A 57,671-nucleotide genomic window follows, 5' to 3' on the forward strand; every position below is an offset into this window, starting at 1 on the left:
CAGTTGTAGGAGGCGCCGGTGGGGGCGTGGAAGCTGTTGGGGTTGATGCTGTAGACGATCGGACGCCCGGTGGCGCGCAGGGCGTCGCGCATGAGCGTGAACCGTGCGACTTGCTCGTCACGTGTGCCGCTGGAGGAACACCAGTCGTACTTGAGGTAGTCGACGCCCCACGCGGCGAACGTGGCGGCGTCCTGGGCCTCGTGGCCTCTGCTGCCCGTCGACCCGGGATAGGCGCCGCTGGTCTGCGCGCAGGTGCGTTCGCCGGGTACCTGGTAGATGCCGAACTTCAGGCCCTTGCCGTGGATGTAGTCCCCGAGTGCCTTCATGCCGCTGGGGAACTTGGTCGGGTTGGCGCGCAGGTTGCCTGCCGCGTCGCGCTGCGGGTCGAACCAGCAGTCGTCGACGACGACGTACTGGTAGCCGGCGTCCTTCATGCCGGAGGACACCATCGCGTCGGCGGCCTGGCGTACCTGGGTCTCGGTGATGCCGCAGCCGAAGCTGTTCCAGCTGTTCCATCCCAGGGGCGGGGTGAGGGCCGGGCTGCCCGGCGCGGCCGAGGCGGCGGGGGAGTGGGCGGAGGCCGTCAGGGACGCGGTGAGGGTCAGGGCGGCGGCTGCCAGGAGGCGGAGCAGTCGTCCGTGTGAACGTCTGGGCACCAGGGGCTCCTTCGGAAGAGGTTCGAAATTTCGAGCCTCGTTCGGAAACGCGCGGTGCCAGGGATGTTAGAGAGGTGCGCGGACATGTCAACACTCCTGGCGTGCCTGGGCTGTTGACCTGCGAGGAGGGGTACTTCAATCGGCCCGAATGTTTCGATGTGTCTTACGATCGTGCGAGAAGGGTTGACGTCCATTGCCGGCCTTCTATCATCCAGGGTGCTCGACTCGCCGATCTGTGTTCGAGATGGCGAACGGCGTGAGCCGCCCCTTCGGACGAAGCATGAGGAGGACACCCCCTACATGGAGATGTCATGGACGCATCAGGAACTGTCCCGTCGTCGTGCGCTGGCAGCCGCCACCGGCCTCGCCGCGGGCGCTCTCCTCCCCACGGCCCAGGCCTCCGCCCAGGCGGCGGCGACCTTCACCAACCCGGTGATCTGGCAGGACTTCGCCGACATCGACGTCATCCGCGTCGGCGACACCTACTACGCCTCCGCCTCGACGATGCACTACTCCCCGGGCGCGCCCGTCCTGCGCTCCTACGACCTCGTGAACTGGGAGATCGCCGGACACTCGGTACCCACGCTCGACTTCGGCGCCAAGTACGACCTGAATGGCGCGCGCGGCTACGTCCGCGGCATCTGGGCGTCGTCACTGGCCTACCGGCCGAGCAACAGGACCTTCTACTGGCTGGGCCAGATCGACTTCGCCCGGACCTACGTCTACACCGCCACCGCCGCCGAAGGGCCGTGGAACAGGCTGACGACGATCAGCACGCCCTACTACGACGCGGGGCTGCTCGTCGACAGCGACGACACCCTCTACGTGGCCTACGGAAACACGACCATCAGCGTGGCCCAACTCTCGCCCGACGGCCGCACCCAGGTCCGCACCCAGCAGGTCTTCACGACACCCGCGAGCGTCGGCACCCTCGAAGGCTCCCGCTTCTACAAGATCAACGGGCAGTACTACATCTTCCTGACCCGCCCCGCCAACGGCCAGTACATCCTCAAGTCCTCGGCCGGTCCCTTCGGCCCGTACACGATGCGGCAGGTCCTCCTCGACCTGCCCGGGCCGATCCCCGGCGGCGGCGTCCCGCATCAGGGCGGACTGGTGCAGACCCAGAGCGGTGCCTGGTACTACCTGGCCTTCGTCGACGCCTACCCCGGCGGACGGGTGCCCGCCCTGGCACCCGTCACCTGGACCTCGGACGGCTGGCCCGTCGTGCAACTCGTAGGCGGTGCCTGGGGCACCTCGTATCCGAGCCCGGCCGTACCCACGCCACCCCGCCAGGTCACCCCCATGACCGGAGTGGACACCTTCGACGGCACGACGCTCAAACCCAGATGGGAGTGGAACCACAACCCGGACAACACCAAGTGGGCAGTCGGCAACGGCCTGACCCTGCGCACCGCGACCGTCACCAACGACCTCTACTGGGCACGCAACACCCTCACCCACCGCATCCAGGGCCCCACCTCCACCGCCACGGTCCTCCTCGACCACTCCGCGATGCGGGACGGCGACCGGGCCGGACTCGCGCTGCTGCGTGACTCCTCCGCCTGGATCGGCCTCAAGCGCAACGGCGGCACCACACGTCTGGTGATGGTCAACGGGCTGACCATGGACGGCAACTGGAACACCACCGGCACCGGAACCGAGGCCGCGAGCGCGCCCGCCCCCGGCAACCGCGTCTGGCTGCGCGCGAGCGCGGACATCCGCCCCGGCTCGGCGCGCCCCGGCACCTTCTCCTACAGCACCGACGGCACCACCTTCACCCGCCTCGGACCCGCCTTCTCGATGGGCAACGACTGGCGGTTCTTCATGGGCTACCGATTCGCCCTCTTCAACCACGCCACGCAGGCACTCGGCGGCGCCGTCCGCGTCACACGGTTCGACCTGTCCACGCCCTGACCGACCGGAAGATCGCAGACCCACCCGCTCCCCCTCCGTAAGAGGAGATGCGGAACCCGCTCGAACCGCTTCAAATGGGAGCGCTCCCAATCCCCGAAACCCCCTGCCAGGAAACCGAGGTCCTGTGATGAGCCGCAGACTCCGCACCCTGGCGGCAGCGCTCTGTGCCCTGCCGCTGGCGCTCGCCGCCGCACCGTCCGCACACGCGGCCGACCCCACCACCATGACGAGCGGGTTCTACGTCGACCCCAATTCCTCGGCGAAGCGGTGGGTGGCCGCCAACCCCGGCGACGGCCGGGCCCCCGCGATCAACTCCGCCATCGCCAACACCCCGATGGCCCGCTGGTTCGGCTCCTGGAGCGGCACCATCGGAACCGCCACCGGCGCTTACGCCGGGGCGGCCGACCAGGCCGACAAGCTGCCCATCCTGGTCGCCTACAACGTCTACAACCGCGACTACTGCGGCGGCCACTCCGCCGGCGGAGCCGCCTCACCGTCCGCCTACGCGAGCTGGATCGCCCAGTTCGCCGGCGGGATCGCGAACCGCCCGGCCCTCGTCATCCTGGAACCGGACTCCCTCGGTGACTACGGCTGCATGACCCAGGCCCAGATCGACGAACGCGAGGCCATGCTCACCGGCGCCCTCGGCGAGTTCAGCCGCCAGGCCCCCAACACCTGGGTCTACATGGACGCCGGCAACCCCGCCTGGACGAACGCGGCGACCATGGCCCGGCGCCTCCACGAAGCCGGCGTCCGCCAGGCCCACGGCTTCTCGCTCAACGTCTCCAACTACCTCACGACTGCCGAGAACACCGCCTACGGCGACGCCGTCAACCGTGAACTCAGCGCCCGCTACGGCTACACCAAGCCCTTCGTCGTGGACACCAGCCGCAACGGCAACGGCTCCAACGGCCAGTGGTGCAACCCCTCCGGCCGCCGCATCGGCACGCCCACCCGGATGGGCGGCGGCGCCGAGATGCTCCTGTGGATCAAGACCCCGGGGGAGTCGGACGGCAACTGCGGCATCGGAGCCGGCTCCAGGGCCGGAGATTTCCTCCCCGAGGCGGCCTACAAGATGATCTACGGCTACTGATCCGGTCGGAGCGACGTCAGCGCGCGCTGCCGGCATCGAACCGCCGAAACTCGCCCGGCTGCACAGCTCTGTCGACTCGCCACTGCTCACCGCGCCGCGCGACCCCGGCCCCTTCCTTCACCAGGGGGGAGCCGGGCGCGCGCGACTGGGCGCCGCTCACCGCCGGACAACGCGGCGGGTGCAGCCGCGCTTGCGGTGCCCGCCCCTGTGGGTGGCCGGGCTCAGCGTGGCTGTATCAGTCCGAGGTCCGGCCGTGGCGGTGCCCGTCGAACGGCGATTTCCGCTACGGCGAACGGCTGCGCTCCGCGTACACGGCCGGGGATGTGCCCTGGCCCGAGCCGATGAATGATCCGGCCCTGCTGATCCCCCTGGCACCGGCCGGCGGCCATCCCCTCACCAGCCCGCTCCGGCGCAGGTCCTCGGCCCGGTTCTGCCGGCCGACCTGGTGCGGGCGAGCGTGGGGATGTCCCCGGCCTGCTCCGACAGCCGTGACGTCCTGTTGACCTGCGCCCGCATCCGCACCGTGCGCGCCACCGGCCGGATCAGGTCGAAGGGCACCGCCGCCGATTCAGCCCTCGGCCGGCTCCGGCCGAACGACGTGCCGTCCTCGCCCAGGCGGCCGAGCGTGCCGAGCGGTTCAGGACCGGGGAGGATCTCGTCGGAACTTGCGTGGCGAAGCCGATGACGAACCCGGCCATGGGCTGGGGCAAGCGGGCCGTTCGGCTCTACCGGCCGCCGACGGCTGTGGCTAGCGTCTTGTTCGTGAACCGCAGCCAACTGGGCGTGGGGGAGGCCGTCATGTCGGTCGAGGACCGGACGAAAACGCCGTGGCTCCCGCCGCGCTGGTTCATCCGTCTGGCCTGGAGGGTGCACCGGGGCGTGTACCGGGGATTCGGCGGCCGGATCGGGTTGTGGCGACCTCGCGGCAACAAGTGGGGTGCGTTGCGGCTGACCACCACGGGGCGCCGTACCGGCCGACAGCGCGGGGTCATCGTCGGATATTTCGAGGACGGTCCGAATCTGGTCACGTTGGCGATGAACGGGTGGGGCGAGGGTGAGCCCGCCTGGTGGCTCAATCTGCAGGCGCGACCGGAGGCGACAGTCGATCTGGGCAACGGACGACGACTGGTACGAGGACGCGCTGCGACAGGCGACGAGCGGTCGCGGCTGTGGGCTCGCTGGCGGGAGATCGACACGAACCTGGACGCCTATGCGGCCTTGAGGCCGTCCGAGACCGCGGTGGTGGTCCTGGAGCCCCGGCCGGGCGGGCCGGACATGACGCCGGACAGCTGATCGACCGCACACCCCACCGCAGGGCTGTTGTCGGCGGTCCCCCGGGCGGAAGCTGACGGACGCACCGATCCGGGTCCCCGGTGCCGGGCCCAGGCCGGCCTGTAGTGCGTGGGCACCAGGACGCGTGACTCGCTGGTCCGGGTGCACCAGGGAAAGACGGCGACGCAGGACGATGCCCGGCGGGACACCGGAGGGAAGTGTGGGAGGCGCGCGGATCTCGCGCATTCCCCTTGCCTAGCGGTGTCTGGAGTGATCAAACGTGGCCACGTTTCTTTACCGGTTGGGTCGGTGGGCCTTCCGGCGGCGCCGGCTCGTGGGCGGTCTGTGGCTGGGTGCCCTGGTGCTGGCCGTCGCTGCCGCCGCTATGGCTCCCGCCGGGGAGGAAGAGGACCTCTCCATGCCCGGCACCGAGTCGCAGCGGGCGTTCGACCTGCTGGACGAGCGCTTCCCCGAGAGCAACTCCCAGGGTGCCGAGGCCCGCTTGGTGTTCCAGGCCCCGGACGGGCAGCGGGTCACAGCCAGGGAGAACAAGGCGGCCGTCGAGCACACGCTCGGCTCGCTGGACGGCGGTGATCAGGTCGCGTCGGTCACCGACCCCTATGAGACCGGTGCCGTCAGCGAGGACGGCACCATCGCCTACTCCACGATCACCTACACCGCGGACGCCGTCGACCTGACCGAGCCGACGAAGAGCGCCCTGGAGGCCGCCGCTAGCCAGGCCCGGGGCGCGGGGCTGACCGTGGAGATCGGCGGCTCGGTCCTGGATGCGGAGGAGTCACTGGGCGGTACGACGGAGATCATCGGCGTGGCGGTGGCGGCGGTGGTGCTGGTGCTCGCCCTCGGGTCGCTGGTCGCGGCCGGACTGTCGCTGCTGACCGCCTTCGTGGGCGTGGCCATCGCCTTCGGCCTGGTCTCCGCGCTGGCCGTCCCGCTGGGCCTGACGTCCACCGTCGCCATCCTGGCGCTGATGCTGGGGCTGGCGGTCGGCATCGACTACGCACTGTTCATCACCTCCCGCTTCCGCGACGAGCGCGCCCAGGGCAGCGACCCGGAGGAGGCCGCCGGCCGGGCCGTGGGCACAGCCGGATCGGCCGTCGTCTTCGCCGGTGCGACCGTCTTCATCGCCCTGGTCGGGCTGGGAGTCGTCGGAATCCCCGAACTCACCAAGATGGGCATGGGCGGCGCGGGCGCCGTGGCCCTGGCCGTGCTCGTCGCACTGACCCTGGTCCCCGCGCTGTTCGGCTTCTTCGGCGAGCGGATCCTGTCCCGCGCCGTCCGCAAGGCCACCCGGCCGGGAAGCGGGCGTCCGCGCCCCGTGCCCACCGCGGGTCGGCCCGGGCTCGGCACCCGCTGGGCGCGGTTCGTACTGCGCCGTCCGGTGCCCGTGCTGATGATCGCCGGACTCGGTCTCGGGGCCGTCGCCCTGCCTGCGCTGAGCCTCGAACTCGGGCTGCCCGGAGATGAGTCCAAGTCGGTGGAGACCACCCAGCGCCGTGCCTACGACCTGCTGTCAGAAGGCTTCGGCCCCGGCTTCAACGGCCCGCTGACCGTGGTCGTGGACACGTCCCGGTCCGGGGACACCCGGGCCACCGCAGACCTGGTCGTCAAGACCGTACGGGGAGTGGACGGGGTCGCGTCGGTCGGTGATCCGGTGCTCAGCCGGACCAAGGACGCGGCCGTCTTCACCGCCGTCCCGCAGTCCGCGCCGAACAGCGGCGAGACCAAGGACCTGGTGCAGGAGATCCGGGGTGCGGTCCTCGGCGTCGAGGCGGACACGGGCGCCGGCATCCTGGTGACCGGCACCACCGCGATGAACATCGACATCTCCGAAGCCATGTCCGACGCCCTCATCCCCTATCTGACCGTGGTCATCGGCCTGGCGGTACTCCTGCTGACGGTGGTCTTCCGCTCGCTCCTGGTCCCGGTCAAGGCCGCGCTCGGCTTCCTGCTGTCGGTGGGTGCCGCCTTCGGTGTCCTCGTCGCCGTCTTCCAGTGGGGCTGGGCGGCAGACCTGATCGGCATCGAGCAGACCGGGCCGGTCATGTCGCTGATGCCGATCCTCATCATCGGCATCGTGTTCGGCCTCGCCATGGATTACGAGGTCTTCCTCCTCACCCGGATGCGGGAGGCCTACGCCCATGGCGCCCAGCCCGGCGAGGCGATCGTGAGCGGGTTCCGGCACAGCGGACGTGTGGTGGCCGCGGCGGCGATCATCATGATCAGCGTGTTCGCCGGATTCATCGGGATGAGCAGCCCGACCATCCAGACGATGGGCGTCGGTCTGGCCGCCGCCGTCGCCTTCGACGCCTTCGTGGTCCGGATGGCGATCGCACCCGCGGTCCTGGCCCTGCTCGGCCACCGGGCCTGGTGGCTGCCCCGTATCCTCAACCGTGTGCTGCCGAACGTGGATATCGAGGGTGAGGCACTGAGCAGGCCCGTGCGGGGCTCCGCGACGACTGCGGACGCGGGAGTGCCGCGGCTTCCAGTCGGCCGGGACTGAGCTGGTCATGGCGGACACAGGTGGCGATGGTCTGAGACAACGCGGCAGGTGCCGGCGGGAGACAGCGATCACGGCGACCGCGCTCGTGCTCTGTCTGTTCGGTGGCGTGGTGCAGGTCGACGACACGCTGGGAGCACCGTCTGCCGCTGCCTACTTCATCGCCGTGGTGTCCTGTGCCGTGCTGCCGCTGCGGCACCGGGCGCCCCTGACCGCCCTGGCGGCCACGACCGCGGCCGGCATGCTGGTGCCGCTCCTGGACCTCATGCTGACCCCGCTCATCGTGGCTCCCGCCGTGATCACCGCCTACTCGCTCGCCGTACGCACCGAACGGCGCGCGGCGAGCGCGGCGGTGCTCACCTCCGCAGTGCTGCTGGTCGCCTCCGTCCCCTTTTTCGGGGATTTCTCGTGGAAGGACGCGAGCAGGATGGCAGCGGTGGCGGCGTTCCCGCTGGTGGCCGGCGTACTCGGCAACTCGGCGCAGAACCGACGGGCCTACCTGGCGGCCGTGGAGGAGCGGGCCCGGCGGGCCGAGGAGGGCCGGGAGAGCGAAGCGCGCCGCAGAGTGGCCGAGGAACGGGTGCGCATCGCGCGGGAACTGCACGACCTCGTGGCCCATCAGATCACCCTGGCCAACGCGCAGGCCACGGTCGCCGCCCACCTCTTCGACACCCGCCCGGAGCAGACCCGCAAGAGCCTGAACGAGCTCGTCGAGACCACCGGCGACGCACTCGACGACCTGCGGGCCACGGTCGGTCTGCTGCGGCAGTCCGGGGACGCGCCCGCGCCCGCCGAACCGGCGCCCGGGCTGTCCCGGCTTCCCACGCTCCTCGAGTCCTTCCGCCGCGCGGGGCTGGAGGTGTCGGTGCACCAGGAGGGCACGGCCAGGCCGCTGCCGCCGGGGGTGGACCTCACCGCCTACCGCATCGTCCAGGAGGCCCTGACCAACGTGACCAAGCACGCCGGTACCGGCAGCGCCCGGGTGCATCTCGCCTGGAACCGCGATCGTGTGACCATCACCGTCGCCGACGACGGACGGGACGCCCGTACGCAGCCCACCACTTCGACGAAACCGAGTGCGTCCACGGCGCCGGACCGTCCGCCCGGTTACGGTCTGATCGGGATGCGTGAACGTGCCGCCGCCGTCGGGGGACACCTCTCCGCGGGCAGGCGCCCGGAGGGCGGTTTTCTCGTCTCCACCCAGCTGCCCCTGCCACCCGCCAAGGACACGACACGGAGGACCGACGCAGTGACAACCATCGAAGGGCGGACGCCCGACGGAGCGACACACGACGCACCGACAGGTGACGGAGAGGCCGGGGACACGCCGTGACGCTCCGGGTCCTGCTCGCCGACGATCAGGCCCTGCTGCGCGGTGCCTTCCGGATGCTTCTCGACAGCGCCGACGACATCACCGTGGTCGGCGAGGCCGCCGACGGCAGGGAGGCGGTGCGGCTGACCCGGGAGCTGCGCCCGGACGTGGTGGTCATGGACATCCGCATGCCCGAGGTGGACGGTCTGACCGCGACGTCGCAGATCTGCGCGGACCCGGAACTGCGTGCCAGCCGCATCCTGATCCTCACCACGTACGAGACCGACGAGTACGTCGCGCAGGCGCTGCGCGCGGGGGCCGGCGGCTTCATCGGCAAGGGCATCGGGGCCGAGGACCTGCTGGCCGCCGTGCGTACGATCGCCGAGGGCGACACGCTTCTGTCGCCCGCGGCGACCCGCTCCTTGGTCACCCGTTTCCTGGCGACACCGGACGACGTGCCACCGCACCTCCCCGAACAGCTCGCCGTGCTCACCCCGCGTGAACGCGAGATGGTGGCTCTGGTGGCGACCGGTCTGTCCAACCAGGAGATCGCCGAGCGGATGTTCCTCAGCCCTTTCACCGTCCGCGCCCACGTGCAGCGCGCGATGACGAAGCTGGAGGCCCGCGACCGGGCGCAACTCGTCGTCATCGCCTACCGGACGGGCCTGGCCCACGCCGCCCCCGACGGCGGATCCACGACCTGAACACCCTGGCCGTGGCGCGGCATGGCTCAACCCGAGTGGGGAATCAAGTCATGGCATCGGGGCGAAGTCGGGCAGGGCAAGGGCCGAGTGGGCCGGTCGTGCGGTCGCGGAGGGCATGGTGACCAAATCACGCAGCATGGTGTTGCGTTGCTCCAGGGACTGCGCGGTTGTGGGGAAGAGCGTGGCCGCACCGTTGTCGACCAGTGCCTGATTCATGGCCACGAACTCGCGAAGGTCACGTTCGTAGGCGGCGAAGGCCGCGGTGTGATGCCGGTGCGTGACCAGGGCGTTGGCGAGCACGTAGACACCGACCAGCGCAAGACTTGATCCTTGCCCGGTGAGGAACGAGGGTGCGTACGCGGCGTCGCCGACGAGTGCGACGCGGCCGCTGGACCAGTGGGGCATGCGGATCTGACCGGCCGTGTCGAAGAACAGGTCGTCCGCGCCGCGCATGGCGTCGACGATGCCAGGGACTTCCCAGCCCGCGCCTGCGAAGACCGCGGCGACGAGGTCCCGCTGGGCGTCGGGGTTGTGGAGGGCGTCCAACGGCGGTTGTGGTCGGTGGAAGTTCAGGAAGGCGTGCAGTTCGTCGTTGTCTCCGACGGCGTAGAGGGCCGCGGCTTTTCCCGGGGTGTTCCACATCATGAGCTCGTGGGACAGCCCGAAGGTGTTCGGCATGGTGAATATGGCGAAGCAGTAGCCGAGGTAGCGGTGGAACTGTTCTTCGGGGCCGAACAGGGACTTCCGGGTGGGTGAGTGCATGCCGTCGGCGCCGACCACCAGGTCGAAGGTGCGCTGTCGCCCACTGTGGAACGTGACGTCGACCCCTTGTTCGGACTGGTCGAGGGTCTCGATGGAGTCGTCGAAGAGGAATTCCACGTCGTCGCGGACTATCGCGTAGAGGGCCGCGGCCAGATCCCCACGACGCACCTCGAGGTCTTGTCCCTCGACACTGCCGGCGACGGCGCCCGGGGTGAGCGAGGCCACTTCACTGCCATCGGCGTCGAGGAAAGTGCAGCGCCGCGAGTCGATGTGTGCGTCCCGCAGTCGTGGCAGTATCCCCATCCGCCGGACCACCTCGGTGGCGGTTCCGCGGACGTCGATCGGGTAACCACCGTCGCGCAGCGCGCCTGCCTTCTCCACCACGGTGACCGCGAATCCGGACCGGTGCAGCCAGTACGCCAGTGCGGGTCCGGCGATACTGGCCCCGGAGATCAGAATTGTGCGCTTCGCGGTGGAACTCACGTCCATCGACAGGCCGGTGGATGTCATGCCTGGGTTCCCTTCTTCGTCATTCGGACAACGAGCAGTGACAGGGCGGCGACGAGGCCGGCGACGGCGAAGCCTGTGGCAAAGGCCGATTCGGCCGGACGGTCCGTCATCGGCTCGGCCCCGGCGGCGAGGATCGCGCCGCCGATCTGGACTCCCACGGCGACGCCGATCACGCGGGTCACCACGAGCAGGCTGGTGGCGATGCCGGTGTCCTTGGTCTCGACGGCGGTGGCAATACCGGCGAGCAGCGCTGTGCTGCCGACGCCCGCGGCGAACGCGGTCAACACCTTCGCGAGGACGAGCTGCCATGCGGCGCCGTGCAGCGACGCCAGCGCTGTCAGCGTGGCCACCGTGACCACGGTGCTCACGACGACGACGGCACGCGGGCCGAAACGCCGCGCCGCGATCCCGCCGACCGAATCGCTCACCGCCCCGGCGATGGCGCCGGGAAGCAGAAACAGTCCGATGTCGGTGGTGTCGGCTCCGAAGCCGTACCCGTCGGCCGATACGGCGAACAGCTGCGGGAGCAGAAAGATCACCATGCCGGAGCTGGCGGTGATGAAGAAGGTGAGCACGCACGAACGCCACATGGCGGACCTTGTCAGCATGCGCAGATCGACCATCGGTGAGGTCGCCCGGCGTTCGACGACGACCCATCCGGTCGCGAGGACGGCCACGACCACCGCGATGGCGCTGATCCCGAGGGGTGGCAGGCCGCCGTCCCTCGTCACCGTCACCAGCCCGAGCATGAACGCGAGCAACGTGCCGCTCAGCAGAAGCACGCCTGGCCAGTCGATCCGGTGGTCCGAGTGACTTGGTGGATCAGGCGGCATCACTCGAGCGACGACCGACGTCGTCGCGATGATCGCGATCGTCGGCAGCGCGAACATCCAATGCCAGGACAGTCCTTCTGCGATCGGCCCGGCAAACAGCATTCCCACCATGCTGCCGCCCGTGAACAGCGCGACGACCAGTCCGATCGCCGCCTGTGAGGCTCCTGCCGGGAGGTGTTTGCGCACCAGGATGAACGAGAGGGGCAGCGCACCGACCATGACGCCCTGCAGCACCTGGCCGAGCAACAACACCGGCAGGTTCGGCGCCAGGCCGGCCAGCAGGCCACCGGCCGAGACCACGGCCATCAGCCGGACCAGCACCCGCTTTCCGCCGTAGCGGTCGCCGAGTTTGCCTGCGACGGGTGTGACGACCGCACCGGTGATGAGCAATGTGTTGCCGATCAGCGCGCCTTCGGCAGGGCTGACCCCCAACTCACGTTGCAGCAGCGGCAGGGCAGGCTCCACCACGGACTGCAGGGCACCGAGGGAGAGTGCCAGGATGCCGAGAGCACCGATCGACAGCCTCCCGATGCGGACAGGGGACACCACGACTTCGGACGCAGACGTCCGTTGCACCATCTGTTGATCACTCCAGACACCGCTGGGCCAGGGGAATGCGCGAGATCCGCGCGCCTCCCACACTTCCCTCCGGTGTCCCGCCGGGCATCGTCCTGCGTCGCCGTCTTCCCCTGGTGTGCCCGGACCAGCCACGCCCCCGTCCTGGTGCCTGCGCACTACGGAGGGCCTGGAGGCAGGAAGTCCCGAGCCGTCCGCGAGCGGTGATGCTGGGCAGGGAGAAGGGGTGATCCGGGGTCGCGTGTGACGCCCGCGGTTCGTCTCGACGTCGATGCGGCCTCGGCGCGCAGTCGTCAAAGGGCCCGTCAGCGCCATGTGCTGACGGGCCCTCAGGAACGACTGTCAGGGCCTCGTGTAATTCATGGGGGTGGAGCAGTACTTGGGATCACCGTTCACCAGCGTGCAGACGGTGATCTTGATGCGGTTGATTCCGCCTTCGAGGTTCGTGTCGCCGATGGTGAAGTTGAAGCCCCGCCTGCTGCCGTTGGCGGCGGTTCTGTGATCGGAATCGATCTTGACTGATCCCGCGTAGGCGTCGAAATAGGCGGTGGTCGGCCTGCCGTCCTCGAAGTAGGACTCGACCCCGCCCGTGACTCCCGCGGTGCGGTTGTACCACGTGATGCTGCCGTCGACGAAGCCTTGTTCCGTGTCCGGGTCGCAGTACGGGTTGCAGACGTTGAAATCCACCGTCGGGTAGGCCGCAGCAGGGCCTGCGGCGACACCGAGGGCGGCGCAGGCTCCGACGACGCCGACTGCCAGCCTTCTCGTGAACTGAGACAAGGGTTACCTCTCCACTCTCGCCAACCGGTTGACGCGTCCTTGGCGGTGCGGGAGCCATCCTGATCCGCGGTGGGAAGACCGGGAACCTGAAATGTTGCAGGGCCCCGGGGCGACGGCTGCGAATGAGAACGGAAGGGGCGGCTGCCGGGCCGCAGCGCGGAGGGTGCCGGCCGTGGTCCGGCTCGGCGCCCTCCGCTGTCCGTCGTCGGTCTTTGCGCTAGGACCAGGGCAGGACCAGGGCGCCCCAGGCGATGACGGGGCCGAAGGCGACGATGCCGCTCGTGTAGCCGATGACCTGGCGGTAGAAGCGACGGGTGTCCACGCCGCGGGCGTTGCTGAGGACCAGTGCTCCGTTGGTCGAGAAGGGAGAGGTGTCGACGATCGTCGTGGAGACGGCGAGCGCGGCGATCAGTCCGGCGGCGCTGAGATGGCTGGACAGCAGCAGGGGGACGGCGAGGGGGATGATCGCGGTCAGGATCGCCGTGGAGGAGGCGAAGGCGGAGGTGATGGCCACGGTGAAGCACAGCAGCAGGGCCACGACGAGCGGGGCGCCCAGGCCGGCGGCGTGCTCGGAGAGTTCCTCGATGATGCCGGCCTTCTCCAGCATCGCGATGTACGTCATCATGCCCGCGACCAGCAGCAGGGTGGACCAGCTGACGCCGTCGACGGCCTTCTCCTGCCGCTTCATGTCCACCAGGGCCAGCAGAGCGCCCGCGGCCAGCGCGAGGAAGCCGATCTCCAGGTGGAAGCCGAGCGCGCCGACGACGAGGGCCACCAGGGAGGCGAGGGTGAGCCACTGGCGCCAGTCGGGGCTGCCGGAGACGGCGAGGTCCTCGTCGTCGGCTGTCTGCGCGGGGCCCTCGGCCAGCGGGGCGGGGCGCTTGGCGAGCAGGACGTAGGTGAGGACCGCGAGCACGAGGTTGATCACGAAGCTGGCGCTGAACAGCGCCACGGCCGAGACATGCACCTCGCTCTTGTCTACGAGGCCCAGCACCAGCGCACCGGAGACGGCCAGTGGCGAGAACGCGCCCGCGTGCCCGCCGCTGATCACCATCATGCCGACGACCAGTGGGTTGAGCTTGTAGCGGTAGGCGAAGTTCATGCCGATCGGCGCGAGGATCGCCACCGCGGCCGGGGTGAACGTACCGAACGCCGTCAGCAGGGCGGCCACCAGGAACAGCACCCAGGGGATGAGCTCGACCTTGCCGCGCACCAGCCTGACCCCCGCCGCGACCAGCCAGTCGATGGTGCCGTTGCGGCGGGCGACGGAGAACAGGTAGGTGACGCCGACGATGGTGACGAAGAGCTTCGCCGGGAAACCCTCGAAGATCTCGTCCTCGGTGAGGCCGAGTGAGGCGGTCCCGACCGCGAAGGTGGCGACGAACGCGAGGATGCCCAGGTTGATCGGCAGCACGGTGCCGACCACGAACATCACCAACAGGGCGCCTACGGAGATCACTTCAACAGACATCTTTGTCCTTGGTGCGGTGGGGACGGGATGGCGCGCCCCGAGGGCGCGAGGGTAGCGCGGCGGGGAGCCGGCATGACAGAGGAGAGGTCTGGCGCGGTTCAGGCTGCTTGCGGGCGGTCTGCCTGCGGTACGTAGATCCGGGCGTCGGCGAGCAGCCGGGCCGCGCGCTGCACGGTGACCCGGTGCGGCAGGCCGTCCCGTACGTCGGTGCAGCGGACCGCGACGACACCGGCGGGCGTGCCGAGGCGCAGCCACTCGTCCCTCGGGCCGCCCGTGATCCGGGAGACCACGGACCCCTCCAGCAGCCCGGCCGCCGCGACGGCGACTGCCGAGGTCAGGCCGATGGCGGGGTGCGGGGCGTTCATGGTGAGCATGCGCACCGACACGTCGTAGTCCTCGGCACCGACCGGTTCACCGAGCGTGGTGGCGTACGGCACCGGCGGGCCGACCAAGCCCACCTTGGGCACCGCGTCGCCCGGTTCCTCGCCCGGCTGGAGCAGTCCCATCAGGGGAGCGGCGGCATGGCGGACGGTACGCAGCCAGGGGACGTCCGCGCCCATCCGCCCCAGGGATTCGGCACCGGTACGCCCGGCACTGGCGGCGTCGACGAGGACGACCGGAGCGCCTGCGGCCACCATGCTCACGCGGACCGGCTCGGCGGCGCCGACCCGCAGGTCCTGGGCGGCCCGGCCGGTGGGGAGGAGCAGGCGGTCGGTGTCATTGGCGGGGTCGCGGAAGGTGAGGCCGACCGCGACCCCACCGGCACGGGTGCCGGGTACGGTCTGGTGGCCGAAGTGGCGCACCACGCCTCCCCGGGTGTCGACGATTCCTTCGAGGACCGAGCCGGTATTGATGTTGCGCATCACCACGCGGGTCTGGTCGCCGGTGACCGGAACCAGTCCTTTGGTCACCGCGTACAGGGCGACGCCGGTGGCGCAGTTGCCGCAGTTGCTCGTCCACTCCACCGAGCCTGTGCCGATGCCGACTTGGGCGAAGAGGTAGTCGACGTCGATGCCGGGCTCGGGTGAGGCGCTGACCACGGCAGCCTTGGAGGTCGTCGGGGTCGCCCCGCCCACCCCGTCCAGCTCTACGGGATCGGTCGCGCCGTACGCGGCGACCAGAAGGCTTTCGAGGTCGCCGCGGTCGGCGGGGACATCGACCTGGTTGAACAGCCAGCACTTGCTTGTGCCGCCACGTACCAGGGTCGCGGGAATGTGCACGTCTGAGGCTCTTCCTGGATCAACGGGGGTAGGGGAAGCGGCCGAGGCGGTGGTTACGGGCGTGTGGCGGGCCGGTTAACCGCTCGGCGATTGCGCAGACCTTGGCAGAGGTGTGACTTCGGAACAATCGCAGTTCGCTTCACCTGGGTTCAGCTCAGCTAAAGTCATCGGCATGTTGAACGTGCGCCGTCTGCTGCTGCTCACCGAGGCCGCCGAACGCGGTTCGCTCACGGCCGCGGCGGAAGCCCTCGGCATGACGACCTCCGCCGCCTCCCAGCAGATGTCCCTGCTGGAGCAGGAGGCGGGCCAGCCCCTGATCGAGCGGCTGCCCCGGGGTATCCGCCCCACCCCGGCGGGTGCCGCGCTGGCCGAACGCGGTCAGGCGATCCGCCGGGAGCTGCGTGCCGCCCAGGCCGACCTGGACTCCTTCACCGCCCTCGACCAGGGCAGCTTGCGCCTCGGTTCCTTCCCCACGGCGAGCGCGTCGCTGCTGCCGTTGGCGCTCACACGGTTCCGGCGGCGCCATGCCGGCATCCGCATCGAGGTGCGTGCCGGAGTTCTCGCGGAGCTCAGGGAGATGCTGCACACCGGTGAGGTGGACCAAGGGCTGCTCTGGGACTACGAGTGGAACCGCTTCGACGATCCGGCGCTTGCCCTCACCCACCTGCTGGACGACCCCACGGTGCTGGTCGTCCCGGCCGACTCGCCCCTGCGCACCCGTCCCTCCGTGCGGCTCGGTGACCTCGCCGACCAGGAGTGGATCATCCGCGCCGACAACCATCCCGGCGCCGACGTCCTGCGCCGCAGCTGCCGCCAGGCGGGGTTCGAGCCGCGCATCGCCTACTCCTCGCACGACTACCAGGAAGCGCAGGCCATGGTCGCCGCCGGTCTCGGCATCGCGCTCGCACCCCGCCTGGCACTCACCAGCCGACGCAGCGACGTACGCCTGCTGCCGTTCGCCTCCGACGTCCCGGCGCCCACCCGCCGTATCCTCCTCGCCCGCGCCGCGGCCCGCCCCGCCACCCCGCCCGCCCAGGCGATGGCCCGCGTCCTGCGCACCGTGGCACAGAAATTCGCCGCCCCGGACCTGCACCGGGCCCAGCTGGGCGCGGTCCGGCGGGGCTGACGGCGCGGCACCCGCCCCCGCTGAGCCGCGCCGGCGAGCGACACGCCCTGGAACTCACCCCGCCGGGCCCGGTAGACGGGTCGAGTCAGCCGCCGTTCTTGACGGGCGCGCTGCTGCGTCCGTCGCGTCGGCCGCTGAGCTCCGCGTCCAGCGTCTCCTGGGCCACACGCATGGCCTCGGCGTACACCGGCTCCTGCAACCGCTGCCACATCTCCGCCTCGGGCACGTCCTCCATATGGCTGACCACCCACCAGATGTTCCCGAACGGGTCCTTGACGCGACCGCCGCGCTGTCCGAAGGCGTCGTTCGTCACCGCGGTGACCACCTGGCCGCCTGCCGCCAGGGCCCGGGAGAACGTCTCGTCCGCGTCGGCGACGAACACGCGCAGCAGGCTCGGCATGACCGGCCAGTCCGCGCGGCGGTCGAAGGCGAGGACGACCGTGTCGCCGACGCGGATCTCACCATGTCCGATCAGACCGTCCTCGGTCACCACCCGCCCGAGTTCTTCACCTTCGAAGGCCTGGGCCACGAAGTCGAGAAACGCACCGGTGTCGTCCGTGACCACCCAGGGGGCCACGCTGGTGTAGCCCTGGGGAGCGGCAGTCCTCTGTTCGGTCATGGTGTTCCCTTCGCCGGTGGTGCCTGACGCTTCGACGGTAGGTCGCCAATAGGTCTGTTCCTGTCCTAGACGGTCGATGACGCCTGGTCGGCCCACCGACGGGACGTACTGCCCATGAGTGACCGGGTGAAGTGATGGCGGGGTGCGGTGAGGACGCGTTGGGCCGGTCCCTGTTCGACGAGTTCGCCTGCGTCCAGGACGGCGATGCGCTGGGCGAGTGCGGCGGTGTCCAGGTCGTGGGTGATCAGGACGAGGGACAGGTCGTCGGCGCGGTCGTCGAGCAGGGTGGTGAGGAGGTCGAGGATGCCGCGCCGGGTGACGGTGTCCAGGCCGGAGGTGATCTCGTCGCAGACGAGGACGCGCGGGCGGGCCAGCAGGGCGCGGGCGAGGGCGGCTCGCTGGAGTTCACCGCCGGAGAGCCGCCCGGGGCGTCGGCGGGCGAGGTCCTCGCCCAGGCCGAGGCCGGCCAGCGTGGCCAGGGCTTCCCGCGTCGCGGTGGCGGGGGCGGTGCCGCGCAGCCGTATCGCGGTGCGTGCGACCTGGTGGAGCACCGGTCGGTGTTCGTCGAAGGCGGCGCGTGCGTCCTGGAAGACGTACTGCACAGCGGCGAGTTGCGCGCGGCTGCGTCCGCGCAGACTGCGCGGCAGCGGGGCGCCGTCGAGGAGGACCTCGCCGTCGTGGTCGCGGTGGAGCCCGGCCAGACAACGGGCGAGGGTGGTTTTGCCGCTCCCGGAACGGCCGACCACGGCCAGGCATTCGCCGCTGTGCAGGTCGAGTCGGGGAGTACGCAGCACCTCGGTCGTGCCGCGTGCGGCGATGTCGCGGTGGCGGGCGACCAGGTCCCGGATCTGGAGGACGGGTCGCCCGGCTGAGCCCTCCTTCGTCGTGAACTGCGGCTGTTCGGCGAGGAGTTCGCGCGTCCATGGATGCCGGGGCGCCGACCACAGGCGCTGCGTCGGACCGGACTCCACGACCCGGCCCGCCCGCATGACGATCACCTCGTCGGCGAGCGCCCGTACGACGTCCAGATCGTGGCTGAGCAGGACGACGGCGATGCCCCGTGCGGCGACCGCCGCCAGCTGCTCGACGACACGGCTCTTGGTGAGGGCGTCCTGGCCGGTGGTGGGCTCGTCCGCGACGATGATCCGCGCACCCAGCAGCAGGGCCTGAGCGAGGACGACGCGCTGCTGCTGACCACCCGAGAGCTGGTGCGGGTAGCGGCGCAAGAGAGCTTCGGCGTCTGGTAGTTGGGCCTCGGCCAGGGCCCGCAGGACCCGTTCGCGGGCCGCCGTCCGGCGCTGCGCTCGCGGCAGATGAACCACCTGCGTACGGGCGATGTCGGTGAGCAGCGCGGAGATCCGGCGGGCGGGGTTGAGCACGGCCGCGGGATGCTGCGGGACGTAACCCACGAGGCCGTCGGCTGCCCGGTGCACCTCACCGGTGACGCGGGCGCCCCGCGGGTACTCGCCGAGCAGGGCCAGTCCGGTGGTGGTCTTGCCGCTGCCGGAGGCGCCGACCAGGGCGATGACCTTGCCGGGCAGCGCCCTGAGCGTCACTCCGTCGACGATCGCCCTGCCGTCGATCTCGACGCGCAGATCACGCAGCTCGGCCAAGGGCTCTTCGGCGACGGACTTCTGCGACGGAGGCTCCTCGACGGAAGCCTCAGCAATGGGCTCCGCGTCCGAGCGCTCCATGCCCCGTTCCGCACTGTCGTCCATGTGGTTCACAAGCGTGCTTCACTTCCTGCCCGGCGGCGGTGCTCGGCTGCGTTTCGGCCCCGGTCGCCCCCGAGCGCCGCGTCGAAGAGGAGATTGGTGCCCATCGTCAGCGCGACGATCAGCAGGGCGGGGACGACGACGGCCCACGGCTGGACGAACAGGCCCGTACGGTTGCGGTCGACCATCACCGCCCAGTCGGCGGCGTCCGGGGCCACCCCGACGCCGAGGAACGCGGCCGTCGCGACCAGATACAGCACGCCGGTCAGCCGTGTCCCGGCGTCCGCGGCCAGGGTGCGCAGGACGGACCGGCCGACATAGCCCACGGCCATCCGCCCCCACGTCTCGCCCTGCATACGCAGCGCCTCGACCGCCGGTCGGGCGGCGACCTCCGCCGCGGCGGCCCGGACGAGGCGGGCGGCATCGGGCACGTTGACCAGCGCCACCAGCAGCGCGACCCCGACGGCACCCGGCGAGAACACCGTCGCGGCCAGCAGGATCAGCAGCAGGGACGGCACCGCGAGCAGGACATCCAGGGGTCGCATCAGCAACTCCTCCAGCGGGCGGCGATGGGTGAGCGCCGCGGCCAGACCTACGGGGAGCGCGACGAGATACGACAGCGCGGTGGCGGCCAGTGCGGTCAGCACGACCGGCCTGCCTCCGTGCAGCACCTGCTGCCACACGTCCCGGCCCACGAAGTCGGTGCCGAGCCAGTGACCGCCGCCCAGCGTGAACGACGGTGCCCGCGGCCCCGGTTGACCCGCGAACACCGGCCCCAGCAGGGCGATGAGCAGGGGTACGGCGATGACCGCGACCCCGAGCGCGAAGCGCCCCGTACGCACCTTCCTCACGCGGCCACCCCCGCCCGGGGCGCCAGACGGTGGGCCACGACGTCCGCGCCGAGATTGAGCACGACGGTCAGCACGCCGAACACCACCGCGAGCCCCTGGACCACCGGCACGTCGCGTTCGGCGACGGCGTTGAGGAGCACGGTGCCGAGACCGGGGATCACGTACAGCGCCTCCACGACGATGACGCCGCACAGCAACCAGTCGACGGTACGGGCCAGTTGCTGGACGGCCGGGGCCAGGGCATTGGGAAGGGCGTGGGTGTAGCGGACGCGGGCGCCCGAGATCCCGTAACGCCGGGCCTGCGCCACGTACGGCGAGGCCAGTGCGTCGATCATGCCCGCCCGCACCAGCCGGGACAGTGAGCACACCGGGCGCGCCAGCAGGACGAGCACCGGCAGGACGAGCGCTGCCGGGTGACCGAGCAGGTCCGTGCCGTAGCCGACGGCGGTCGGCGGCAGCCAGGCCAGTTGCAGCGCCAGCACGGTCACCAGCAGTACCCCGAGGGCGAACTCGGGCACCGCGTACACCGCGAGCGTCACCGAGCTGATCAACCGGTCGGCGAGGCGCCCCTCGTGGCGGGCGGCGAGCACGCCGAGGCCGAAGCCGAGGGGCACGAGCAGTGCCAGGGTGAGCGCGGCCAGCAGGAGCGTGGGGCCGAAGCCGTCGGCGATGTACCGGCCGACCGGGCGGCCGGAGACCAGCGAGGTGCCGAGGTCGCCGTGGAGCAGCCCCGTTGCCCAGTCGGCGAGCCGTTCGTGAGCAGGCTTGTCGAGGTGCATGGTCTCGCGGATCGCCGCGATCCGGGCCGGGTCGGGCTGGTCGCCGGCCAGAGCCACGGCGGCGTCGCCCGGCAGCGCCTCGGTGAGCGCGAAGACCAGCAGCACCACGGCCACGGTCTGCGCGACGCCGAGAAGCAGCCGCCGGACGACGAAGGAACGCAGTCCGCTCACGCCAGCCAGACCTTGTCGAAGCGCGCCCAGTCGAGCGTGTTGGCGGGCGCCTTGGCCTCAACGCCCCGCACACTGCGGGCCGTTCCGAGGATCCAGTCGGCGAACCCCCAGATCAGGAAACCGCCCTCGGTGTACAGACGGCGCTGCATCCGGTCGAAGACGGCCGCTCGCGCTGACTCGTCGCGGGTGGACTGGGCCTGCTCGTAGAGCGCGTCGAAGTCCTTGTGCTGCCACTTGGTGGCATTGGTGGTGGAGTCGGTGAGCAGCCGCTGGGAGATGTGGGCCTCGATGGGCATGGCGCCGGAGCGGTAGCAGCACAGGGTGCCGTTGTTCAGGATGTCGGCCCAGTAGGAGTCCTTGCTGCCCATCTTCACGTCGATCGTGACACCCGCCTTGGCGGCCTGGTCGCGGAAGATGCTCGCGGCTTCGGTGAACCCGGCGGCGACGGCCGAGGTGTCCAGGGTGACCTTGAGGTTCTCGGCGCCGGCCTGCTTGAGCAGGGCGCGGGCCTTGTCGAGGTCCTGCTCGCGCTGGGGCAGGGAGCCGTCATAGTACTCGTATCCCTTGCCGAACAGGTCGTTGCCGACCACCCCCGCCCCGGACAGCGCCCCGTCGACGAGTTCCTTGCGGTCGGCGATGAGGAAGAACGCCTGCCGCACGCGCGGGTCGTCGAAGGGCGGCCGGTCCGTCTTCATGCAGAACGCCTGCATGGCGCTGTTGCGCAGCCGCACGATCTCGATCTGGCCCTTGCCCTCGTGGGCGCGGGCCGTGGTCGGGTTGAGTTCGTGCGCGTACTCGATCTGGCCGCCGAGGAGCGCGTTGGCGCGGGCCGACTCCTCGTTGGCGACCACGAACTCGAGCTCGTCCAGGTGCGGGGCGCCCTCCCAGTAGTCGTCGTAGCGGCGGAATACGGCGGACCGGCCGGGGGCGAAGGAGACGAACCGGAAGGGGCCGGAGCCGATCGGGTTCTTGTCGAAGTCGGCTGCCTTGTCGGGGACGATGTACGCCCCGAACGCGGCGAGCACGTTGGGGAATTCGGCCGTGGGCCGCTTGAGCACGAACTCGATCGACCGCTGCCCGGTGGCGCGGCTGGCGTCCAGGTCGATGGGCTCCAGGGACGCCTTGGCGCGGAACGCCTTGTCCGGGTCGGCGATACGGCGGTAGCTGTACAGGACGTCCTCGGCGGTGACCGGCTTGCCGTCGTGGAAGGTGGCCTCGCGCAGGGTGACCTGCCAGCGGTCGAGGGTCTTGTTGGCCTCCCACTTGGTGGCCAGCCGGGGCTGTGCGGACAAGTCGGCGCCGTAGTCGGCGAGTTTGTCGTACAGCGCCTTGGCGCGGGCCGCGTCGGCGAAGAGGTTGGCCAGATGCGGATCGAGGGTCTCGCTCGCGCCGCCGCCCGCGAAGGCGGCACGCAACCGCCCGCCGCGCTGCGGAGCACCGTCGCTCTTGGCGTCGCCGTCGTTGTCGCCGGTACCGCACCCGGTGGTGAGGGCGAGCGCGCCCAGCGAGGCGGCTGCGAGGAAACCACGGCGGCGCAGGAGGGGATGACGTTCGTCGTACATGGATGGTCCTTGAAGTGAGAGATCAGAAAGAAGTGAGAGATCAGAAAACGGAATTGAGGCGCGCGACGACATGCAGCCGGTCCGCGTCCGCCTTGTCGCCCGGCAACCGGCCCTCCTGCCACGGGGGTTCGGTGCGCGGTCCGGGCCCGTCGTGGAGTTCGAGCACCTCGAAGCCGTGCGCGGCCAGCAGGTGCCGTAGCTCCTGGGGGAACAGCAGTCGCCACGCCGAGTGCTGCTCGACCGGGTCCGAGCCGTCGTCCGCGGTCCAGACGCGGGTGCGGCACAGGAGTTGGGCCGTGCGGTCCACGGTGAGCGTGGTCGTGGAACGGTGGACGGTGCCCTGCCAGGTGAAGGAGTTGGCGGTGGGCGTGTCCAGCAGGTCGGTGCGGCCGAGGAAGTACGCGCCGTTGCGCAGCTCCGCGACCAGCAGCCCGCCGGGCGACAGGGCCCGACGGCACGACGTCAGGAACGTGTCGAGCTGGGCGTTGGTGTGGCAGTACAGCAGCGCGCTGTCCAGGCACACCACGGCGTCGAACCGGCCCACGTCGAACCCGTGCAGGTCGGCGCGGACGTACTCCGGACCGGGATGGTGGACCCGGGCATGGGCCAGCATCGCCTCCGACAGATCGGCGCCGGTGACTGTGCGGCCCACGCCGTGCAGGTAGGCGGCGTCGCGGCCGGTGCCGCAGCCCATGTCCAGGACGCGCGGCCCGGCCCCGTGCCGGCGCAGGCAGTCCTCCGTCCAGCGCCCGGCCAGCCGGTCGGGGTCGGGGAAGCGGGCCTCGTACAGTTCGGGGTTGTCGGTGAGGAGGTTGCGCGGAAGAGTCATCCGGGCCCCCTCAGACCGTCGCCGGTACGGCGGGCTTCGACGGCGTCGGCAGCGACCCCGCCCGGTGCAGCCAGGCCACCCCCAGCGCCGAGGCCAGCCCGAACAGGGCGCAGCACGCCCACGGCAGCCAGTCGGCGCCGCCGCGCTCACCGGCGTCCATGGCCCAGCCGACAATGGTGTTGCCGACGGCGGCGGCGATGCCGGACACCACGTAGAAGATGCCGAAGTAGGTGCCGGTCAGCTCGCTGCGGCCGAATCCGGGGATCAGCTCCATCACGAACGGCTGGGCGACCATGACCCCGAGGTAGAGCAGCAGGGCGCCGGCCAGGACGGGCAGGGCGCGCAGCACGGGGTGGCCGGAGGAGCCCACGACCAGGGCGGGCGGCAGGAACGCCAGCGCCATCAGTCCCAGCCCCGTGGCGATCCAACGCGCCCTGTTCCCGCGCTCCTTGAGAGCGCTGGTGATGCGCAGTTGCAGCGCCAGGTTGGTGAGGGTGCCGACCAGGAAGACGAGTCCGGCCGCGCCGTCCCAGCCGGTGGCCTGCCGGGCGCCGTCGGGCAACAGCAGGTAGAGCTGGTTCTCCAGGGTGAACATGCCGACCATGGCGAGCGCGAAAGCGAGGAAGGCACGGTTGCCGAGCACCTCGCGCCAGTCGCCGAGCACCGTGCCCTTGCCGGGCTCGACCTTGCGGGCGGGCAGCACCAGGGCCTGCGCGACGGTGAGGACCGCGAAGATACCGGCCGCGGTGAGCGCGGACGTCCGGAAGTCGACCAGCAGCAGCGCGCTGCCCAGCAGCGGTCCGATCAGGGCGCCGGTCGTGGCGAACACGTTGAACAGCGCGAACGCCTCCGCCTTGCGCTCGTCAGCCTCCTGGGCGATGTAGGTGCGCACGGCGGGGTTGAACAGCGCCCCGGCCAGCCCGCTCAGCACGGACGCGGCGAGCAGCACGGCCGGGTCGTCGCCGAGCGCGAACAGCGCGAACCCGACGGTCCGCAGCGCGCATCCGGCGATGATCACGCCGCGCGCGCCGAGCCGGTCGGAGGCGGAGCCGCCGATGATGAACAGGCCCTGCTGGCTGAGGTTTCGCACCCCGAGGACGATCCCGACGACGGCCGCCGACATGCCCAGGTTGTCGGTGAGGTGGGTGGCGAGGTAGGGGATGAGGAGGTAGAAGCCGGTGTTGACGCCGAGCTGGTTGACCAGCAGGAGCTGGACGGCGAGCGGGAAGCCGCGCATCTCACGCCACGTCTTCATAGGCCCCCACCTCCTCGACTCCCAGCCCGGGGCGGCCGTTTGCGCGGATGACGCCGTCCTCGCCGCCGATGCCGGTCCACGGGTCGTGGGCGAGCAGCAGATGTCCGTCGAGGTCGGTCCAGCGGGCCCGGTCGGCCAGATGCACGGCGGGCGCGAGCCCGAGCGAGCTGGCGGTGAGACAGCCGAGCATCAACTCCGTGCCGCTGCCGTCGATCGCGTCGGCGATCCGCAGGGCGGCGCGCACCCCGCCGCACTTGGCGAGCTTGACGTTGACGCCCTGGACGCGTCCGGCCAGACGGCGTACGTCCTCCAGGTCCACGGCGTCCTCGTCGGCGATGACCGGCAGCGGTGAGCGCTCGGCCAGTGCACCCAGTGCCTCCGGGCTGCCGGGCGGGAGCGGCTGCTCGACGGCCTCGACGCCGATCTCGGCGAACCGGGGGAGCAGGGCCTCGGCCTGGGCCGGGGTCCAGGCGCCGTTGGGGTCGAGGAGCAGCCGGGCCCTGGGAGCGGCGTCGCGGATGACGCGGACCCGCTCCACATCGTCCTCCGGGTCGATGGTCCCCGCCTTGACCTTGATGACCTCGAAGCCGCTCGCTGCGAGTCGGCGGGCCTGCGCGGCCGCGTCGGCCGGTGCGGTGATGCCGATGGTGCGGGCGGTGGCCGCGACCGGGGGCTCGTGAGTGCCGAGGAGCCGGTGAACGGGGCTGCCCGCCCGCTTGCCGACAAGGTCGAGGAGAGCGGCTTCGAGGGCGGCGGTCACCGCCGGCGGAAGGCTTGCGTCCGTCAACTCGCCGTCCTGCAAGGCGCTTTCGGGATCGGGGAAGCGGGACAGGGCCGCACCGGCAACGGTGAGAAGTCGTACGAGAGTGTCGGTGTCGAGTCCGTAGTAGACGCTGGTGACGGCCTCGCCGTGACCGGTGACGCCGTCGTGTTCGACGGTGAGCCACACGGCGTCGCGGGCGGACATGGTGGAGCGGGAGATGCGCAGCGGCTCGGCGAGTGCGAGGCGTACGGTGCGCAGGCTGGCCTTCACGGGGTCCTTTCCAGGAGCAGGGGGTCGGCGACACGGGTGCAGCGCACCCAGCCGGTGGCCTCGGCCGCACGGGGGTGCGGGATCTCGACGGGGCGGGTGGCGGCCGTGGCGAGGTCGAGGCCGTGGGCGGTGGCGAAGTCGTCGTCGTAGACGGTGCCGAGGTAGCGGTGCGGGCCGTCGGGGAAGACCGTGGCGACGACCGCGCCGGGATGGACGCGCGCGGCCCAGGCGGCTACGCGGGCGGCGGCGCCGGTGCTCCAGCCGCCGCTGACGAAGCTGCCCCGGGCGAGGCGCCGGCAGCTGTCGACGGCCTCGGCGGGACCCACCCAGTGGACCTCGTCGAAGGCGTCGTAGGCGACATTGCGCGGGTGGATGCTGCTGCCCAGGCCGCGCATCAGCCGCGGCCGGGCGGGCTGGCCGAAGATGGTGGAGCCGGTCGAGTCGACGCCGATCAGCCGCAGCGCGGGCCAGCGGCGCCGTAGCGGACCGATGATCCCGGCACTGTGCCCGCCGGTCCCGACGCTGCACACCAGGATGTCCAGATGGTCGAGCCGGTTGACGAGTTCGGCGGCGAGCGAGGCGTAACCGGCGCTGTTGTCGGGGTTGTTGTACTGGTCCGGCCAGTACGCGCCGGGCAGCACGGCGAGCAGTTCCCGCAGCCGGGCCAGGCGTGCGGCCTGCCAGCCACCCCGGGGTGCCGGGCGGTCCACGATCTCCAGTCGCACGCCGTGGGAGCGCAGCAACTGCCGCATGGACGGCTCCAGTTCACTGTCGCCGACCAGGACCACGGGGTGGCCGAGGGCCTGGCCCGCGAAGGCGAGCCCGATGCCGAGCGTCCCCGAGGTCGACTCCACCACCGGGGCGCCGGGCCGCAGTTCGCCCCGCTGCCGGGCACCCAGCAGCATCGACACGGCGGCCCGCGCCTTCATGCCGCCCGCCGCGAGACCTTCGAGCTTGGCCCAGAAACCGGGGTGCGGGCCGGGCAGTTCGGCCGTGACGCGGACCAGGGGAGTGCGGCCGAGGAGGGTGAGCAGTTCAGGGCGGGCGACGGGGAGGACGGCCGTGGTGGTCATCGCCCGCCCTCCGGACCGCCGGTGTAGCGGTGGACGACGCCGGGACCGCCGTCGAGCCAGAAGAAGGGGTAGGGCTCGGCGCACACCGCGCTCACTCCGTGACCGAGGAAGCGGGGCAGTACGGCACTGCCGGTCTGCGCGAACGCGACCAGCGGCTTGCCGTGCGTCCGCGCGTGCTCGCGCAGCGGATCGAAGGTGCCGTTGCCGAGCGTCATCCCCGACACCAGCAGCGCGTCGCAGCCGTCCGCCGCGGCGAGCGCGTCGGTGACGACGACTTCGTCCCACTCGGTCCGCCCGCCCTTGAGGTCGCACGGCACATAGCGCAGACCGCGCGAACGCAGCGCCTCCAGCAGGGAGTTGACCACTCCGACCACCAGCACGGTCGCGCCCGCGGGCAGATCCAGCAGCCCGATCACGGCCTGCGCCCGCGCACGGGACTTCTCCAACGAAGTCCCGGCGGGCAGCGCGGCGGGCCTTGCCCCGTGCTCCGGAGTGTGCGGGGTGACGTGCATCAGATAGGCGTCCAGCGCGGCCACGCGCATCGGCAGGAGCGGATGGGCCAGCAGCGTGGCCACGTCGGCGCCCACACACTCCTCCACGGCCCCGTCGGGCAGAGCGCCGGGTTCGACCGCGCAGGAGCCGACGGCCGCGCCCAGCCGCAGACTGAGCACCTCGTTGCGATAGCCGGTGCCCCGGCCCTCGTGCCGTACCGCCTGCCGCGTGGTGAAGGCCACGGCGATGCGCTGCGCGGCAGGGTCCGGGCCCAGCTCACCGGAGCGGGTGCGCGCCACGAGGTCATCGAACGTCAGGGTACCGATGGCGGTGGTCATCGGATCACCAGCCCGGAGCGCAGCTCGCCGAGCAGGCCCTCGACCCGGTCGCGGGCGCCCAGGCCCGTGGCATCGCCTGCCATGACATGGCCCAGGTACTCGTTGTTGCTGCCGGCCGCCTTCACCGGCCGGCCGGGCTCGGCGAGTTGTAGCTCCAACACCCCTGTCGGGTCCCGGAGTTCGGAGGCATCCAGCGCTTCGAGCGTGCCCGAGCTCTCCGGCACCAGGAAACCGATGGCCGCGCTGCACAGCCCGGTGTCGCCGCCCCGCAGATCTGGCTCGTGGCCGAGGGAGACGTCCACGAACGCGGCGGCCAGGTCGATGCCGGTCACATGGCGGACCAGCTCGGTGATGCGGTTCCCGGCAGGCCGCGGATTGACCTCGACCACGCGCGGACCGGAGGAGGTCAGCTTGATCTCGGTGTGCGCCACGACCCCGTCGGTGAGGCCGAGGGCCTTCAGCGCGGCGAGCGCGGTGTGTTCGGCGGCCTCGGTGTCGGCGGCCGACAGGGCGGCCGGGAACATGTGCCCGGTCTCGATGAACGCGGGCGCCCCGCCGATGCTCTTGTCGGTCACACCCACCACGTGCACCGCCCCGGCGTACGACACGGTCTCGACGCTCACCTCGGGGCCGTCCAGCAGCTCCTCCAGCTGCACCGCCGGATCGCGCCGCTGACCGCGGGCGTTGACCGGGAACTCCGCCAACGCGCGTACAGCAGCAGCTAGTTGTTCTTCGTCGTCGACGCGCCGCACATACATGCCCGCGCACAGGTCCACGGGCTTCACCACCAGCGGATAGCCGATCTCCCGCGCCGCCCGCGCGAGATCGGCCCACTCCTCGTGCACGGCATACCGCGGCCCGGGCACTCCCGCCTCGGCGAGGATCCGACGGGTGGCGTCCTTGCGGCAGGCGTTCTCGACCGCCTCAGGGCCGGGACCGGGCAGGCCCAGACGCCCGGCGATCCGTGCCACCGCAGGCAGGTAGTAGTCGCAGGAGGTGAGGACGCCGTCGAAGCCCAGCACCGCGTGCAGTCGCTCGATCTCGGGCAGCAGAGTGTCGGTGTCGTTGGTGTCGGCGGTGATGATGTTGCGCGCGCCGAGCAGCGGGTGGGCGGCGCCCTCGGGTGCCGAGCGGAGGTAGTGGTGGAGGTCGCGGGTGAGGAAGGTGAACTCGTGGCCGCCCTCCCGGATGGCCCTCGGCAGCAGTCTGCTCATCGACCCGACCCAGCTCTCGACCATCAGCAGATGAGCCACAACTCCCCTTTTCGTGCAGCGAGTTCAGGATTCAGGGCAGCCCGGAGAAGCCCTCGGGCGGGAGGGGCCGGGCATTGCGCTCACACAAGCTATCGATAATCATTTTCATTTACTAGTCCCTTACCGGCCCGCCCCTGGGGCGCTGGTGTCCGGGTGCGCGATCGGAACACATATGAGAGCTTTCACTTACTTTGAGGTATTCATCAGTAGGTCCGTGAGCCGATGACCGGAGTGAGCCGTGGCCACCCTTCTCTACCGGCTGGGGAAACTCGCCTTCCGCCGCCGCAGGATCGTCCTCGCCCTCTGGGCCGTGGTGATCGCCGCGGTCGTGGCAGGTCTCGGCGTCGTCGGTGAGGACACCGACGACACGTTCACGATCCCTGGCTCGGAGTCCCAGCAGGCCCTGGACACGCTCGGTCGGGTGTATCCGGCGGCCGGCGGAACCAACGCGCAGATCGTCTTCACCGCTCCCGAGGGGGAGAAGGTCACCGCACGGAAATACCAGCCGGGGATCGCCGCGACCCTCAAGGAGGCAGCCGACGCCCCGCAGGTGACCGCGGTTCTCTCGCCCGAGCAGACCCAGGCCGTGTCCAGGGACGGCCGCTCCGCCCTCGCGCAGATCCAGTACTCCGTCTCCAACGCCGAGCTCGAGGACGGTTCGCTGGATGCCCTGGAGGACACGATCGCCCCGGCCGAGAAGGCCGGGCTCACGGTGTCGGTGGGCGGTCAGGCATACAACAGCACCGGAGTCGACATCAGCGCCAAGGAGGTCGTCGGTGTCGTCATCGCCCTGATCATCCTGGTGATCACGTTCGGCTCGCTGCTCGCGGCCGGGATGCCGGTGCTCACCGCCGTCGTCGGCGTCGTCATCGGGGCCGGCGGACTGCTCCTGGTGAGCCACCTGACCGCGATCTCCTCCACGGCGCTGACCCTCACGGTCATGCTGGGCCTCGCGGTCGGCATCGACTACACGCTGTTCATCCTGTCGCGCCATCGGGACCAGCTGAAGGCCGGTATGGCCACCGACGAGTCGGCGGCCCGCGCGATCGGCACCTCCGGCAGCGCGGTCGCCTTCGCCGCGCTCACCGTGATCATCGCCATGGTCGGACTCTCCGTCGTCGGCATCCCCTTCCTGACCGCGATGGGGCTCGCCGGTGCGGGTGGCGTGGCGATCGCCGCGCTCGTCGCCCTCACCCTGCTCCCCGCGCTGCTGGGATTCGCGGGCGACCGGCTCAGGCCCAGGCCGAAGAAGACCTCCGCACCCGGCGACCGGACCGCCCCGAAGCAGACGCTCGGCGCCCGATGGGTGCATACGGTGACCCGCGTCCCCGCCCTCACCGTCGTCCTCGTCACCGCCGGACTCCTGGTCGTCGCCTGGCCCGCCCGCGACCTGCAGCTCGCCCTGCCCGACAACGGCAGCGCCGCGAAGGGCACCACCCAGCGCGAGACCTACGACACCATCACCGAGGAGTTCGGCCCCGGCCTCAACGGACCGCTGCTCATCCTCATGAACACCGGCGATGCCAAGGCGTCCTCCGCCGCGCAGCTGACCGCCGAACTGAACACCGTGCGCAAGGAGCTGGCCGCCACCAAGGGCGTCGCCCTCGCCTCGGCGGCCCAGCAACTCGACTCCGAGCACGCGCTGCTGACCGTCGTGCCGACCACCGGCTCCGGGGACGAGGCCACCAAGGATCTGGTCACGGCACTGCGGGCCGAGGAGTCCTCGATCCGGTCCCGGACCGGGATCTCGCTCCAGGTCACCGGCCAGACCGCGGTCAACGTCGACGTGTCGCAGAAGCTCAGCGACTCGCTGCTGACCTTCGCCGTCGTGGTCGTGGGCCTGTGTCTGCTGATTCTGCTGATCGTCTTCCGTTCCCTCGTGGTCCCGGTCAAGGCGACGGTCGGGTTCCTGCTCTCGGTCGCGGCCTCCTTCGGTGCCGTGGTCGCGGTCTTCCAGTGGGGCTGGGCCGCGGATTTCATTGACGTCACGCGGACCGGGCCCGTCGTGTCCTTCCTGCCGATCATCCTCATGGCCGTACTCTTCGGGCTCGCCATGGACTACGAGGTGTTCGTCGTCTCCAGCATCCACGAGGAGTACGCCCATGGCGGCGACGCCCGCCGGGCCGTCCTGACGGGCTCACCCCTGGCGTTCCGGGTGGTCACCGCCGCCGCGCTGATCATGGTGGCGGTCTTCGCGGGGTTCGTCACGATGCAGGACGCGATCGTGAAGCCGATCGCCTTCGCCCTGGCCTTCGGGGTTCTGGTCGACGCCTTCCTCATCCGGATGACGTTCGTGCCCGCGGTGCTCATGTGGGTCGGCCGGGCCGGCTGGTGGCTGCCGCGCGGTCTGCAGAAGATCCTGCCGAACGTGGACATCGAGGGGCGCGATCTGCCCAAGCCCCCGGCACAGCCGAGCGAGACGCCCGCCACTGCCTCCGAGCGCGACTGACATCCCCGGGAGCGGGGTGTCACGTCCGGGGCCTGACGAGCCCAGCCGTCTCGCAGGCCCCGGACGTCGGCGCAGGCCGCCCGGCCTCGGGGGGAGAGGGAGACCGGTGTGCGATGACAGCCCGCGCGGAGCCGGGGAGGGGCGGCCGCCACCCTCACAGGGGCCGCCCGCGCCCGGCCGTACAGGACGCGGTCAGCCGGCGGCCATCGCCGTTGCCGTGTACGCCAAGGAGATCAGGGCCACTACGGCCGCCGGGACGGCCCGAGGGAGCGGGTCGCCGTGGCGCAGGTGGACCGCTGCCGCCGCGGCCATCAGCAGGGCGAGGCCTGTCGCGGCGGCCACGCCCAGCGGCGTCCAGGCCAGACCCGTCAGCAGACCGGCGACCCCGGCCACCTCCAGCGCGCCGACGACGCGATAGAGCCGGACCGACATGCCGAGATGGGCCGCCGCCTGCCGCATGACCGGCGCCGCGGCGAGCTTCGCCAGCCCCAGCGGAAGGAAGACCAGGGACAGGACGACGGCGAGCACGGTGGTCATGAGGCGGACCTGCCCTTGCGGCGCTCCTCGCCCAGCCGGGCGTAGTGGTCGATGAGCTCAGGGCTGTCCACAGTGGCCGGATTGACGACCTGCTCCACCGCGGCACCCTGGAGCAGTCGCTTGATCGGGACCTCCAGCTTCTTGCCGGTGCGGGTGTGCGGGATGCCCGGCACTTCGAGGATCTCGTCGGGGACGTGGCGGGGTGAGGCGCCGGTGCGGATGGCGTCCTTGATCCTCTCCCGGAGGGTGTCGTCGAGTTCGACGCCCGCCGCCGGGACCACGAACAGCGGCATCCAGTAGCCGCCGTCGGGTTCCTCCGCGCCGATGACCAGGGCCTCGGTGATCTCGGGGAGACGTTCGACGGCGTCATGGATGTCGGCGCTGCCGAGCCGTACGCCGTTGCGGTTGAGGGTGGAGTCGGAGCGGCCGTGGATGATCACCGAGCCGTGGCCGGTGACCGTGATCCAGTCGCCGTGTCGCCACACCCCGGGGTACGCCGAGAAGTAGGCGTCGCGGTAGCGGGCGCCCTCCGGGTCGTTCCAGAAGTACAGCGGCATCGAGGGCATGGGGCGCGTGACGACCAGCTCGCCGACCTGGTCGATGACGGGGAAGCCCTCGGCGTCGTACGCGGCCAGCGCCACACCCAGGTTCGGTGCGGACAACTCGCCCGCCCAGACAGGGGTGTTGGGGGCGCTGCCCGCGAAACCGGAGACGATGTCGGTGCCGCCGCTGATCGAGGCCAGCAGGACGTGGTCGCCGACGTGCTCGCGGACCCAGGGATAGGCGGATGCGGGCAGGGCCGAGCCCGTGCAGCCGACGACGCGGATCGACGACAGGTCGTGGACGGACGGGTCGATGCCGAACTTGGCCATGCCCAGCAGGTATTGGGGACTGGTGCCGAAGACGGTGACCCGGTGGCGGGCGGCCAGTTCCCAGAGGCGGTCGAGCCTGGCGAAGGGGGCCGGGCTGCCGTCGTAGGTGCAGGTGGTGGCACCGGTGAGGAGGGTGGAGGCGACCAGGTTCCACATCATCCAATGGGTGGTGGTGTACCAGAGGAGGCGGTCGCCGGGGCCCAAGTCCGAGTGCAGGCCCAGGGTCTTCAGATGCTCCAGGAGCACACCGCCGTGGCCGTGGACGATGCCCTTGGGCAGGCCGGTGGTGCCGGAGGAGAACACGACCCACAGCGGATGGTCGAACGGGACCGACACATGGGCGGGTTCCTCGGTACGGGTGGAGGCATCCTCCCAGGGGACCACCAGCGACGGGTACGCCTGCGACGGCCAAGGCAGGCCCATGTGGTCCACCAGCAGGGTCGCCTTCAACGTCGGGAGAGTGTGGGCGAGTTCGAGGACGGCGTCGCGGCGGTCGTGGGTGGTGCCGTTGAAGAGGTAGCCGTCGGCGGCGATCAGCACGGTGGGTTCGAGCTGGGCGAACCGGTCGGCGGCGGCCTTCGGGGCGTAGTCCTGCCCGCACACCGACCAGACCGCACCCAGACTCGCTGCGGCGAGGAACGCGACGATGGCGTGCGGGGCGTTGGGCAGATAGCCGACGACCCGGTCGCCCTTGCTGACGCCGAGGTCGCGCAGGGTGGCGGCCACGGATGCCACCTGGGCACGCAACCGGGCGCCGGTCACCTCGTACCCGGCACCGGTCTCGTCGAGGGCGATGATCGCCGTGTCGTCGTCGCGGACGTTGCGCAGCGCGTGGTGGGCGTAGTTGAGCGTGGCGCCGGGAAACCACCGGGCGCCGGGCATGCTGTCCTCAGCCAGCACCTGCTCGTACGGGGTGTCGGAATCGATGCCGAAGTACTCCCACACCGCGCCCCAGAAGCCCTCCAGGTCGGTGACCGACCACTGATGCAGGGCGGCGTAGTCGTCGGGGTCCATGCTCTGGAGCCGGGCGAAGTCCGCGATGCGACTGGCGGCCGCCGTCTCTGGATCGGGCGTGAAGAAGGGCGTGCTCATGGCGTCGTACTCCTCAACAGGCTTTTCGGGGCCACCCGTTCGGAAGGGACAGGGGTTCGTGTGGTGTGCAGCAGGGAGGCCCAGGAGGTCGACGTGAAGTCGCGGCCGCCCGAGGGGACGACGTCCATCACGACGCGGTCGGGCCGCAGCAGGACCGCGTCCGCGCGCCCGGCGCGCAGCCAGGCGGCGAGGGTGCCGTCGTCGCCGAGGTCGGCCACCGGGACCGCGGGCACGCCGAGACCGTGCGCGAGCGCGGTCAGGGAGGGTCCGGGTTCGGAGGCGGTCAGCACGGCGAAGGAGTCGCCGAGCAGCTCGTCGAGACGGGTACGTCGTCCGCCGACGCTCACCCACGGTTGGGGGCAGTGCGTGCCTGCCAGGCGTCGGCGGACCCCGCGCCACACCAGGGGCCCGGCGGTGAGGGGCGGGCTGAGGTCGCGGCCGGCCAGCTCGGTCAGGCCGGGTATGCGGCAGGCCGTGGCCAGCGCCCGGCGGCGGAGCGCGGCGGCGCCGTCCTGGCCGCCGGTCATGGCCCAGCCCATGGCGACCGCGAGGCGGACCACATGCCGTGCGTGCGGCTTGCGTTCGCTCTCGTAGGTGTCCAACAGCCGTTCGTCGCCGCCCTGTTGGAGGACGCGGGCGAGTTTCCAGGTGAGGTTGTAGGCGTCCCTCAGCCCCGAGCACAGGCCCTGTCCGATGAACGGCGGGGTGAGGTGGGCGGCGTCGCCGAGCAGGAAGACCCGTCCGCTGCGCCAGCGGTCGGCGACGCGGGCCCGGAAGGTGTACTGCGTCTCGCGGACCACCTCGAAGTCCCCGTCGTACGACGGTGGCAGCCACGGGGCGATCAGCTCACGGACCGTCTCTTGTCCTTCCCCGAGCCGGAACTCCCAGCGGTAGCGGTTCTCGCTCACGCGCATGAAGGTGGCCGGCCGGGCCGCGTCGCAGACCTGGTCGACGCCTTCCCAGCTGCGGACGGGGCCCGTCGTGTCGACGTCGATGACCTTCCAGCGCTCCTCGAAGCGCAGGTCCTCCCACACGCCGCCGATCGCCTCGCGGGTGAGGCTGCCCGCGCCGTCGCAGCCCAGGACCGCGTCGGCCCACAGCTCATGCTCACCGCCCTCCTCGTCACGGTAGGTCACCCGGACCGGGCCGGTGGAGTCCGGGCCGACGCCGGTGACCTCCACGCCGGCGCGCAGTTCGCACTCCGGGCGCCGGGCCAGGGCGTCGCGCAGTACGCGCTCCAGCTCGGGCTGGTCGAACATGCCGGTCTGCGGGTAGCCGTGCCGGCCGTGCTCGGTGCGCCGGAACTCGGCCATCACCCGGTGCCGGGCGTCCAGCAGCCGCAGCCCCTTCGCCGGGCGGGAGATCGCGGCGAACTCCTCACCGACGCCCGCCGCTTGGAGGATTCGGTGGATCTCGTCGTCGCTTGCGACGGCGCGGGGGAGCGGGTAGACGTCCTGGTGGCGTTCGAGGACGACACTGCGGACGCCGTGCCGGGCCAGGAGGAGGGCAGCGGTCACGCCCACCGGCCCGGCCCCGACGATCACGACGGGCACACGTGCGGCTTCATCGACGGTCATGTGCGGCTCACCTCGGGTATCAGTTCGTGTCCGCGACGGGCGTGCGCTGCTCGCCGAGGTCGATGCGGCCGTCAGGGGTCGCGATCGTCGCCGTGATCACGTCGCCCGGGTTCAGGTAGTGCGGGTTCTTGGCCTGGCTCTTGAAGAACGCCTTCCACTTCACCGCCGGGGGCAGCAGTGCACCGATCTTCTCGACGGCCTTCGGCGGCGCCTTCAGGGCCGTGCCGCCGGGAGTACCGGTGAGCAACAGGTCGCCGGCGTCCAGGGTCTGGAAGCGGGCCAGCAGGGTCAGCGCCTGGGCCGGGCGGACGATCATGTCGGCCAGGGTGCGGTCCTGGCGCAGCTCGCCGTTGACGCTCAACTTCAGCCGCAGATCCAGGAGATGAGCGAAGTCCTCCGGCTCCAGCAACGACAGGTACGGACCGGTCGGCGTGAAGGTCGGGTACGACTTGCTCTCGTAGAACTGCGTCTTGGTCAGCTGCACCTCGCGGGCGCTGACGTCGTTGGTGATCACCAGCCCGGCGATGTATGACGGCAGGTCCCGTTCCTCGACGACGGTGCCGACGGGCAGCGGCGCGCCCATGACGAGGCCCAACTCGATCTCGTAGTCGAGGAATTTCACGTGGGAGGGCCGGACGACGGCGTCGCCGGGGCCGCTGACCGAGCCGGATGCCTTGCGGAAGAAGGTGGGCGGGACGTCGCCCTTGAAGCCCGAATCGCGGGCGTGGCTGCGGTAGTTGACCATCTGGGCGACCACCCGGCAGGGCGTGGTGACCGGCGAGAGCGCGACCAGGTCGGCGACGGGTGTGCCCGGTTCGCCGGAGGCGGCGGCCTCACGGACGGCGTCGCGGTCGGCCAGCAGTTCGGCGGTGGTCACGGCCTTGGTGTCGATCGGGACGGCCCGGTCGCCAAGGACGACCCACCAGCCGTCGGCGGTGCGCAGGACATTGGTGCTCATGTCAGTACCTTTGTGAGGGGGATTTGCGTGCGGGGGTCAGGAGTTGGCGGCCTTGAGCAGGCCGAACAGTCGTGCCGGGTCCATCTCGTTGTCGCCGCGCAGGGCCTCGATGACATCGCGGAGCCGCTGCGGGGAGGGGCTCGCGCCGAGGAAGTCGCGGGTGGCGGGCGGCCCCCACTGGGCCAGGCCGCTGGTCGACATGGGCGCCCAGCCGGGCTCGACGTCGCAGGAGAACAGGTCGCCGTCGGCGAAGTGCTCCAGCATGAAGTGGTCGGGGTCGCGCCAGTAGTCGAAGAGCTGGCTGCCCTGGATGTGCCGCCCGATGCCCCAACTGCGCTTGTAACCGCGCTCCTTGAGGTACTCGCCACCGGCGGCGATCGAGTCCAGGTCGGTGACCTGGTAGGCGGAGTGGACATACCCCGTCCCCGGCCCCAGGTGCATGGCCAGGGTGTGGTGGTCGGCCGGTACGCCGCCCAGGTCGCAGCGTATGAACGCCATCGTCGGGCCGCGGTCGCGCTGCCCGTCCAGGAACAGGAAGTCGGACACGATCATCCCGAGGGTGTCCAGGTACCAGTCCAGGGCCCGGCCGAACACCCGCGTCTCCAGCACCACGTGGCCCAGGCGCTGAATGCGGGACGGCTCGCGCGGCGGCCGCTGGGTGGTGTTGGTGCGCCGGTGATCCGTGCCGAAGTTGAGCAGCAGCGGCTGCTGTTCCGGCAGCGCGGGGAGCTGTTCGCCGCAGTGCACGACCCGGACCGGGAAGCCCGACGGATCGAGCAGGTCGACCACCTTGCCGCCGCCGGGAACGTCGCAGTCCCGAACGGACGATCCGGTGGTGCGGGCCAGCCGGTCCAGGTCGGCCCGCTCGGCGGCGCGGAACGCCGGGCCGATGAAGCGAGACGTACGACCGCGCCGGATCACCATGCAGGGCGAGCCCGCGAAGGTACCCCGCAGCCACAGCTCGCTCTCGGTGCGGGCGGCGACGCCGAAGCCGAAGTCGCGGGCGAAGACCTCCGCCCGGTCGAGGTCGGGCTTCTCGAACTCCAGCCAGGCCAGGTCCGCCACCTTGATCACGGGGTTCCGGGAGCGGCCGGGGTGTTCGCCGCGCAGGGCGCCCTGCTCACTGTGGAGGTTCTGGTGGGCCGTGAGGACGTCCCCGTTGACGCGTGTTTCAGACATGGTGCCCTCCGAGCAACATTGCCGTAATGAGGAAATCATCAACTGTGACAGTTCCGTCGTCAAGATGTTCGCCGCAGTAAATGATGAATTCATCAGGACTGCGATCTGTATTGGGTAACGGTTAGACTTCTGCGCATGTCTACGTCAGCCCCGCCCAGCAACCGGTTCGAGCGACGTCGCGCAGAGACCCGTGGAGCTCTCGTGCGAGCGGCCCGGCAGATACTCGCCGAGACCGGCGACACCAGCGCGAGCATCCAGGCGATCGCCGAGCGCGCGGACGTCGGCTTCGGTTCCTTTTACAACCACTTCGACTCCAAGGCGGAGTTGTTCGAGACGGCAGTGATCGACGCCTTCGAGGAGTTCGGGCAGGCCTTCGACGAGCGTCTGACGGGGATCGACGACCCGGCGGAGCTGCTCGCGGCCGGCTTCCGGCTCAGTGCCCGCATGGCCGACTCCCACCCGGAGCTGATGCAGGTCCTGCGCCGCCGTGGCCTCGGGCACATCCACTCGGGCAACGGACTGTCCCGACGCGCCCTGCGTGATCTCCAGGTCGGCATCGCCTCCGGCCGTTTCACCACTCTCGACCCCGTGGTCGCCCTGTCCGCGCTGGGCGGCACCCTGCTGTCCCTGGTGGAACTGCGGTTCGCCCGCCCCGAGGTGGACGGCGACGAGGCCGCGGTCAACCTCGCCGAGATGGTCCTGCGGATGCTGGGCCTGCCCGCGGACGATGCGCACGAGGTAGCCCGACGCCCCTTGCCCGACATCGACTGACCTCACGCGGCCGACGAGTCCGGGTGGAACGTGACCGAGCGGCCTGTGAAGCGGGCGTCGATTCCGTCCTCGGTGGTGCTGACCGACCGCAGCCGGAGCCCTTCGGGCACGTTCTGTAGCGGAATGGGCTCGTCCAGGGCCTTGTCGAGCAGTGATTTCAGCGGCGGGAGCAGCTCGCCCTGCTCCGCGCGTACGTCTGTGAAGGCGATGCGGTTGCCGCCGGCCGCCGAGACGGCCGCGCTCACGGTCACGTCGCCGACGAGCGGCAGACTCGCGGTCGCGTCGACCCGGCCGGACTCGTCCCCCTGTGACACCTGCACACCGAGCGCGCTCGACACGTCCGCGTACGACAGGAACGCGGTCGCTGTGACGCTGTCCGCGTGAGCCTCGTCGGCGCTTCCCGAGGTCTTCAGCCCGTCCATCGCGACCGTCAGCTTCGTCACCGGGAGCGGCCGGGTGGTACCGCTGGCCGGAATGTGGTGGGCGGTCAGGTCCACATGGTCCAGGCTGCCGCGGGCCAGTTGGGTCAGCACAGGAAAGCCGTCGACGTGCACGGCAGGCGGCTCCGCGGTTCCCATGCCGTCCTGGAACGCCTTGGCCGTACGGTTCTCCGCGCGAGCTGCGGCGATCCGGTCGACCGCGACTCCTCCTACCAGCACGGCCACCAGGGACGCAGCGGCGATGATCATGCGCCGCCTGGTCCGGGTCGGGGGGCTCACGTAGACGGAGCCGTCGCCGTAGTAGGGCTCGCCGATGAATTCCTCGTCGGGGCGGGACTGGTACATGTTTCTCCTCTTCGAGTGGTGCTGGGGAAGTGCGCCTACGCGGCGTCGCCCGCGGGCCGGACAAGCCCGTGGACGCACGCCGCGGCGCTGTCTCCGGCCACGCCCATCGCGATCAGGGCGGCGGTCGCGGTGCCGGTTCCGTCATCGCTCCAGACCCCGCTGTTCACGCAGTCGAGAAGCCCTAGCAGGTGCCCCTCCAGCGCCCGGGCAAGGACGACCGGGGGGACGCCGGTCTGGAAGGCGCCCTGCCGTTGCCCCCGGCCGATGATCGCCTCCGCCATGTCCCGCGCGGGGGCCAGGACTTCAGCGAGCCGATCGGCCCCGAGGTCCTGGGGAGCGAGGCGGAGCAGGATGCGGTAGCGATCTCCGACGGGCCACACCGCGAGCACGAAGCGCGCCAGCTCCGTGACGGCATCCGCCGCCGGTGCGCGCGGGACCGCGAGCGCCTGCCGCACGGCCCATGCGGCCTCCTCCACCAGCCCCTCCATCAGTGCGGCCCGGCCGTTGAAGTGGCCATAGACCGTACGGCGTACCACCCCTGCCGCCTCGGCGATGTCAGCGAGGCTGCTGTCGGGGTCACGGTCGAGTTCCTGGCGGGCCGCCTCCAGGATGCGGGCCCGCGTGAGCAGAGTGCGGCTGCGTTCCGGGGCGGCTGTCAGGTGTGCGTGGATCATGTCGAACCTCCGGTGGACGGGGGAGGGTGACTCGATAGTTGCACACCAACGAGCAATAAACTAGTCTGCACATCAACGGGCAATTAGCTGCCTCTGGTGCCGGGCCCCTCTTGGCCCCGTGTGCACCGATCCCATCGATTCCGCACCCCGAAGCCTCCGCTTCACCTCCTGCCGAGGAGCCTGACCATGCCGCTCTTTCCGAACACACCCGTCGAGAAGATGACGGAGCCCTACCACCGGCGCTGGTGGGCCCTGCTGGTCCTGTGTCTGAGCCTGCTGATCGTCGTCATGGCGAACACGTCACTGATCGTGGCCGCCCCCGACATGACCAAGGACCTGGGGCTGAGCAGCAGTGATCTGCAGTGGGTCATCGACGGCTACACCGTCCCCTACGCCGCGCTGATGCTGGTGCTGGGGGCGATCGGCGACAAGTACAGCCGCCGTGGCGCCCTCGTCCTCGGCCTGCTGATCTTCGCCGGAGGTTCGGTGATGGGCGGCCTGGTCGATGAGACGAGCCTTGTCATCACAGCCCGCGCGATCATGGGCGTAGGTGCCGCCGTCGTCATGCCGGCCACCCTGTCGCTGCTGGTCGCGATCTTCCCGCGCGCCGAGCGCGCCAAGGCGATCACCGCCTGGTCCGCGACCTCCGGGCTCGCCATCGCCGCAGGCCCGCTGGCCGCCGGGTGGCTGCTGGAGAACCACGCCTGGGGCTCCACCTTCCTGATGAACGTACCCGTCGCCGTCCTCGGCGTGGTCGGCGCGCTGCTCCTGGTCCCGCCGTCGAAGGCGGAGGGCATGGGCCGCATCGACTACGTCGGCGGTCTGCTGTCGATCGTCTCGGTCGGCTCCCTGGTCTACGCGACCATCGAGGGCCCGCACTTCGGCTGGGGCGTCGGCCCGATCGCCGCGGCCGTCGTCGCCGGCGTAGGCCTGCTGGCCTTCGTCGCCTGGGAGTTGAAGCACCCCAACCCGATGCTGAACGTCCGCAAGTTCACCGAGCGCCCCTTCAGCGGCTCCATGCTCGCGGTGCTGTTCTTCTTCTTCGGCACCTTCGGCTCGATCTACTACTCCACCCAGTTCCTGCAGTTCGTCCTCGGCTACGACGCCCTGGAGACCGGCATCCGCCTGCTGCCGCTGGCCGGAGCCGTGTTCGTCGGCTCCGCCGTCACCGGCAAACTCGCCCCGAAGCTGGGCGTGAAGATCGTGGTCGGCACCGGCATGGTCATCGGCACCGCGGGCGTCTTCCTGCTCACCCAGATCGAGACGGGCTCGACCTACACCGACTTCCTGACGCCCCTGCTGCTGCTCGGCTTCGCCATCGGCCTGAGTCTCGCCCCGGCCACCGACACCATCATGGGCTCCTTCCCCGAGGACGAACTGGGCGTCGGCGGCGGCGCCAACGACACCGCCTTGGAACTCGGCTGCGCCCTGGGCATAGCCATCCTCGGCTCGCTGCTCGCCACGTCCTACAAGGACAAGCTCACCGACATGGTCGGCGGCCACCTCCCGGCCGAGGCCATGGACGTCGCCAAGGACTCCGTCGGCGGTGGCATCGCGGTCGCCGAGCAGGTCGCCAAGAACCCCCAGGGCGGTGCCGAGCAGGCCCAGACCCTGCTGGGAGCGGTGCACGAGTCCTTCGCCCACGCCATCGCCCACACCAGCCTCATCGGCGGCATCATCATGGCCGCCGGGACGCTGATCGTCATCGCCGTCCTGCCCGGCCGGGGGCACACCACCGAGCACGGTGAGGAAGATGCGGCACCGGCTACCGAGGAGCAGACCGAGACCGTGGGCGCCTGAGCCCCGTACACCGGAGGCCGGAACCTGGATTCCGGCCTCCTCCACCCCCAGGACGGGTCGTGCCTTGAGCGGCGCACGGCCCCGGGACGGTGCCGGGAGGGGACACCCGGCACCGTCCCTCTTTTTTGCTGTCGGCCCCTCCGAGGTGAGCCCAACCGGGCCCAGTTCCAGGATGCTTGGCGAAGATCAGGCGCTATGGGGTGGCTTCGGGGGCGGCTTGGTTGGGACCACCGGCCTGACGCCGAGTCGGGCGGTGCGGCGTCGGGGAGCTGGTGATCAATCGGCCTGGGCCGGCGGCGAGATCACGCGGGTTTCCGGGTGGACAAGGCGTTCCGCACCCATGTCTTCTCGTCTGTGGCGACCGCTTCGTTCGGCGTCCCGTTGGCCCTGGTGATCCTCAACCGGGTCGCGATGGTGCAGGCCGAGGCGGCGGAAACACGTACAGGCCGGCCTCGACGAAATGCGCCGTGCGGCCAAGTCTTTCGCGTACGAGGCACGCATCATCGAAGACCTGGTCCAGCCACTCGGGGACCCGGTCAGGCGGGCGGAGTCAACCTGCCCATGATGACGTGGCGGCGCCGGCCCGGCGGTACCGCACTGGCCACGACGCTGGCGCGGCGCAGAAGGGCCCTCAACCGCGCATGGGCGGTTGAGGGCTTCACGCTGTCGGGTGGCAGCGACGTCTCACTGGCCGCCGTTCGTCGCCTCCGGCGTCGTCGCCGTGTCGTCGTCAGGCGTCCCGTCGTCCGACGGCGTGTCCTGGGCCTCCTCGGTGACGACGACCACCGTGCTGCCCTCCTCGACCTCGCTCCCGGCCGCCGGGGTGCTGGAGGTGACCACGGCGTCGGAGGCCTGGGAGTACCCGGAGGCGACGGTCACCTGGAGGCCGAGGCCACCCAGTTCGTTCTGGACCTCGGCAAGGGTCTTGCCGATGATGTCCGTCGGAATCTGCACGGTCTGCACCGACTTGGCGATCTGGACGTCGACCGACGAGCCGGGCTCGACTGCATCTCCCGCGGTGATGCTCTGTTCGACGACGGTGCCGGCCGCCGCGCTGCTCTCCACCTCGGTGGTGTCGCCCAGCTCGAGGTCGTGCTCGGCGAGCAGCTTGCGGGCCTCGTCCAGGGTGCTGCCGGTGAGGTCGGGAACCGTGGCCTTCTCGGCCTCCTTGGCCACCGTGAGGGTGATCTCGGTGCCCTTCTCGACGCTCTCGCCGCCTGCCGGATCCTGCTCCAGGACGGTCCCGGCGTCCTCGGGGGACACCTTGTGCCGGAGCTTCACCTTGAAGCCCTTGTCCTCCAGGATGCGGGACGCGTCGTCCTCGTCCTTGTCCGTGACGTCCGGCACCTCCACCTTCGGCGCGCCGGTGGAAACCGTGACCGACACCGCCTCGCCCTTGTCGAGCCGACCGTCCAGCGGCGTCTGTTCGCAGATGTGTCCCTTGGGCTGGTCCGCGCAGGGCTCCTTCTTGGTGACGGTGAGCGTGAGCCCGACGTTGTCCGCCGTACGGCGGGCTTCCTCCAGGGTCTGGCCGACGAGATCGGGTACGTCCGTCTTGCCGTCGTCGGCCGTACCGCGCCCGAACATGAACCAGCCGAGCACGAGTGCCGCGACGACGACCGCGACACTCATCCCGATCAGCGCGGCAGTGCCTCTGCGGCGACCTCTCTCCGCTGCGTCATCGCCGTCGGGCTCCTCGTCGCCGCCGTCGAACGCCCGGTCCGGGACGGTCTGCGCCGCGAGGTACGCCTCGATGTCGGCGAGCATCTCCTGCGCGGACTGGTAACGGTGCGCAGGGTCCTTCGTCAGAGCCCGCAGGACGATGTTGTCGACCTGGGGGCCGGCCTCGGGGTTGTAAAGGCTCGGCGGCCGTGGTTCCTCCTGAACGTGCTGGTACATCACCGCCATCGGCGAATCGCCGGTGAACGGCGCGCGCAGGGTGAGGAGTTCGTACAGAAGGCAGCCCACCGAGTACAGGTCGGAGCGGGCGTCGATGGTGTGTCCCATCGCCTGCTCCGGGGAGAGGTACTGCGCGGTGCCGATCACCATGGAGGTCTGAGTCATGCCGACGTCCCGCGCGTCACGGGCGATGCCGAAGTCCATGACCTTCACCTGGCCCGACCAGGTCACCATGACGTTGGCCGGCTTGATGTCCCGGTGCACGATGCCGTGCTGGTGGGAGTGTGCGAGCGCCTCCAGAACGCCGGCCGTCACCTCCAAAGCGCGTTCGACGGTCAGCGGCGGTCCGGAGTACAGGGCCTCGCGCAGGGTGGTGCCGTCGACGTACTCCATCACGAGGTACGGCAACTGCGCCCCGTACGAGAAGTGTTCGCCCGTGTCGTAGACCGCGGCGATGGCCGGATGGTTGAGCGAGGCGGTGGACTGTGCCTCCCGCCGGAATCGCTCCTGGAGTGTCGGATCGTGGGCGAGGTCGGTGCGCAGCGTTTTCACCGCGACGCCGCGGTCGAGCCGGAGATCGTGCGCGAGATGCACCTCGGCCATGCCTCCGGAGCCGAGGAGCAGCCGCAGTTCGTACCTGTCGCCGAGGACCGTCACCGGCGCAGGCTGGGAGAAGGCCAGATCATCTGGTCCACCGAAGTTCATGGACAAGATAATTGCACATTCAGGGGCAACTAAAGAACTGGGGGCGGACATGGAGAGACCCCGGTGCGACGCACCGGGGTCTCTCCATGTCGGACTGCGGGGCGATCTCACCCCTCGGCGGCGGCCACCTCGTCGACGACGATCTGCGCCCGCTTCTCCGGCACACCGGCCGCGATGAGCGTGGTGACGGCTGCCCGGGTGCCGTCGTCCTCCAGCGCCCCGGTGTTGACCTCCTCCAGCAGGGCGACCGTCATCGCCTCCAGACCGGCGCCCAGCACCGTGGCCGGCAGCTGGGTGTGGAAGATGCCGTCCCGTTGTCCCTGCTCCACGATGGCCGTGACCCTGACCCGGGCGGGCTCCAGGATCTCGGCGACACGGTCCATCCCGAGGTCCCGTCGGGCCAGCGCCAGGAGCATCCGGTAGCGGTCGCCCACGGGCCAGAGCGACAACGTGAAGTGGGCGAGCGCCCGGTCAGCCGGTTCCGTCACCCCCGCGCCGACCGCGACGGCGGCCTGGAGCGCCTCGGCGGCCTCTTCGGCCAGCGCGTCCAGCAGTGCCGCTCGCCCGGGGAAGTGCCCGAACAGAGTGCGGCGTACGACGCCGGAGGCTCGGGCGAGTTCCTCCAGGGTGATGTCGGGGTTCCGGCCGAGCTCCTGGCGGGCGGTGGCGAGGATGCGGGCCCGGTTGGATCGTGCGTTGCGTCGCTGGGGCACGCGGCCGACGGGCTGGGACACGAAAGGAACCTCGAAGAAGCCAGGGCGGAGAATGGACTTCTCCATTCTGGCACGCGAGTCCCGACCGACGCGCGGACGCATCCGGGGTCGGTCGGGACTTGGTCAGGCGGGCAGCTCCTTGATGTCGGACGGCTCCTGCGGCTCGATGCCGTTGAAGCGGTGCCGGAAGTCGCTGGACGCGGGGTACGCGGCGCGCCGGGAGCGCATGATCGAGCCCAGCGGGCGGTGGGCCTCCAGGGCGTGCCAGGGGCTGAAGGAGAGGACGTCGTCGGCGTAGCGGCGGCGGGCGTCGCTGTAGGCGTCCTGGGCGGGCAGATGCAGCACGGCCACGGTCTGGTGCGGTGACAGTTCCTCGGGCCACAGGACCGAGGCGTCCTCCACCGGCATCCGGCCGATGTCCGTACAGAGCTGGGCGCGGATGTCGTACTCGGCGCTGTTGTCTGCGAAGAAGTCGATGACGAGGTCGCGCAGGGCCGACTCGCCGGCCTTCTTGTCGACGCGGCTGCCGGTGAGGGCCCTGACGCTCGCCGAGCGGGGCGCGGCGGACATCTTCGCCACGTGATCGCCGTAGCGCAGCGCGGCCATGGAGTGGAAGGTCTCGCCGAGGATGTGGTCGTTGGCGGCGGCCAGGGTCTCGACGGCGGGCGGAAGCGGACGTCCGACGCTCGTGAGGGCCTTGGCGGCCACTCGGGCGGCCGCGCCGGTGAGCTGGAGCTGCTGGTCGCTCTGGCCCGGCTGTTTCTCCAGGATGCCCTGGAGTTTGGCGTATTCGGCGATGTTGCCGAAGGGCAGGGTGGGGTGGTTGACGAGGAGGAAGTCCTGGGTGTTGAAGCCGTCGTCGAGGGCGCGGGGCCCCGGGGCGCCGATCACCTTCATCGCGAGGCCGCGCTGGACGGGCACCTGGTCGGAGCGCAGGTCGCCGGGGGCGGAGGAGAAGCGGACGATCACCGGGTAGCTGACCGGTTCGGCGAAGAGGCCCTGGGCGAGGTGAGCGGGCAGGCCGGGCTGGATGCGCAGCTCACCGGCGAGGACGCCGTGGCTCTTGGCGTGGGCGTCGCGCAGGCCGTGCCGGTGTTTGTCGGCGACCTGCTGGTTGGCCTTGCCCATGGCCGCGACGACCTGGCGGACGAGTTCGTCCTCGTCCGGAAAGGGCTGTTCGAGGTCAGGGCTGTAGGGGACGTACGAGGTCATGGGGGAGTGCCTCCGCGCGAGGTGGGGGGTCAGTTGCTGCTGAGCCAGCGGATGGCGGACAGGCTGGGCATGAAGAAGTACTCGCCGCCGAGGAGGGTGTTGAAGGACTGAATGTTCTGCACCCTGCGCGGCGGAGTCCCGGGCACGGTGAAGTAGGCGCCCTTGTCCTGGAGCGAGATCATCGGGTCCTTCTCCTTGCCCAGGCCCATGAAGTTGCCGGAGCCGACCCATTCGCTCTGCAGGAACTCGACGTTGTCGATGGCCCGGGCGCCGAGGGCGATGAAGTCCAGGCCGCGCGGTGTGCCGTCGTCCTTGAGGCGGTCCGGGGGCAGCGGGGTGCCGTAGGAGGTGCCGCGTCGGATGATCCGGCGGATGTTGACGTCGCTGAGGACCGTCAGCTTGGTGTCGCGCGGGTTCATCCGGCGGATGTGCGAGCCGAGCGGGGTGCGCAGCCCGCGCGGGTCGGCGGAGTAGTCGAAGTCGTTGATCCGGTTCGGGTCCTCGCCGATCGCGGGGGTGTCGCGCTCCGGGGTCAGGGCGAGCGGTGCGCCGCTGCGCCAGCGGCCGACCAACTTGGCCGCCAGCAGCTCGCGTTCGGCCTCGGTGGAGGCGTTGTCGTGCAGCCACTTGTTGAAGGCCGCGACGTGGGAGTGGTACTTGCGGAAGACGACGTACGTGCCGTTGCGGCCCAGGACGTCCGGAGCCGGTACGGGCAGCGGTACGCCGGTCTCGCTGGGGTAGCCGAGGACGAACTCACCGGCCTTGATGGGCCGTCCGTCGCCGGGCAGGGGTTCGGCGCCACTGCCCTCGACCACCGGCTGGCTGAAGCCGTCCCGGTAGCCGAAGACGTTGAACCCGTCGGCCGCGAAGTCCTGGTGCGACAGCAGCTTTACGCCAGGGACCTCGCCCAGTTCCTTTTCGTACGCGGCGACTTCGGCCCGCCAGTCGTCCTCGCTCGCGGCGAACACCGTGACGGCGACATGCACGCGCGGGGTGCCGAAGGGGAACTCCCAGCGGTCCGGCGCGTTCACGCCGGTGTCCCGCAGCCGCTCGGCGCGGGCGGCCATCCCGGCGCGGAAGTTGGCCGGGAAGGAGGCCAGTGAGGTCTCCGGCAGCCCCAGTGCGACCAGACCCTGGTAGCTGAGGGCGAGGGACAGCCAGGACGGCTGCGGTTCGTCCCAGCGCGCCGCCGAGGTCACCCTCGGCGCCAGTCGGCGCAGCAGTTCCCTGCCCGCGGCCGGTTCGGTGATCTCCAGGATCGCGTGGGTGCCGAAGTAGGGCTCGGGCCGGGCCCGCAGCAGGGTCGCCTGGATGTCGTCGAGGTCCAGGGTGGGCGGGCGGCGCAGCCGCCGGAACAGCGGGGAAGGCATGGTGCGCCTGCCTTCAGTTGAGGTCCGACAGGAAACGCTGCACGGCGGCCTCCTGCCGCTTGAGCCGGTGGCCCTCCGCGACGGTGAGGCCCGGGTGGGCGACGAACCACGCCTCCGCCGGGATCTGGTACTTGACGATGAAGTCCTTCACGTCCGGCGAGGTGATGCCGGGCCAGCCCTCGACGTTGCTGAACAGGTAGTCCATGAACTCGGGGATCTTGGTGGCGAAGTCGTCGATGTAGGGATCCCACTCGCCGTCGAAGGCGGTCGCGAACAGCAGCTTCGTGTCGTTGTCGAGGAACACGAACCGCATGTTGTGCAGGGTGCCGACCTGGCCTGCGCCCGCCAGGTTCCCTCCGACCAGGCCGAAGAACTTTCGCAGCCGCGCTGCGCCGTTCGGCTTCAGCGGCAGGATCGTCGTCAGCTCGGACACCTCACCGCTCTTGGCGCCGATCCGGCCGGCGGTGGTGACGGCGTGTTCGGCCATCTCCGCCTTGTCGGCCAGCACCTCGGCGGCCTTGAGCTTGAGAGCGATCATCGCGTCCGACAGTGCGGTGTCGACCTTCTCGCGGATGGCGTCGGGGAACTGCTGGAACTTGGCGTGCAGGTCTGTCTCGCTCATGGCGCCTCTCTTTGGGCGTGGGGCGGCAATGCATCACGTACCGCCACAAATAGGCCATCGCAGGGTGACGTGCAAGCGGGATGAGACCCGCTTTCTGACCACCTCCGCATAACTGATTACATCATCAGTTCGCCGTTCTGGCTTGTCAACGCGCTACTCGCAGGTAGTCACATGGCTCACGCCACTATGAGACAGGTTGACCCACAGTGCCTCTGTGGGTCATCGTGTCTCACAGGTGGCGCACCTCAACCCACCCATCACCCGAAGGAGCTCCCGATGGCGGATCACTTCTCCGGACCGCGCATCCTCTCCGACCCTGCGTCGGACGTCGCTGGGGTCTTCACCTTCGCCACGCCCGGTCGGATCCCCGGCAGCGACGAACCGCTCCAGCTGGGCACCTGCACCACGTCCAACGATGAGCAGGTCCTGTTCCTGGCCGCCGACGCCACGCAGAAGCTGGCCCTCCGTCCCGGCGCGGACAACGTCCTCGAAGGGATGAACGTGCTGAGCATCGTCGTGGAGGTGGACCCCGAGGTGGTGTTCGGCCTGGACCGCGGCCCCTGCTCGGTGTCGTGGGCGAGACCGTGACCTCCGGCGGGCGCCCGGTCCATCTGGAACGCATGGGCCGCCCCGAGGTCAAGAACGTCGTCCTGGCGAGCAAGGGCTACGACCTCGTCAACAGTGACCTGGAGATCCGAGACCTCTACAACGAGGAGGATGCCTTCGCTCCACGACCGGACTACGCCGAGGCCTACCGGGCGCGGTTCAACGCCAACCTGGCCTTCTTCGACTGTCTCGACGGAGAGCTCCTCCGGCCGCCGGACGATCAGGGCACCCACCCGCTGACGGAACTCCTCCTGGCCGACTTCCTTGTCGTCGACATCTCCAAGCCGTTCGCCGGGACAGCTGCTTCGAGATCGAGACCGCGCTGCTCGCCGGACGCCCCCACGCAACCTGCGGTGGCCGTGCGCCCAACGACGACATCGTGGACACCCTCTACACACTCCTGGTGGGCGGCGTCGGCGGCCCGCGCATCAGTGACGGCGTCGACCAGGCCACCCGGCCGGCCACACACGAATTCCCGTACCTCGTGGCCCCCAACCCGAACCCGCCGGACCTCATGACGGTGATGACCGCGCTGCTCGCCCCGCCGGAGCCCGAGGTGGAAGCGGCATGACGGACCGGCCCGTGCGGGCCGACCAGGAGCCGGTCAGGACCAACGGCACCCTGGCCTTGGTGAACCTGTCGGCCCAGATCGACGGTATGGCGGCACCCGTGCGCCGGGCGGCCCCGACCGCGCCACTCGGCGTCGCACAACCAGCGGTCCTGGCCGACCTCCTTACACTCCGCGGACACCTCCTGGGCCGCGTCGCCGACTACGAACGGGCCGCACAGCTCTCCGAACACATGGTGCGGAACACACCTGACGACAGCGTCAGCCTGCTGGCCCGGGCCCGCACCCGGGCGCCCCTGCACCGGTTCGCCGAAGCCATGACCGACCTCGACGCGGCGGGCCGGACCGGCGTGGAGCAGGCCGCCCTGGACGCTGAACGGGCGTCGATCCTCCAGGCGGTCGGCCCTGGCCGTCCTCCAGCCGGAGCGGCGCGAGACCGCCGTTTTCACCGCCACGTCGTTGCCGCCTCACGCAACAGCGGCCTGACCGACCTGTACGGGCACTTGACCGACGGGCCGCGCGAGACACTGCAGACCGTCGTCAACTCCCCCTGTCCGGCGCCATATGCCACCAGGCTCCGGCGCACACGGCAATCGTCGCCGCGATCGAGGCCGGGGGCGGTGAAGCGGCCGAACTCGCTGCCGCCCTGTGCCCGGTACCAGCCGCTGACTGCACTGGAAAGCAACTGCCCCGGCCACACCGGGGCACAGAACAAGGAAAGCTGACATGAGTAATCTGTTCGACCTCACCGGCAGCACGGCCGTCGTGACCGGATCCAGCCGCGGCATCGGGCTGGCCATCGCCCGCACTCTGTTGGCCCAGGGTGCGAGCGTCCTCGTCCACGGGTACGACAAGGCCGAGACCGCCGCCGCGCTCAAGGCCCTGCGTGAGCAGTATCCGCAGGCCGTCGGCGAGCGGCCCCGGATTGCTGCCCTCGCCGGCGATGTGACCGACGCAGTTCTCGCGCGCAGCCTGGTGGCCGAAGCGGTCCACGTCTTCGGGCGCATCGACCACCTGGTCTGCAACGCGGGCATCGACATCATCAAGCCCGCCGTCGAGTACACCCCCGAGGAGTGGGACCGCATCCTGGCGGTCAACCTGCGCGGCGCCTTCCTGCCCGCCCAGGCAGTCGCCCGCCACTGGATCGCCCAGGGCAGCGGCGGATCGGTCACCATGACCTCCTCCATCGCCGGCACGGTCGGTATCCCCGCCCTCGCGCCGTACGCGGCCAGCAAGGGCGGTATCAACCAGCTCGTGCGCACCCTCGCAGCGGAATGGGCAGAGCACCACATCCGCGTCAACGCGGTCGCGCCCGGCTACGTCGCCAACATCATGGACAGCGTCACCGCCCACGACGACCCCGCCTCCGACCGGCGCATCAACCTCTTCACTCCGCTCGGCCGCCGGGCCACCGTCGAGGAGATCGCCGCCCCCTACGCCTTCCTCGCCTCGCCTGCCGCCGCCTACGTCACCGGATCCGTCCTGGCCGTGGACGGCGGCTACACCGCGACCTGACCACCCCGGTTCCCCCCTTGGCCAGGACGGCGTCCGCACGACGCCCGATCGCTCTGCTGTCGAAGAGCGCGACGTACTACCCGGCACTGACGCTCCGGGTCGGACGGCGGTATCAGGAATCCGTCAGCTCATTGACCTCAGCGGCCGCCGACTCCCGGAAGTCGACGACAGCTTCGCCGTTGGTTCGCGCCCACTCCGTCAGCATCACGATCGGCTCCTGGAGTGTCCGGCCCAGCGCGGTCAGGCTGTACTCGACCCGCGGTGGCGCTTCGGCGTACACCTGCCGGTCGACCAGGCCGTTGCTCTGGAGGCGGCGAAGGGTCTGTGTCAGTACCTTGCGCGAGATCCCGCCGGACAGCGTGACGAGTTCGCTGTGTCTCTTGGGTCCGCCGGTGAGAGCGAACAGGACAAGCACGGACCACTTGTTGGCGATGATCTCGATCGCCAGCCGTGCGGGGCAGTCGGCGAGGAACACCGTCCCCGCTTCCAGGTCCTTTGCCGCGCTCGCCAGGTCGGCTGCGGTCATGTTCACGAGCCGGACGTTACCATTTGGTACCTATCGGCTTCCTAACGTCGATGTCATGGAACTTCACTCCGGCCAGAGCCGCCCGACGGCCACGCTCGACCGTCAGGTCATCGCCGTCAAGCCCATCACCGTCCCCACCACCGACCGCGGCATCGACCTGCAGGTCAAGGTCACCGCACCGGTCGACGGGGGAGACCTGCCCGTCATCGTCTTCTCCCATGGCAACGCCTGGTCGATGGACGGTTACGAACCCCTCGCCGACCGGTGGGCCGCTGCCGGGTTCGTCGTGGTGCAGCCCACCCATCTGGACTCCCGCCGTTACGGCATCGGTTTCGACGATCCTCGTTTCGCCACCATCTGGCGTGTGCGCATAGCCGATCTGCACGGTGTCCTGGACGGCCTCGGTGACATCCTCGACCAGGTCAGCGGTCTGGCTGCGCGCGTCGACCGCGATCGCGTCGCCGTCGTCGGGCACTCCTGGGGAGCACAGACCGCCGGAGCCCTCCTGGGCGCCCGCGTCCTCGACGCAGAGGGCAACCCGGGAGAGGACTTCTCCCACCCCGCCGTCAAGGCGGGGGCGCTCATCGCGGCGGCCGGTGCCGGGGACGCCCCGACGCCCTTCGCGCTGACGTATCTCCCGTTCGCCCGCCCGGACTTCTCCGGCATGACCATTCCCGCCCTGGTCATCGCCGGCGGAAAGGACCAGTCGGCGATGACTACCCGCGGACCGGAATGGTTCACCGATGCCTACCACCTCAGCCCGGGCCCGAAGCGACTGCTCGCCATCGCCGAGGGTGAGCACCTCTTCGGCGGAATCTCCGGCGAGGGCGCCAAGGACACCACCGACGAGGACCCTGCACGCGTCGTCCTCGTCGCCGACGCCGTCTCCGCCTACCTGCACGACGTCCTCAGCGCCGACGCACGAAGCTGGCAGGCGCTGCAGGAACAGATCCGGCACAGCGCCGGCGCTTCGAGTGTCGAGAGCAAGTAGGCGCTTCGGGTCCTGACTCGCGATCGGGCAGGTCGGTCCCGAGACCCGGGCCCATGCCGCCGAACTCGAGCCCACCGGGTTGCGTCCGGGGTGTCGCGGCCCTGGCTGGCAGCCGGGGCCGCAAGGTACTGCCGTTGCGGCAACCGGCTGTTCGACTCGGTGGTGACGGAGCATCAGCCCAACGGGAACGTTCAGCGCGAATGTCCAGTCGTGGAAGCGCCGTTGGGTGACAAAACTCGATGTGTGAGATCCGTCCGTTCCGGGGCGGGGATGCGGCGGTTATGTCGATCAACGGGCGAGAATGATGTGTGAGGGGGATGTGAAGACAAGGGGGCAACTGTGGCGGCGGACGGGGTGGTTGGGGGCGCCGGGTTCGGGGTGCCGTTGCTGAGCCGGTCTGTTGAACTGGCCCGGTTCGACGAACTGCTCGACCGTGCCGCCCGCGACGCCCTTGGCACGGCGAAGGGACCGGAAAGCCGTGACAGGGGCCGATCCCAGCTCGTCGACATCACCGGTGCGGCAGGCATCGGCAAGAGCAGGCTGCTGGGCGAGGTCTGCGCGCGGGCGCGCCGACGCGGATTGACCGTACTGCGCGGCAGAGCCACCGAGTTCGAGCGGCAGGTGCCGTTCCAGGTTTTCTCCGACGCGCTCGCCGACCTCGACCCGCGCACCCTGGACGGCTTCCAGGAGACCGACGCGGTGGCACCCCTGCTGCAGCGCAGCGTCGCCCAACAAGGCGACGCGGCCGACCGTTTCGGGCTGCACCGGTCCACGGCGGCGCTGCTCGCGCGGCTCGCCGCCCCGTCCGGGCTGCTGCTGGCCCTCGACGACGTGCACTGGGCGGACTCCGCGTCACTGGAACTGCTGGATCATCTCGTACGCCATGCCGTGCACGCCCCTGTCGTCCTGGCTGTGACGCGCCGGGACCGCCAGAGCCCCGAGTCGCTCGCGGCCAGGCTCGCCCGGGGAGTCGACGACGGCACGGTGGTCAGACTCGGACTGGGGCCGCTGAGCGCACGCGACTGCGCCGAACTGGCCGGCCCTGGCATGTCAGCCGCCGATACCGCCGCACTGTATGCCGCGAGCGAAGGCAACCCGCTGTATTTCCTGACCCTTTTGCAGGCCCGCCGCGGGGGTACGACGCCCGAGTCCTCGTCGCCACCCGGGCTCGGCGCGCTGCTGCTGGAGGAACTCACCGCGCTCACCCCCTCCCAGCGCGGCATCGTCGAGGCCGTCGCAGTGCTGGGCGAGCACGCGACCCCGGCGATGCTGGGCCGGGTGACCGGCCGCTCCGGCACCGCTTTCACCGACGACGTCCACGCCCTCACCCACCGCGATCTGCTGCGCTCCGACCCGCAGGGCCTGCTGACCCTGCGGCATCCGGTCGTCCGCACGCTCGTCCACGAGAGCACACCCTTCCTGAGACGCGTCGACATCCACCGGCTCGCCGCCGAGGAGCTTGCCCTCGCCGGTGCCTCCGCCGCCGAGCGGGCCCACCATGTGGAGCGGTCGCTGACCGCCTGGGACCCGGCAGCGGTGGCCGTACTCGAGGAGGCCGCCGCACGGACGGCCCGCACGGCCCCGGCGAGTTGCGCCCACTGGCTCGACGTGGCGCTCCGCCATCTTCCGCACACTGCCGAACACACCCGCCGACGGCGCGAGTTGACGTTACGGCGGGCCCGCGCCCTGGCCGCGTGCGGGGGGTTGCGCGAGAGCCGTGATCTGCTCCAGGAGCTCATAGCCACCCCGTCCCGGTCGTCCAGCGGCCCCGCCACCGGTGAGGACCAGGACCTCAGGGTTCGCGCGGTGGTTCTGTGCGCGCTGGTGGAGCGTCACCTGGGGCGCTGCACCGAGGCCGTCGCACTGTTGCGCCGCGAGCTGGCCCGCGGACCCGCACCGGCCGATGTCGTCCGGCTCGGCCTGGAACTCGGCTCAGCCGCGCCCCAGGGCAACGGCACCTCGTACCCCCAGGTCCGAGCCGAGGTCGAGGCGGCGCTCGCGGCGGCCCGGTCGATGGGGGACGAGGCCGGTGAGGCGGGCGTCCTCGCGGTCGCCGCTCTGGGGGAGGCGTACGAGGGCAACATGACCGCGGCCCACGAACTTGCCCGGCAGGCCGCCGCCCTGGTCGACTCGCTGCCCGACAACGACCTCACCGCTCTGTGCGAACCTCTCGCCAGGCTCGGCTGGGCAGAGGCCTTTCTGGAGCACTACCCGGACGCGGAACGGCACGCCGAGCGCGGCCTCGACATCGCCCGCCGCAGCGGCCAGCTCTACGTCATGCCTCACCTGCTGCTCTGTCTCTCTCATGTCCGGGTGCAGACCTGCCGCGTCTCCTCGGCGGTGGACGTCGCGGACCTCGCGGAAGACATCGCCCGCGGCATCGGCAGCGACCAACTGCTCGCGTTCGCCCTGGCGAGCAAGGCCTCGGCGCTCGTCGCCGCCTGCCCGCCGGGCGATCCGCGTCCCCTCGCCGTCGCCGAGGAGGCGGTGGCCGCGGCCGATACCGGGGTGAACTGGTGGGCCTCCACCGCCTGGTGCATCTACGGCTGGGCGGCCCTCATGGCCGGCGATCCGGTCGGCGCCAGGGATGCGCTGCTCCAGGCGGGCGGCCCCGAACTGCACCGGATCCAGCCCTCGATGCGGCCGCTATACCTGGAGATCCTGGTCACGTCCGCACTGGTCACAGGGCGGCCTGAGGAGGCCCGTGAGTGGGCCGAACGGGCCCGGAAGGAGGCGGAACAGCTGGGGCTGCCGATGCAGCGGGCCTCCGCGCTGCGCAGCACCGCCCATCTGCCGCTGGCGCAGGGGGACACGGCAGCGGCGGCGGACCTGTTCGCCCAGGCTGCGGTGGAGAGCGCCCGCTGCGGGGCGGTCTTCTGGGAGTCCCTTTCTCTGCTGCTCGGCGCGCCGCTGGAAGCGGCGGCGGGCCGTGGCCGTGACGGCACGCTCGCCTGGGTGAGGGGCCGGCGGCTCGCCGAGGCGGGCGGCAGCGGGATGCTGCTTGGCCTCGCCGACGCCGGCCGTCCGCCCGACGGCGGATCCGAGGCCGCGTACGGCTCGCCCGACCGCGCCGAACTCGCGGGGCGGCTGGCCACCCTGACCGCCCGGGAGTTGGAAATAGCCGAGCTGGTGGCCCAGGGCCTCACCAGCCAGGCCATCGCCGACCGGCTGTACGTCAGCCGGCGTACCGTCGACACGCATGTCTCCCGCGCCTTCCGCAAGACCGGGGTCTCCTCCCGCACCGCCCTGGCCACTTTGATGACCCGGCGCCGCACCGGGCACCGCTTCGTGGAGGCCAGGCCGGATCAGAGCTGATCCGGCCTGGGCACTGCTCGCCTACTTGACGTCGATGAAGTCGCCCGTGGCCGTCGCGGAGCCGGTGGTGGAGGTGCCCGCGAAGGCGAACCGGTAGTAACCGTCGGAGGTGGCCTTGACGGTGGTGCTCAGGTTCCCCGTCGAGTTCGTCTTGACGGTCTTCAGGGTGGTGTAGGTGCTGCTGCCCTTCTTACGGAACTGCAGCTTCACCGGCTGGGCCGCGTAGCCCGCGTACTTGCCCGTCGTCCAGTTGGCGCGGCTCAGCTTGCCGGTGACCGTGATGGTCTTGCCCTTCTTCACCGGCTCCGGGGAGGCGTTGGCGGTGAGTTTCGCGGCCCGCTTGAACTTGGTCCTGGCGACGTCGTCGTTGTAACTGGCGTTGGCGTACAGGTCGTAGGCGCCGAGAAAGAGCTTCCAGGTACCGGCGGTGCCGTTGTCGTCCTTGAAAGCGGTCGCGGGGTCGATGGTGAAGACCGTCTTGCAGCTGTAGCTCCAGCCGCCCTCGGCCGGTGACTCCGTGCAGACGGGGTAGTCGTCCGACTGGAACGCGCCGGTGATGGTGTCCGTGCTCGAACTGTCGGTGCCCTGCCACAGGAACGCCTGGGTGAGGGCGACGCCTTCCGCGTCGAAGGCGCTGAACGTGACGGGAACGGCCTTCTTGCCCGTCACTCCGAGGACGATGTCCTTGCCGCCGTTGACGACGCCGTCCGAAAAGGTGGTGCCGCCCAGCGCGTCCTGCGGCTCGACGCCTTCGGAGACGAAAGCTCCGAAGGGCGTTGCCGCCCCCGGGTGCTGTGCCGCCTGTGCGGCGCCCGGGAGGGCGAGCGCCGAGACTACGGCAGTGCTGGTGAGGACGGTGGCCGTGGTACGCATGCGCATGCAGTTCTCCATGGGGAGGTCGGTGTCCTGGTGGACTGTCTTGGTGGCAGGGCCTGCTGATGTGGTGAAGACGTCGGCGCGCGTTCGGATGCCCGCGGCGGCAGGTCAGGGTGTGGGGGAGCGGAGGATGTCCTCAAGGTCCCAGCTGTAGCTGGGCGACGGGTAGCGGCCCGTTGGGTACAGGTCCGTCGGCTCGGCGCTCGGCGCGGGCACGTCGGCCGGGTCCGCGGTGGGGCGGCCGTCCCGGCTGCACACCTGTGGTGCCGAGGGTACGGAGAGCTCGTGGTCGGCGACCCGCTCCGAACGGAATTCGACCGTGTCGCGGTCCCAGATGTCCTGGGTGCCGCCGACCTCGACCTCCTTGGGCAGTTCCTTGCTCTTGAGCGGTACCCGGTCCACGGACTCCGCCGTCGTCCAGCCCTTGTTGTCGTGACAGCCTGAGGCTCCGGTCGGATACGGGGGAGTGGGGGACGGTGTCGATGACTCGGTGACCTCCGTCGCGCTTGGGGTCGGATCCCCGTAGGCGGAGGTGTCGTCGCCGCCCGAGCACCCCGCGGTGAACACAACAGCCAGAGCGGAACGATTCGCCCCGGGCGCGCGCCTCACCGGCCGATCCAGTTCTCGGCCTCCGCGGAGCTGCCCGCTCTCACACCCGGTGTCGTCATGAACACAAGGAAATGGCATGGATGCCGGGAACACGTCGGTAGGAGTACGTATTCCATGTACGTAGGGGCCGCCATGGCGCACGTCCCGCCAGGACCTTTCCGCTGCTGTCGTGTTGTCTGCGGCGCTGCCTGGTGCGGTCGACGGGCCCCTGCGTCGCCCAGGCCTCGGTCGGGTCAGTTACGGGGATGCCGTCTCTGCGCGGGGTGGCTGGCTCAGCGGTCTTTGCCGAGGGCGAGGAGATCAGTGAACTGTCGCCGGCGCTGACCAGTTCCTCGTAGGTGCCCCGTTCGACGACTCGGCCTTGGTCCATGACAAGGATGTGGTCGGCGAGCCGGGTGTTCTCCAGCTGATGGGTCACGACGATCGTCATGCAGTGCGGGGCCAGGCGCCGGATCTGGGCGTAAGGCACGTTCTCGGTCTGCGTGTGAGGTGGCTTCCGGCCGCTTCTTCGGATCACCTTGCTGCCTGGATGACGATGGCGGCGAGGTGACCCGAAAGAAGCACCCGGAGCCGTTTCGAAACCCAGTGGATCCTCCGCTGCGGGCGAGGCGGAATCCGCGGGGAATCGGGGCGAGGGGGAGCTTGTTTGGACGTGTTCGCATGTGCCGTGTGTGGCACGGAGCTGACTGCGCCGGTGTCTCGGGTCGTCCTCCCCGTCCACACTCACCACGGG

The 57,671-nt window shown here is 70.5% G+C and carries 50 protein-coding genes; 17 read left to right on the forward strand and 33 right to left on the reverse strand.

Going from position 1 to position 57,671, the window contains the following annotated elements; genetic code table 11:
- Positions 1-656 (reverse strand): glycoside hydrolase family 27 protein (locus PH203_RS37055; protein ID WP_289925918.1); only part of this gene is annotated, 656 nt, incomplete at its 3' end.
- A 300-nt stretch (positions 657-956) separates the two neighbouring features.
- Between PH203_RS37055 and PH203_RS37060 the strand changes: the two genes are divergently transcribed.
- The 7 genes from PH203_RS37060 to PH203_RS37090 all read left to right on the forward strand — a co-directional run bounded on the left by PH203_RS37060 (position 957) and on the right by PH203_RS37090 (position 9,469).
- Positions 957-2,570: a glycoside hydrolase 43 family protein gene (locus tag PH203_RS37060; RefSeq protein ID WP_289925920.1), complete on the forward strand. Its 1,614-nt coding sequence runs from the start codon at positions 957-959 to the stop codon at positions 2,568-2,570.
- Positions 2,571-2,697: 127 nt separating this feature from the next.
- Complete coding sequence (locus PH203_RS37065; protein WP_289925921.1) at positions 2,698-3,663, forward strand: glycoside hydrolase family 6 protein; 966 nt, start codon at positions 2,698-2,700, stop codon at positions 3,661-3,663.
- A gap of 463 nt (positions 3,664-4,126) precedes the next feature.
- The gene (locus tag PH203_RS37070; protein ID WP_289926213.1) at positions 4,127-4,348 is read left to right on the forward strand and encodes an aminoglycoside adenylyltransferase domain-containing protein; all 222 of its coding nucleotides are present in this window, start codon (positions 4,127-4,129) and stop codon (positions 4,346-4,348) included.
- A 77-nt stretch (positions 4,349-4,425) separates the two neighbouring features.
- Positions 4,426-4,956 carry a nitroreductase/quinone reductase family protein gene (locus tag PH203_RS37075; RefSeq protein WP_289925922.1) on the forward strand — a complete coding sequence of 177 codons (531 nt, stop codon included), beginning with the start codon at positions 4,426-4,428 and terminating at the stop codon, positions 4,954-4,956.
- A gap of 259 nt (positions 4,957-5,215) precedes the next feature.
- Positions 5,216-7,456: an MMPL family transporter gene (locus PH203_RS37080; RefSeq protein ID WP_289925925.1), complete on the forward strand. Its 2,241-nt coding sequence runs from the start codon at positions 5,216-5,218 to the stop codon at positions 7,454-7,456.
- A gap of 7 nt (positions 7,457-7,463) precedes the next feature.
- Entirely contained in the window at positions 7,464-8,786 is a 1,323-nt protein-coding gene (locus PH203_RS37085; protein WP_289925926.1) for a sensor histidine kinase, read from the forward strand.
- Complete coding sequence (locus PH203_RS37090; protein WP_289925927.1) at positions 8,783-9,469, forward strand: response regulator transcription factor; 687 nt, start codon at positions 8,783-8,785, stop codon at positions 9,467-9,469. The genes PH203_RS37085 and PH203_RS37090 overlap by 4 nt, the downstream gene beginning before the upstream one ends.
- 48 nt (positions 9,470-9,517) lie before the next feature.
- Here PH203_RS37090 and PH203_RS37095 read toward each other — a convergent pair whose 3' ends face one another.
- The 5 genes from PH203_RS37095 to PH203_RS37115 all read right to left on the reverse strand — a co-directional run bounded on the left by PH203_RS37095 (position 9,518) and on the right by PH203_RS37115 (position 15,621).
- Positions 9,518-10,741: an FAD-dependent monooxygenase gene (locus tag PH203_RS37095; protein WP_289925931.1), complete on the reverse strand. Its 1,224-nt coding sequence runs from the start codon at positions 10,739-10,741 to the stop codon at positions 9,518-9,520.
- Positions 10,738-12,153: an MFS transporter gene (locus tag PH203_RS37100; protein ID WP_289925932.1), complete on the reverse strand. Its 1,416-nt coding sequence runs from the start codon at positions 12,151-12,153 to the stop codon at positions 10,738-10,740. Before PH203_RS37100 ends, PH203_RS37095 begins: the two co-directional genes overlap by 4 nt.
- Before the next feature lie 339 nt (positions 12,154-12,492).
- Positions 12,493-12,930, reverse strand: coding sequence for a hypothetical protein (locus tag PH203_RS37105; protein ID WP_289925933.1), 438 nt, complete (start codon positions 12,928-12,930; stop codon positions 12,493-12,495).
- A gap of 217 nt (positions 12,931-13,147) precedes the next feature.
- Positions 13,148-14,401: an SLC13 family permease gene (locus tag PH203_RS37110; protein WP_289925935.1), complete on the reverse strand. Its 1,254-nt coding sequence runs from the start codon at positions 14,399-14,401 to the stop codon at positions 13,148-13,150.
- Between the two features lie 98 nt (positions 14,402-14,499).
- Entirely contained in the window at positions 14,500-15,621 is a 1,122-nt protein-coding gene (locus PH203_RS37115) for a PrpF domain-containing protein (protein ID WP_289925937.1), read from the reverse strand.
- A gap of 172 nt (positions 15,622-15,793) precedes the next feature.
- Here PH203_RS37115 and PH203_RS37120 point away from each other — a divergent pair, with 172 nt between their 5' ends.
- A complete protein-coding gene (locus tag PH203_RS37120) occupies positions 15,794-16,747 on the forward strand; it encodes a LysR family transcriptional regulator (protein WP_289925940.1) in 954 nt (317 codons plus the stop codon).
- 85 nt (positions 16,748-16,832) lie between these two features.
- Here the strand turns inward: PH203_RS37120 and PH203_RS37125 are convergent, their stop codons facing one another.
- From PH203_RS37125 to PH203_RS37175, 11 genes are all read right to left on the reverse strand, one after another.
- A complete protein-coding gene (locus PH203_RS37125) occupies positions 16,833-17,366 on the reverse strand; it encodes a VOC family protein (RefSeq protein WP_289925941.1) in 534 nt (177 codons plus the stop codon).
- 65 nt (positions 17,367-17,431) lie between these two features.
- Positions 17,432-19,084 carry an ATP-binding cassette domain-containing protein gene (locus PH203_RS37130; RefSeq protein ID WP_289925943.1) on the reverse strand — a complete coding sequence of 551 codons (1,653 nt, stop codon included), beginning with the start codon at positions 19,082-19,084 and terminating at the stop codon, positions 17,432-17,434.
- Between the two features lie 5 nt (positions 19,085-19,089).
- On the reverse strand, positions 19,090-19,932 hold the full coding sequence (locus PH203_RS37135) for an ABC transporter permease subunit (protein ID WP_289925945.1): 843 nt from the start codon (positions 19,930-19,932) through the stop codon (positions 19,090-19,092).
- Positions 19,929-20,882, reverse strand: a complete 954-nt coding sequence (locus PH203_RS37140) for an ABC transporter permease (protein WP_289925947.1) — start codon at positions 20,880-20,882, stop codon at positions 19,929-19,931. Before PH203_RS37140 ends, PH203_RS37135 begins: the two co-directional genes overlap by 4 nt.
- Positions 20,879-22,444 (reverse strand): ABC transporter substrate-binding protein, encoded by a 1,566-nt coding sequence (locus PH203_RS37145; RefSeq protein ID WP_289925949.1) that lies wholly within the window; start codon positions 22,442-22,444, stop codon positions 20,879-20,881. The genes PH203_RS37140 and PH203_RS37145 overlap by 4 nt, the downstream gene beginning before the upstream one ends.
- A gap of 40 nt (positions 22,445-22,484) precedes the next feature.
- Entirely contained in the window at positions 22,485-23,273 is a 789-nt protein-coding gene (locus PH203_RS37150) for a class I SAM-dependent methyltransferase (RefSeq protein ID WP_289925951.1), read from the reverse strand.
- 10 nt (positions 23,274-23,283) lie between these two features.
- Positions 23,284-24,528, reverse strand: a complete 1,245-nt coding sequence (locus PH203_RS37155) for an MFS transporter (protein ID WP_289925953.1) — start codon at positions 24,526-24,528, stop codon at positions 23,284-23,286.
- Positions 24,512-25,561, reverse strand: a complete 1,050-nt coding sequence (locus PH203_RS37160) for a dipeptide epimerase (RefSeq protein WP_289925955.1) — start codon at positions 25,559-25,561, stop codon at positions 24,512-24,514. Before PH203_RS37160 ends, PH203_RS37155 begins: the two co-directional genes overlap by 17 nt.
- The gene (locus tag PH203_RS37165; protein WP_289925956.1) at positions 25,558-26,634 is read right to left on the reverse strand and encodes a pyridoxal-phosphate dependent enzyme; all 1,077 of its coding nucleotides are present in this window, start codon (positions 26,632-26,634) and stop codon (positions 25,558-25,560) included. Before PH203_RS37165 ends, PH203_RS37160 begins: the two co-directional genes overlap by 4 nt.
- A complete protein-coding gene (locus tag PH203_RS37170; RefSeq protein ID WP_289925957.1) occupies positions 26,631-27,464 on the reverse strand; it encodes a DUF364 domain-containing protein in 834 nt (277 codons plus the stop codon). Before PH203_RS37170 ends, PH203_RS37165 begins: the two co-directional genes overlap by 4 nt.
- Complete coding sequence (locus tag PH203_RS37175) at positions 27,461-28,717, reverse strand: ATP-grasp domain-containing protein (RefSeq protein ID WP_289925958.1); 1,257 nt, start codon at positions 28,715-28,717, stop codon at positions 27,461-27,463. The genes PH203_RS37170 and PH203_RS37175 overlap by 4 nt, the downstream gene beginning before the upstream one ends.
- Positions 28,718-28,955: 238 nt before the next feature.
- On the opposite strand from PH203_RS37175, the gene PH203_RS37180 reads away from it, so the two are divergent.
- Positions 28,956-31,166 carry an MMPL family transporter gene (locus PH203_RS37180; protein WP_289925959.1) on the forward strand — a complete coding sequence of 737 codons (2,211 nt, stop codon included), beginning with the start codon at positions 28,956-28,958 and terminating at the stop codon, positions 31,164-31,166.
- A gap of 192 nt (positions 31,167-31,358) precedes the next feature.
- Here PH203_RS37180 and PH203_RS37185 read toward each other — a convergent pair whose 3' ends face one another.
- Genes PH203_RS37185 through PH203_RS37205 form a run of 5 tightly spaced genes read right to left on the reverse strand, consistent with a single transcriptional unit; the run spans position 31,359 to position 37,381 of the window.
- Complete coding sequence (locus PH203_RS37185) at positions 31,359-31,703, reverse strand: DoxX family protein (RefSeq protein ID WP_289925960.1); 345 nt, start codon at positions 31,701-31,703, stop codon at positions 31,359-31,361.
- Positions 31,700-33,667, reverse strand: coding sequence for an acetoacetate--CoA ligase (locus tag PH203_RS37190; RefSeq protein ID WP_289925962.1), 1,968 nt, complete (start codon positions 33,665-33,667; stop codon positions 31,700-31,702). The genes PH203_RS37185 and PH203_RS37190 overlap by 4 nt, the downstream gene beginning before the upstream one ends.
- Complete coding sequence (locus PH203_RS37195) at positions 33,664-35,244, reverse strand: bifunctional 3-(3-hydroxy-phenyl)propionate/3-hydroxycinnamic acid hydroxylase (protein WP_289925963.1); 1,581 nt, start codon at positions 35,242-35,244, stop codon at positions 33,664-33,666. The genes PH203_RS37190 and PH203_RS37195 overlap by 4 nt, the downstream gene beginning before the upstream one ends.
- A gap of 19 nt (positions 35,245-35,263) precedes the next feature.
- Complete coding sequence (locus PH203_RS37200) at positions 35,264-36,202, reverse strand: fumarylacetoacetate hydrolase family protein (protein WP_289925964.1); 939 nt, start codon at positions 36,200-36,202, stop codon at positions 35,264-35,266.
- A gap of 36 nt (positions 36,203-36,238) precedes the next feature.
- Complete coding sequence (locus tag PH203_RS37205; protein WP_289925965.1) at positions 36,239-37,381, reverse strand: VOC family protein; 1,143 nt, start codon at positions 37,379-37,381, stop codon at positions 36,239-36,241.
- A 135-nt stretch (positions 37,382-37,516) separates the two neighbouring features.
- Here PH203_RS37205 and PH203_RS37210 point away from each other — a divergent pair, with 135 nt between their 5' ends.
- Positions 37,517-38,152 carry a TetR/AcrR family transcriptional regulator gene (locus PH203_RS37210; protein WP_289925966.1) on the forward strand — a complete coding sequence of 212 codons (636 nt, stop codon included), beginning with the start codon at positions 37,517-37,519 and terminating at the stop codon, positions 38,150-38,152.
- Between the two features lie 2 nt (positions 38,153-38,154).
- Here the strand turns inward: PH203_RS37210 and PH203_RS37215 are convergent, their stop codons facing one another.
- A complete protein-coding gene (locus tag PH203_RS37215) occupies positions 38,155-38,937 on the reverse strand; it encodes a DUF2993 domain-containing protein (RefSeq protein WP_289925969.1) in 783 nt (260 codons plus the stop codon).
- A 35-nt stretch (positions 38,938-38,972) separates the two neighbouring features.
- Positions 38,973-39,611: a TetR/AcrR family transcriptional regulator gene (locus tag PH203_RS37220; RefSeq protein WP_289925970.1), complete on the reverse strand. Its 639-nt coding sequence runs from the start codon at positions 39,609-39,611 to the stop codon at positions 38,973-38,975.
- Positions 39,612-39,797: 186 nt separating this feature from the next.
- Here PH203_RS37220 and PH203_RS37225 point away from each other — a divergent pair, with 186 nt between their 5' ends.
- Positions 39,798-41,411: an MFS transporter gene (locus PH203_RS37225; RefSeq protein WP_289925971.1), complete on the forward strand. Its 1,614-nt coding sequence runs from the start codon at positions 39,798-39,800 to the stop codon at positions 41,409-41,411.
- Positions 41,412-42,095: 684 nt separating this feature from the next.
- Here the strand turns inward: PH203_RS37225 and PH203_RS37230 are convergent.
- From PH203_RS37230 to PH203_RS37250, 5 genes are all read right to left on the reverse strand, one after another.
- Complete coding sequence (locus PH203_RS37230; protein WP_289925975.1) at positions 42,096-44,015, reverse strand: PASTA domain-containing protein; 1,920 nt, start codon at positions 44,013-44,015, stop codon at positions 42,096-42,098.
- 107 nt (positions 44,016-44,122) lie between these two features.
- Entirely contained in the window at positions 44,123-44,749 is a 627-nt protein-coding gene (locus PH203_RS37235; protein WP_289925976.1) for a TetR family transcriptional regulator, read from the reverse strand.
- Positions 44,750-44,851: 102 nt separating this feature from the next.
- Positions 44,852-45,940, reverse strand: a complete 1,089-nt coding sequence (locus PH203_RS37240) for a catalase family protein (RefSeq protein ID WP_289925978.1) — start codon at positions 45,938-45,940, stop codon at positions 44,852-44,854.
- Positions 45,941-45,969: 29 nt separating this feature from the next.
- Complete coding sequence (locus PH203_RS37245) at positions 45,970-47,310, reverse strand: Dyp-type peroxidase (protein ID WP_289925980.1); 1,341 nt, start codon at positions 47,308-47,310, stop codon at positions 45,970-45,972.
- 13 nt (positions 47,311-47,323) lie between these two features.
- Positions 47,324-47,932, reverse strand: coding sequence for a hypothetical protein (locus tag PH203_RS37250; protein WP_289925983.1), 609 nt, complete (start codon positions 47,930-47,932; stop codon positions 47,324-47,326).
- Positions 47,933-48,208: 276 nt separating this feature from the next.
- On the opposite strand from PH203_RS37250, the gene PH203_RS37255 reads away from it, so the two are divergent.
- The 4 genes from PH203_RS37255 to PH203_RS37270 are packed head-to-tail and all read left to right on the forward strand — an operon-like array spanning position 48,209 to position 50,621.
- Entirely contained in the window at positions 48,209-48,520 is a 312-nt protein-coding gene (locus tag PH203_RS37255; RefSeq protein WP_289925985.1) for a hypothetical protein, read from the forward strand.
- Positions 48,505-49,056: a hypothetical protein gene (locus PH203_RS37260; protein WP_289925987.1), complete on the forward strand. Its 552-nt coding sequence runs from the start codon at positions 48,505-48,507 to the stop codon at positions 49,054-49,056. The genes PH203_RS37255 and PH203_RS37260 overlap by 16 nt, the downstream gene beginning before the upstream one ends.
- Before the next feature lie 49 nt (positions 49,057-49,105).
- Positions 49,106-49,831: a hypothetical protein gene (locus PH203_RS37265; protein WP_289925989.1), complete on the forward strand. Its 726-nt coding sequence runs from the start codon at positions 49,106-49,108 to the stop codon at positions 49,829-49,831.
- A gap of 1 nt (position 49,832) precedes the next feature.
- Complete coding sequence (locus tag PH203_RS37270) at positions 49,833-50,621, forward strand: SDR family NAD(P)-dependent oxidoreductase (RefSeq protein ID WP_289925990.1); 789 nt, start codon at positions 49,833-49,835, stop codon at positions 50,619-50,621.
- A gap of 112 nt (positions 50,622-50,733) precedes the next feature.
- Here PH203_RS37270 and PH203_RS37275 read toward each other — a convergent pair whose 3' ends face one another.
- On the reverse strand, positions 50,734-51,147 hold the full coding sequence (locus PH203_RS37275; protein ID WP_289926215.1) for a helix-turn-helix domain-containing protein: 414 nt from the start codon (positions 51,145-51,147) through the stop codon (positions 50,734-50,736).
- Between the two features lie 55 nt (positions 51,148-51,202).
- Between PH203_RS37275 and PH203_RS37280 the strand changes: the two genes are divergently transcribed.
- Positions 51,203-52,138: an alpha/beta fold hydrolase gene (locus tag PH203_RS37280; protein ID WP_289925991.1), complete on the forward strand. Its 936-nt coding sequence runs from the start codon at positions 51,203-51,205 to the stop codon at positions 52,136-52,138.
- Positions 52,139-52,522: 384 nt separating this feature from the next.
- The gene (locus PH203_RS37285) at positions 52,523-55,453 is read left to right on the forward strand and encodes an AAA family ATPase (RefSeq protein WP_289926217.1); all 2,931 of its coding nucleotides are present in this window, start codon (positions 52,523-52,525) and stop codon (positions 55,451-55,453) included.
- Positions 55,454-55,474: 21 nt separating this feature from the next.
- Here the strand turns inward: PH203_RS37285 and PH203_RS37290 are convergent, their stop codons facing one another.
- The 3 genes from PH203_RS37290 to PH203_RS37300 all read right to left on the reverse strand — a co-directional run bounded on the left by PH203_RS37290 (position 55,475) and on the right by PH203_RS37300 (position 57,368).
- Positions 55,475-56,332 carry a hypothetical protein gene (locus PH203_RS37290; RefSeq protein WP_289925992.1) on the reverse strand — a complete coding sequence of 286 codons (858 nt, stop codon included), beginning with the start codon at positions 56,330-56,332 and terminating at the stop codon, positions 55,475-55,477.
- Positions 56,333-56,437: 105 nt separating this feature from the next.
- Complete coding sequence (locus tag PH203_RS37295) at positions 56,438-56,731, reverse strand: hypothetical protein (RefSeq protein ID WP_289925994.1); 294 nt, start codon at positions 56,729-56,731, stop codon at positions 56,438-56,440.
- 262 nt (positions 56,732-56,993) lie between these two features.
- A complete protein-coding gene (locus PH203_RS37300; RefSeq protein WP_289925996.1) occupies positions 56,994-57,368 on the reverse strand; it encodes a hypothetical protein in 375 nt (124 codons plus the stop codon).
- Between the last annotated feature and the right edge of the window lie 303 nt (positions 57,369-57,671).

It is taken from the genome of Streptomyces sp. S.PB5 (assembly GCF_030403745.1).
Lineage (GTDB): Bacteria > Actinomycetota > Actinomycetes > Streptomycetales > Streptomycetaceae > Streptomyces.

Bases quoted from the DNA above. Each gene is read 5' to 3' on its own strand.
- PH203_RS37085 (WP_289925926.1), top strand. From the start codon at position 7,464: ATGGCGGACACAGGTGGCGATGGTCTGAGACAACGCGGCAGGTGCCGG.
- PH203_RS37130 (WP_289925943.1), bottom strand. From the start codon at position 19,084: ATGGACGACAGTGCGGAACGGGGCATGGAGCGCTCGGACGCGGAGCCC.
- PH203_RS37165 (WP_289925956.1), bottom strand. From the start codon at position 26,634: ATGACCACCACGGCCGTCCTCCCCGTCGCCCGCCCTGAACTGCTCACC.
- PH203_RS37070 (WP_289926213.1), top strand. From the start codon at position 4,127: ATGTCCCCGGCCTGCTCCGACAGCCGTGACGTCCTGTTGACCTGCGCC.
- PH203_RS37065 (WP_289925921.1), top strand. From the start codon at position 2,698: ATGAGCCGCAGACTCCGCACCCTGGCGGCAGCGCTCTGTGCCCTGCCG.
- PH203_RS37190 (WP_289925962.1), bottom strand. From the start codon at position 33,667: ATGAGCACGCCCTTCTTCACGCCCGATCCAGAGACGGCGGCCGCCAGT.
- PH203_RS37100 (WP_289925932.1), bottom strand. From the start codon at position 12,153: ATGGTGCAACGGACGTCTGCGTCCGAAGTCGTGGTGTCCCCTGTCCGC.
- PH203_RS37290 (WP_289925992.1), bottom strand. From the start codon at position 56,332: ATGCGCATGCGTACCACGGCCACCGTCCTCACCAGCACTGCCGTAGTC.
- PH203_RS37195 (WP_289925963.1), bottom strand. From the start codon at position 35,244: ATGACCGTCGATGAAGCCGCACGTGTGCCCGTCGTGATCGTCGGGGCC.
- PH203_RS37270 (WP_289925990.1), top strand. From the start codon at position 49,833: ATGAGTAATCTGTTCGACCTCACCGGCAGCACGGCCGTCGTGACCGGA.
- PH203_RS37245 (WP_289925980.1), bottom strand. From the start codon at position 47,310: ATGCCTTCCCCGCTGTTCCGGCGGCTGCGCCGCCCGCCCACCCTGGAC.
- PH203_RS37215 (WP_289925969.1), bottom strand. From the start codon at position 38,937: ATGTACCAGTCCCGCCCCGACGAGGAATTCATCGGCGAGCCCTACTAC.
- PH203_RS37240 (WP_289925978.1), bottom strand. From the start codon at position 45,940: ATGACCTCGTACGTCCCCTACAGCCCTGACCTCGAACAGCCCTTTCCG.
- PH203_RS37250 (WP_289925983.1), bottom strand. From the start codon at position 47,932: ATGAGCGAGACAGACCTGCACGCCAAGTTCCAGCAGTTCCCCGACGCC.
- PH203_RS37200 (WP_289925964.1), bottom strand. From the start codon at position 36,202: ATGAGCACCAATGTCCTGCGCACCGCCGACGGCTGGTGGGTCGTCCTT.
- PH203_RS37220 (WP_289925970.1), bottom strand. From the start codon at position 39,611: ATGATCCACGCACACCTGACAGCCGCCCCGGAACGCAGCCGCACTCTG.
- PH203_RS37125 (WP_289925941.1), bottom strand. From the start codon at position 17,366: ATGACCGAACAGAGGACTGCCGCTCCCCAGGGCTACACCAGCGTGGCC.
- PH203_RS37265 (WP_289925989.1), top strand. From the start codon at position 49,106: ATGACGGACCGGCCCGTGCGGGCCGACCAGGAGCCGGTCAGGACCAAC.
- PH203_RS37185 (WP_289925960.1), bottom strand. From the start codon at position 31,703: ATGACCACCGTGCTCGCCGTCGTCCTGTCCCTGGTCTTCCTTCCGCTG.
- PH203_RS37230 (WP_289925975.1), bottom strand. From the start codon at position 44,015: ATGAACTTCGGTGGACCAGATGATCTGGCCTTCTCCCAGCCTGCGCCG.
- PH203_RS37145 (WP_289925949.1), bottom strand. From the start codon at position 22,444: ATGTACGACGAACGTCATCCCCTCCTGCGCCGCCGTGGTTTCCTCGCA.
- PH203_RS37150 (WP_289925951.1), bottom strand. From the start codon at position 23,273: ATGACTCTTCCGCGCAACCTCCTCACCGACAACCCCGAACTGTACGAG.
- PH203_RS37225 (WP_289925971.1), top strand. From the start codon at position 39,798: ATGCCGCTCTTTCCGAACACACCCGTCGAGAAGATGACGGAGCCCTAC.
- PH203_RS37110 (WP_289925935.1), bottom strand. From the start codon at position 14,401: ATGTCTGTTGAAGTGATCTCCGTAGGCGCCCTGTTGGTGATGTTCGTG.
- PH203_RS37210 (WP_289925966.1), top strand. From the start codon at position 37,517: ATGTCTACGTCAGCCCCGCCCAGCAACCGGTTCGAGCGACGTCGCGCA.
- PH203_RS37155 (WP_289925953.1), bottom strand. From the start codon at position 24,528: ATGAAGACGTGGCGTGAGATGCGCGGCTTCCCGCTCGCCGTCCAGCTC.
- PH203_RS37255 (WP_289925985.1), top strand. From the start codon at position 48,209: ATGGCGGATCACTTCTCCGGACCGCGCATCCTCTCCGACCCTGCGTCG.
- PH203_RS37060 (WP_289925920.1), top strand. From the start codon at position 957: ATGGAGATGTCATGGACGCATCAGGAACTGTCCCGTCGTCGTGCGCTG.
- PH203_RS37095 (WP_289925931.1), bottom strand. From the start codon at position 10,741: ATGACATCCACCGGCCTGTCGATGGACGTGAGTTCCACCGCGAAGCGC.
- PH203_RS37300 (WP_289925996.1), bottom strand. From the start codon at position 57,368: ATGACGATCGTCGTGACCCATCAGCTGGAGAACACCCGGCTCGCCGAC.
- PH203_RS37205 (WP_289925965.1), bottom strand. From the start codon at position 37,381: ATGTCTGAAACACGCGTCAACGGGGACGTCCTCACGGCCCACCAGAAC.
- PH203_RS37280 (WP_289925991.1), top strand. From the start codon at position 51,203: ATGGAACTTCACTCCGGCCAGAGCCGCCCGACGGCCACGCTCGACCGT.
- PH203_RS37170 (WP_289925957.1), bottom strand. From the start codon at position 27,464: ATGACCACCGCCATCGGTACCCTGACGTTCGATGACCTCGTGGCGCGC.
- PH203_RS37275 (WP_289926215.1), bottom strand. From the start codon at position 51,147: ATGACCGCAGCCGACCTGGCGAGCGCGGCAAAGGACCTGGAAGCGGGG.
- PH203_RS37120 (WP_289925940.1), top strand. From the start codon at position 15,794: ATGTTGAACGTGCGCCGTCTGCTGCTGCTCACCGAGGCCGCCGAACGC.